Source organism: Mesorhizobium sp. B2-4-7 (assembly GCF_006442685.1).
Classification (GTDB): domain Bacteria; phylum Pseudomonadota; class Alphaproteobacteria; order Rhizobiales; family Rhizobiaceae; genus Mesorhizobium.
In genome coordinates, this window is record NZ_VFVH01000008.1 from 228,276 (window position 1) to 277,529 (window position 49,254).

Consider the following 49,254-nt stretch of genomic DNA (forward strand, 5'->3'; position numbering starts at 1 on the left):
CGCGCTGATCAAGTCGATCCATCTCGCTGCGTTGCGTGAAAATGCGCGCGGCCATGCGCTGGCGATCGCAGCCGCTTAACTTAGCCTTTATCCCTGGCAAAAAAATCCGGAAAATCCTCCATCGCCGCCGCGACAATCCGTAGTGACGCCGCAATCTGGAGCATTTCACCAGTGGCGTTTCGCTGGGCGATGCCGGCGGCATACTGCCGGGCGACGGCAATGGTGGATGTCTGCGGATCGCCCGGGGCGCGGAAGAGCAGTTCGCGTGCCAGTCCACGCAGGAAGTTGGCGATCGAAAGCGTCGTCTCGGCCGGAACGGCGTGCGCCTGCTGTGCGCCACGCAGCCGCAGGACCTCCAGACCGACGGTGACGGCGGCGACACTGCCGCCCAGAACCGCTTCACCCTTCCTGCCGCTGGTCTGCACCAGCGGCATCAATTGGTTGATGCGGTCATAGGCGAGGCTCTCGAAGGCCGAACGCCTCGGCACGCGCTCGTGCAGGCAAAGCCGCGCCAGATCCTCGCGCATGGCCCGCACGATGCGGTGCGCCGCGAGCCATGGGTCGGCGGGCAGCACGATGATGAAGACGCCGATTGCCAAAAGGATGCCGACCAGGATCGAGGCCGAGCCGGCGAAGAACGGGCCCGGGTCGTAGGTCATCGCCTGGTGCGGGCTGAGGAAAGCAAGAAAATTGATGGCGAAGGCCGTCGCCACGCCGACATAGCGGGGATTGGCCATGGCGAGCGCCGCCGGCACCAGGATCGGTACGACGAACAGCATGAACCAGCCGAAACCAGGAAAAACGGGAAGCGCGATCTGGCCGACGAGAAAGGCAAAGGGCAGAGCCAACAGCGTTCCCTGGAAGAACCCCCAGGCTACCCGCACCGGATCGGGGCGGGCGGCAAACAAGCTCGACACGACGGCAACCAGAATGACCGTGCCGGCGGCTTCCGACCATCTCGTCGTCAGCCAGAAAGCGGCGACCAGCAGCGTTGCAAGCGCGGCGCGGACCGCGTTGCGGCTCGCCCCGTGATAATCGCGATGTACCACCAGCGCCGGGGGCCTGCGTTCGCGTGAAGGCCGCGCGACGGGCGCACGCAAGGCATCGAGGCCGCGCAGCGCCTGTTTCAGCGCTTCGGCAAAATCGGCGGCGATGGTGAGCCGGGTGACGGTGCCGACCCTGTCGTCGTCCTGGTCAGCCAAGGCCTCGGGCATTTGCGTCGCTTTGGCGCCGATCGCGTCGAGCCGTGCCAGCCAGGGCGCCGTGTCGTCGAGCGCGCCCGGCGTCGCCGCCATTTCAGTGACGAGGGCTTGCAGCTCCGAGCGCACCGGAATGAGCGCCGCGTTCTTCGGTGCGGCGTGTGAATGCAGCGCGCGGGCCGCGGACAGGGCTGAAAGCAGTTGTCCGATGGTGCGCCGGACCGGATGGGCGCGCGGCGCGAAGCTCGGGGCCTCCAGCCTGGCATAGGCGCGCATCTCGGCGAGCGTCTGGGTGTCAGCGACCAGCTTCCGGTGCAGGCCGGAAAGCATTGCCGTGTCGCCACCGGAAAAGGCGCCGCCGGCATAGGTGGCAAGGTCGAGAATGCTGCGCTTCAGCCGCGAGATGATGGCCTCGCTGGCCAATTTGGGCAGGATCAGCCGACTGGTCAGGCCGGCGCAGACAATGCCGAGTACGATCTCGGCACAGCGCGCGACCGCGAGGTCGACGACGAGATGCGGCTGGCCAAACGCCGGCAAGCCGATGATCATCGCGGTGTAGCCGGCCAGCGCCGCTCCGTAAGCTTCCGGGTTGCGCAGCAGCGACGACACGAAGGTGCAAATGCCGATCCATAGGGCAAGCACCGTCACCAGCACCCAAGGATTCGTGCCGAAGACAGTGGTGATGGCAATTGCGGCAACACCGCCCGCCAGCGTGCCGAGCAACCGATAAAAGCCTTTCGCCAACACCATGCCGGCGACCGGCTGGGCAACGATGAACACCGTCATCATCGCCCATTGCGGGTGATCGAGCTTGAGGGCGTAGGCGGCCATAAGCGCGATCAGGCCGGCCGAGACCGTGCGCAAGGCGAAGATCCAGTCCGACCGGGTCGGCTGTGTCAGCCCGGCAAGACCCGCTTCGAAATAGCCTTTCAGCCGTTGCCAGCTCACACGCGCGTCTCCGCAAGCCTTGATCGACCGGCCTGCGCTCAGATATCCAGCACTTCCGTTTCCGCGAATTCGGCGCGTTCCTGGATGAACCGGAAACGAGCCTCCGGCTTGGTGCCCATCAGCGCATCGACCGCGTCCTTGGTGGCGGCCTCGGCATCGATCACATCGACGCGGAGCAGCGTACGCTTCCTCGGATCCATGGTTGTCTCCTTGAGCTGCGCGGCCATCATTTCGCCCAGGCCCTTGAAGCGACCGATCTCGACCTTGCCGCGCCCGGTGAACTCGGTGCGCAGCAATTCGTCCTTGTGCGCGTCGTCACGCGCATAGGCGACCTTGCCGCCCTGCCGGATCGAATAGAGCGGCGGCACCGCCAGGTAGAGATGTCCGCCGCGAACCAGGTTCGGCATCTCCTGGTAGAAGAAGGTGATCAGCAGCGAGGCGATGTGAGCGCCGTCGACGTCGGCGTCGGTCATGATGATGACGCGGTCGTAGCGAAGATCCTCGTCGCGGTATTTCGACCGCGTGCCGCAACCAAGCGCCTGGATCAGATCGGAAATCTGCTGGTTGGCGGCCAGCTTGTCGTTGCCGGCGCTGGCGACGTTGAGAATCTTGCCGCGCAGCGGCAGCACCGCCTGGCTGGCGCGGTCACGAGCCTGCTTGGCCGAGCCGCCGGCCGAATCGCCTTCGACGATGAAGAGTTCGGCGCCGGCGGCCGCATTCTGCGTGCAGTCGGCAAGCTTGCCCGGCAGGCGCAGCTTGCGCACCGCGCTCTTGCGCGACACTTCCTTTTCCTGGCGTCGTCGTACCCGCTCGTCGGCGCGTGCGATCACCCATTCGAGCAGCTTCGAGGCTTCCTGCGGATTGTCGGCCAGCCAATGGTCGAACGGGTCGCGGATCGCGGTCTCGACGATGCGGATCGCCTCGATCGTCGCCAGCCTGTCCTTGGTCTGGCCGACGAACTCAGGCTCGCGGATGAACACCGACAGCATGCCCGCCGCCGAGATCATGACATCCTCCGACGTGACGATCGAGGCGCGCTTGTTGCCGACGAGGTCGGCATAGGCGCGCAGGCCGCGCGTCAAGACGTTGCGGAAGCCGGCCTCGTGGGTGCCGCCTTCGCCGGTCGGGATGGTGTTGCAGTAGGAGTTGATGAAGCCGTCGCCGCCGAACCAGGTCACCGCCCATTCCAGCGAGCCATGGCCGCCTTGCCTGTCGCTCTTGCCGGCGAAGATTTCGCGCGTTACCTGGAATTCGTCGCCGAGCGACGCTTTCAGATAGTCCTTGAGGCCGCCGGGAAAATGGAATTCGGCCTTGGCCGGAGTGGTGTCCTTTTCCTTGATCAGCGAAGGATCGCAGGTCCATCGGATTTCGACGCCGCCGAACAGATAGGCCTTCGAGCGTGTCATGCGGTAGAGCCGCGCTGGCTCGAACGCGGCACCCTTGCCGAAAATCTGCTCGTCGGGATGGAAGCGGGTCCTGGTGCCGCGCCGGTTGTGAACTTCGCCAAGGTGCTCGAGGCCGCTGACCGGGATGCCGCGCGAGAAGCGCTGCCGGTAAAGTTGCCGTCCGCGCGCGACTTCGACTTCGAGATGATCCGACAGTGCGTTGACCACGGAGACGCCGACGCCGTGCAGGCCGCCCGAGGTTTCATAGACCTTGCTATCGAACTTGCCGCCCGAATGCAGTGTCGTCATGATCACTTCGAGCGCCGGCTTCTTGAACTTCGGATGCGGATCGACGGGAATGCCGCGGCCATTGTCGGTGACGGTGAGAAAGCCGTCAGCCGAAAGCTCGACATCGATGAATGTGGCATGGCCGGCAACCGCCTCGTCCATCGAGTTGTCGATAACCTCGGCGAACAGATGGTGCATGGCCTTGTCGTCGGTGCCGCCAATATACATGCCCGGACGGCGCCGCACCGGCTCCAGGCCTTCGAGTACCTCGATATCGGCGGCGCTGTAGCCCTCTGAGCCGTCACGAGACGCGGCCGCCGGACGCTTGGCTGCCGCCTGCACCAGCGGATCGGCCGGACGCGCCGGTGTGCGAACCGGTTGCGGCTGCTTCTCCAGATTGCCGAAAAGATCGTTGTTGTCGTCCATGCCTGCCATAGAGCCCAAGCTGCGAATCACCCGCCGATACTGCCACGCTTTTCAGCGCCAAGCGACGGAGGTTCCTGTTACGTTCGGGGATTAACCCCCTCTTATCCTAAAACCATTCGATAACCAAGCCGGCGGAAATCGGGCGGATAGCCAGCGAGAAGATTCCTGATTCTTTAACAATGCCGCCTAGCGTGAGCCAACATAACAAGAAACTACGGGCATCAGGGGTTTGGGCGTGAGGGGCAAGGCCATAACGATGATCGGCATCGCCGCCGTTTTCGGCGCGATTTCGATCTTTGCCGCCGATTTCTGGGTCAAGCGCCAGGCCAGGGCCGACGCCGAGGAGAAAACCGCGTCGATCACCGCTCCGGCCGCACCCAGGGTTGAATTCAAGACAATCGTGGTGGCGAATGCACCGTTGCGGTACGGCATGGATCTCGACCGCACGAAACTCAACGAAATCCCCTGGCCGCAGGATTCGCTGCCGCAGGGCGCCTTCGCCACCATCGATGGACTGCTTGGGGACGGCAGCCGCGTGGTGCTGTCGCCGATCGAGGTCAATGAACCGGTGCTGCTTACCAAGCTATCCGGCCCGAATGGCCGCGCCACGCTCTCCAACATGCTGACGCCCGGCATGCGGGCCGTCACCATCCGCACCGACGAGATCGCGGGCGTCGGCGGCTTCGTCACGCCGGGCGACCGGGTGGATGTCGTGCTGACGCGCGATGCCGGTGAAATCCAGGAAGTGGCCAAGAATGCGCAAGGCGCCGCCGGCTCGACCATCACCTCCGAGATCGTCGTTGCCGACGCGAAGGTGCTGAGCGTCGGGCAGGGCGCCGACGAGCGCCAAACAACCCCGCAGGTGGCCAATTCCATAACCATCGAGGTGACCACCGAAGGCGCGCAGAAAGTGGCGCTGGCCCGCACTGTCGGCACGCTGTCGCTGTCGCTTCGCTCCGCCAGCGAGGGCGGCGACGGCAAGGACGGTGTCACCACCATCTCCTCCTTTGGCGGATCGGTGGCGGGCAAGGCGCAGGCCGCGGCCGGCTCGCTGTTCGACGCCATGGCAAAGGAGCCTGAGAAGCCGAAATTCAAGACGATCATCGTGACGCGTGGAACGACGGCCGAGGAATATCAGGTTCCTGCGCGGGACCAGAAATAGGAATATCAGGTTCCTGAGTGGAACCAGAGCAGGACCGGTGGGGACCGGACGGGACGGGAACAATGTTCAGGCAACTTCAATATCGAATGACAGGCCGGTTGCACGTCGCGCAGGCGATGGCGATGGCGGTGACGATGGCGGCGGCCGGCATCCTCGCCGGCCCGGCCAGGGCGGACAACGACATCGTCTATGTCTCGGCGACCAAGAACGCCTCGATCAAGGTCGCCAAGGGCAAGCCAAAGACGATCATGACGAGCGCGGCCTTCTACCAGATCGTCATCGGCGATCCGGAGATCGCCAACGTCAACCCGCTGACCGACAAATCCTTCTATGTGCTGGGCAATAATCTCGGCACCACCGGCATTGCCCTGTTCGACGAGAACAAGCAGCTCGTCGGCACCGTAGACATCGAAGTGACGCTCGATACCGACCAGTTGGCCGACACGATCCGCGCCAGCGTGCCCGACGCCAAGATCAAGGTCGGCTCCGCCAATGGCCGTGTCGTGCTGTCGGGCGAGGCGGATGACGCGGTCGCCGCCGAAAAGGCCAACAAGATCGCCACCCGCTTCTCCGGCAATGAGGAGGTGATCAATTCGGTCAACATCTCGTCCTCGCAGCAGGTCCAGCTCAATGTCCGCTTCGTCGAGATCAACCGTCAGGCCGGACAGGATCTCGGCGCCAAATACAGCGCCAATTTCGCTTATGGCATGGGCGGACGCGACGTTACGATTGCTCCCGGCACCATTGAGCCGGCGGGGACCGGCGAGATCATCGGCAAGCTGCTGTCGAACGGCGTTTCCATCGACATCGCCATCAAGGCACTGGAAGAGCGCGGCCTGGCTCGTCGGCTGGCCGAGCCGAACCTGATCGCCCGGTCCGGCGAGACGGCGAGCTTCCTGGCCGGCGGCGAGTTTCCGATCCCGGTTTCCGAAGACAACGGCAAGATTTCCGTCAGCTACAAGAAGTACGGCGTCAGCCTGGATTTTACGCCCACCGTTCTGAAGGACGGGCTGGTCAGCCTCGACATCGCGCCGGAAGTCTCCTCGATCGACGCGTCGGCTTCCTACAATATCGGCAGCATCTCGGTGCCCGGCTTCATCGTGCGCCGCGCCAGGACGTCGGTCGACCTGAAGAACGGCCAGAGCTTCATGATCGCGGGGCTGCTGCAGTCGCAGAACGACATCACCACCTCGCGCATACCGGGCCTCGGCAAGATGCCTGTGCTCGGGGCCCTGTTCTCGTCGAAATCCTACCAGCGGCGCGAGACGGACCTGGTGATCATCGTCACGCCTTACCTGGTCAAGCCGGTGGATCCATCGAAGAAAATGGCCGAGCCGACCGATGGCACGCAGCCTGCCAGCAATGTCGACTATTTTCTCAACAACACCGAGGAGGTGAGGGCGTCGGATACCAATCGCGCGCTGGCGCTGGCTGACGGCAGCGCCGCGCGTGCCGCGCCCGCCACCAAAGTCGGGCATTTCCTCGACCTGCCGAAGGACTGAAGCCATGCGTCTGGTCTTGAGCTCGAGCGTCGCCTTGCTGCTTGCCGGCTTCACCGCCGGCTGCACGAGTGACGACTATGTGCGCAGCGAAGGCGTGACGAGCGGCGCCGGGGATGCCCAGGCCGCCAACACCGTCATGCAGATGGTTGATCCCTGGAAATACGGCGTCCAGAACACCAGGCTTCTCGTGCCTGCCCAGCGCGGCAGCACGGAACCCGCCACCGCCGAGCAGGCGGCCAGCGCCAAGGCATCGCAAGCCAGCGCCGACAATTGATCCGAGATCACAGGCTGACAAGTAATGGCAAACGGCATCAAGATCAGGAAAATCCTGCTCATATCGACGGACAGAACCTTCGCGCAGGACACCCGGACGGCGTTTGCCGCCTCGGAGATCATCCAGCTCTCGACGGTGGAAAAGAACATCACCGAACTTCGCGGCGAGGTCCAGGAGGCCGATCTCGGGGCGATCATCGTCGATATGGACGCAGCGAAGCTTGAGGAGATCGATGCGCTGCAACGCGTCATGCGCCGGCTGGAAGGCAAGGCGCCGGTCGTGGTCGTCACCCAGGAGTTCAACGCCGCCGCCGCGCGCATCCTCGTGCAGCTCAAGGTCGCGGATTTCCTGGTCAAGCCGATCACCACGGCCGATCTCGTGCGTTCGGTGGTGCGTGCGCTGCAAGGGCCGGGGCGCGAGGAAAACACCGAGTCGCAGATCTATACCTTCATGCCCGCGGCAGGCGGCGTCGGCACCACGACGCTGGCTTTGCAGACCGCGTTCCAACTGCATCATTCAGTGACGCGCGGCGCCTCGACCTGCGTGGTGGACCTCAATTTCCAGCAGGGCGCCTGCGCCGAATATCTCGACCTGGAGCCACGTTTCGACATCACCGAAATCGAGAACCAGCCGGAGCGTCTCGACAGGCAATTGCTCGACGTGATGCTGTCGAAGCATGCCAGCGGACTTTGTGTTCTGGCCGCACCGACGCAGCCGGCGGAGATGCGCTCGTTCAAGACCGACGTCGTGGTGCGGATGCTGGACCTCGTCTCGGCCTATTTCGACAATGTCGTCATCGACATGCCGCGCACCTGGTTTCCGTGGACGGAGACGGTGCTGCTCGGCTCCAACAAGCTCTACATCGTCGCCGAAATGACGGTACCGTGCCTGCGCCACACGCAACGCCTGATCCAGGCGGTCTACGAGACCGCCGGCAAGGAAGTGAAGCCGAACGTCATCGTCAACCGTTTCGAGCAGAAGATGTTTGACAGCGGCATCAAGCAGGCGGACGTCCAGGAAGTCCTCGGCGAGCATTTCGTCGGCGGCATCGCCAACAATTACCGGCTGGTGCGCGAGGCTGTCGATCGCGGCGTGCCGCTGCACGAGATCGATGCCAATGCCAACGTCGTCAACGACCTCAAGAGGATCATCCTTCCGGAGGAAGTGGCGGCGGCGCCGGGCAAATCGAAATCGCTGTTCGGCTTCGGCAAGAGCCTTTTGAAGAGGAAGGCCGGATGAGCAGCCGCTTTTCCACCTTGCAGAACCGCGATGCGCGTCCGCAGCGCTCCGCCGAGCCGACGGCGGTTGCGCACCACGCGGTCGTCATCCCGACGAGCCGGAAGGTCTTGCCGGCGAAAGTCGAAGCCGTGCCGGGCAAGAGCGCCAACAAGGTGCTCGATGCGCGCGTGCGCATCCACCGGTTGCTGCTCGAGGAGATCAATCTTGTCGCGCTGGAGCGGCTGCCCAGGGACGAGATGCGCCGGCAGGTGCATGATTTCGTGTCGGAAAAGACGCGCGAAGAGCGGATGGCGATCAACACCGTCGAACTCGATGCCCTGGTCGACGACATCGTCGACGAGATGGTCGGGCTCGGCCCGCTCGAGCCGCTGCTCAAGGACCCCGATATCAACGATATCCTGATCAACGGCCATCAGAACTGCTTCGTCGAAAAGAAGGGCAAGCTGCAGCAGGTCCACATCCCGTTCAAGGATGAGGCGCATCTGCTTAGAATCATAAACAAAATCGTTGCCGCGGTCGGCCGCCGCGTCGACGAATCGCAGCCGATGGTCGACGCCCGCATGCTGGATGGCTCGCGTTTCAACGCCGCCATCCGCCCGGTGGCGGTCGACGGGCCGCTGGTGTCGATCCGCAAATTTTCCAAGAACAAGCTCGGCCTGCACCGGCTGGTCGAATTCGGCGCCATCACCCAGAACATGGCCGAAGTGCTTGCTGCGGCAGTACATGCCCGCAAGACGACGATCATTTCGGGCGGCACCGGCACCGGCAAGACGACCATGCTCAACGCGCTGTCGGCCTTCATTCCCGAGGACGAGCGGCTGATCACCATCGAGGACGCGGCGGAGCTTCAGTTGCAGCAGCCGCATGTCGCGCGCATGGAAACCCGGCCGGCCAACATCGAAGGCCATGGCGAGCTCAAGCAGCGCGATCTCGTCAAGAACGCGCTGCGCATGCGGCCCGATCGCGTCATCCTCGGCGAGTGCCGCGGCGAGGAGGCCTTCGATATGCTTCAGGCCATGAACACCGGCCACGAAGGATCGATGGCCACCATTCACGCCAACACGCCGCGCGATGCCATTTCGCGGCTCGAGCAGATGCTGGGCATGACCGGCATGCCGATGACGGTGCAGTCGATCCGCAGCCAGATCGCCAGCGCCATCGACATCATCGTCCAGTTGACCCGGCTCTCCGACGGCAAGCGCAAGGTGACGAGCGTCGCCGAGGTGACGGGCATGGAAGGCGACGTCATCCAGATGCAGGAGATCTTCCGCTTCGTGCGCACCGGCATGGACGCCGATGGCACGATCCTCGGCCATTTCGAAGCGACCGGGATCCGGCCGCGCTTCCTGGAGGACCTGCGCGCCATGGGCATCGAGTTTCCCGGGCGCTATTTCGAACCCGGCCGGCCGCAGGAGTAACCAGGTGTTGGATGGGTTCAGCGCGATCTATGTCGTCTATGCCGGGGCTGCATTGACCGGCATCATGATCGCCGAGGCCGTTTACCTGCTCTATGCCGGCCGCAGCGACAGGCGCACCGCCATCAACCGGCGCATGAAGCTGCAGGAAAACAGGATCAGCCAGGAACAGGTGCTGATCCAATTGCGCAAGGAGCGCGGTCTCGATGCGGGCACGTCGCTGTTCTCGCCTGACCGTTTTCGCGCCCTGCGCGCCCAGTCGGGCATGATCATGCCGCTGTCGAAGTTCCTGATGATCACTTCGGGGATGGCGCTGGCTGCGGCCCTTGCCGCCATCTGGTATGGCTTGCCGCTGCTGATGGGCGCCATTCTGTTTGTCGTCGTGGTGCCGGTGCTGCCGGTGATGGCGATGCGCTCCATGCGCAAGCGCAGGCTGAAGCGGTTCGGCATGCAGTTGCCGGAAGCGCTGGAACTGATTACGCGCGGCCTCAAGGCCGGCCATCCGGTACCGGTGGCCATCGCCATGGTGTCGCGCGAAATGCCCGACCCGATCGGCACCGAGTTCGGCGTGATTGCCGATGAGGTGACCTTTGGTTCGGATCTGGTTTCGGCGCTGAATTCGCTGTTCGACAGGGTCGGCCATGAGGATCTGCCGCTGTTCGTCACCGCCGTGTCGATCCAGACGAGTTCTGGCGGCAATCTGCGCGAAATCCTCGACGGACTGTCGACGACGATCCGCGAACGCGGCAAGCTGCGCCGCAAGGTGCGCGCCATTTCAACCGAAGGCCGTCTGTCGGCCTATATCCTGACGGCCGTGCCGGCGCTGCTGTTCACGACCATCATGGCATTCATGCCTGGATATTACAGCGACGTCTGGGGCGTGCCGAAGACATGGTACATGGTTGGTGGCTCGGTCACCTGGCTGATGCTGGGCAATCTGATCATGTTCAAAATGTCGAACTTCAAATTCTGACATGCAGAAGGTCGTTGAATTCCTCGCCTCGCTCGCGCCGACCTCGCTGATGCCGGTGGCTGTCCTGCTGCTGGCCGTGGGCGCTGCCGCTTTTGCCTGGCCGATGGTGGTGGCAAAGGGCGATCGCAACGAAGTCAGGCGCAGACTCAAGGTCGACGACGGTCCGGTGGCCGCCAGGCCGGAACCGGTCCAGAAGAAGAATACCGGCGTCGTTCGCGAGAAGGCGGTGAAGAAGGCGCAGGAATTCTACGCCAAGAGCGATCCCGAAAACGTCGCCCGCCTGCGCTTGAAACTCATCCAGGCGGGCTACATGGAGCCGCGCGCCGTCGGCATGTTCTTTCTCATCCGTTTCACGGCGATGGTGGGCATCGCGCTCGCCGTCTTCGTGCTCAACCGCTGGATGGCCAGCCCCGACGCCACGATGACCAGCCGCTGGGCCTTCGTCGTGCTGTCGGGCGTGGCCGGCTATTTCCTGCCAGGGCTGGTGCTGACCCAGAAGATACGGGAAAAGATGCGCGAATACCGCAACGGTTTCCCCGATTTCATGGACCTGATGATCGTCTGTTCGGATGCCGGCATGAGCATGGAAGCGGGCGTCGAGCGCGTCTCGAAGGAACTCGCAAAGACCTACCCGTCGCTCAGCCAGAACCTGCAGCTCGTGTCGCTGGAGCTGCGGGCCGGCCGCAGCCTCGACGATGCACTGAAGGCGCTCGCCGATCGCCTGAGCCTGGACGAGGTGCGCTCCTTCGCCACGCTGCTGCAACAGTCCAAGGAGCTTGGCACCAGCCTGTCGGGGGCGCTGCGCGTCTTTTCCGACGAGATGCGCCACAAGCGCATGTCGCTGGCCGAGGAAAAGGCGCATGCCTTGCCGGCCAAGATGTCGGTGCCGGTCGTGGTTTGCATCCTGCCGGTGGTGCTGATGATCGCGGTCATTCCGATCATCGTCAAAATGACCGGCCACTAGGATTTGCTGATATTCAGTGAGGCCGGCCTGAGCGACCTGCGAAGTCCGCAAATGAGTGAGAAGTCCATGCGAATGCTGTTGCTCGTCCTCGGCCTTGCCGCGGCCAGTCTGTCGCCCGCCTGGGCTGCGGCCGATGATTGCGGCGATGCCGCTGCCCTGGTGCAGCAGGCCTATCCCAACGCCCGCAAAAGCGCTGACGGTGCCTCGTTCACGCTCGAACCCTACACCAGCATCGCCCTGACGTCTGCATTTGGCGACCCGCCGGGGCTGGTCTGCAAGATATGGCCCGCCCATGACGACCTGCTGTTGGTCGCGGTGCCGCTGATGGACAGCTCGCAACCCAGCGACTACGCGCATGCCGGCGATATCGAGCTTCTGGTCATCGACAGGAAGAGCCGGCAGGTGCGCCAGCGCCTGCTGCAGCCCGGGCTGATGAATGATGATGCCATCGCCATCCGCAAGGTCGAACTCGATACCGGCCGGTATGCGCTGGCGCCCGATGTCTCCGCCTTCGGCCTGCGCATCGAAATGGCGAACAATTCGCTGCCTAACCCTTTCAGTGAAACCGACCTGCGGCTCTATGCCATCGACAACGATGCCCTGCGGATGGTTCTCGATGACCTGGTCGTGGCCGGCAATGGCGGCGAGGGCGATACCAATTGCGCCGGATTCTTCCATACCAGTCAGGTGAGCCTGGCGATGAGCCCGGCCAAACATCATGGCTATCACGACATGGTGGTGGTCGAACGGATGGACACCGACAATCCGTTGCCCGACAACAATGGCGAGTGCCAGTCCCACCCCGGCAAGTCCGTGAGCCAAACCTACCGGCTGCGCTATGACGGCAGCCGGTATACGGTTCCGGCGGGGCTCAAGGCCCTGGAACCGTGAGAACGCCGCTGGCCGTGATCGAGGCGTTGCGGCCTGGTGGTTAATAGCTGGTGTACCCAAGGCCTAATTTTGGCGGCGTTTCGGCACCTAAGTTTAATTGCTTCGGTATAGTGTGTTTCCTGAAGAACGACCCGGCAAAAACCGGGCGATGGGGCAGGGGCATGCGTCACAGTAATTTAACGGCAATGGCCGCGATGGCGGCCGTCTTGATGATGTCTGGTTGTACGACGAGTGGCGTCGACACCACCAAAACCACCGCCATTCAACCGGCCGCGAAGGACGTCGGCACATCCGATCTGGCGGAAGGCAAGGCGCAGTTTCGCGACGCGAATTACGGCCTTGCCGAACAGCGTTTCCGCAAGGCCGTCGAGTTGAAGGCCGACAATGCGGAAGCCTGGATGGGCCTTGCCGCTTCCTATGACGAACTCGGCCGCTTCGACTTCGCCGATCGTGCCTACGACCAGTTGCTCAAGGTCGCCGGGCGCAAGCCGCAGATCGTCAACAATATGGGCTATTCGCAATTGCTGCGCGGCAACAGGAAAAAGGCAAGGGCGCTGCTGCTCGAAGCCAAGGCCGGCATGGCCGACCCCACGGTCGTCGATGCCAATCTTGCCCTCCTGAACAAGGGCTGACGGCTGTCTGGCGGCCATGATCGTCGCGAGGCCGATTTTGGGACACTCGGCGTCGACGCTTTGTAAACTCTATCCGAAGGTCTCAGCCGAAAGATCAGTTGAAAATCATGTCTGATGGCTGTCGCTGACCTAGAATGCAGCGGTAAGGCCGACGCTCAGGGAACCCCCGCCCAATATGCTGGATTTCAGTTCGCTCCTGCTCGCAGCCGCGCTGTCGGGCATCTGCCTCAGCATCACCATGTTCGCGATCTGGTTCGCCGCGCCCCGGGCCAGCTTCGTGCTGACGGTGGGGTGCGGCATTCTCGTGCTCGTTGTGCATGTCATCCTGTTCTGGCGATACACGAAGGAGCCTGATCCGCTGCTTTGCCAGGTCGCGCTTGCGTTGCTCAGCCTCGGTTTCCTGGTCATCTGCCTGTCGGCCATGCAGTATCTCGGCGTGCCGGATTACCGGCGTGCCATTTTGCCGACATTGGCCGCCATGACGATCTGCGCGGCGGTGACTTCCCTCGGTCTCGACGGGATAGGCTTCATCGTTACCTATGTAACGGTGACTGTGCTGCTCTCGGCGATCGGAACCATGTTCTGGCTCAACGGCAGTCATGATCGCAAAATCCTGCTGGTGGTTTCGTTCCTAGGCGGCACCTGTGCGGTGTCGTTTGCACTTTGCGCGGTCGTCCTGGTGGCCAAGGGGCAATGGACGCTCGGGGCAGCCCCCGATAACTGGGCCGAACGCCTGAATTCGGTCGTGGCCGTGGCCTGCATGACCGGTCTCGGCGCATTGACGCTTTCCCTGCATCACCTGCAGGCGCAGATCGAGCTGAAGGCCGAGACGATGACCGATCCGTTGACCGGGCTGATGAACCGCCGGGGATTGATGTCGCTCCATGGCGAACGGGCCTTCGGTCCGTTCATGGCGGTCGTCATGTTCGACCTCGATCATTTCAAGAAGACGAACGACATCTATGGTCACCCGGTGGGGGATCAGGTTCTGTGCCGGTTCGCCGCAGTCATCAGAAAATACGCCAGAACGGGCGTCGACGCCTTTCGCCTCGGCGGCGAGGAGTTCGCGATCGTCATGTCCCGGGTGACCGAAGAGAGGGCTTACGAGCTCGCAAGCAAGATCGGCGTCGCCTTCGGCACCGAGATCGTTGCGACCTCCCACGGTCCCTTGCGCAGCACTGTCAGCGGAGGCATCGGCTTTGGCGGCGCCAACGGCAACAGCCTCGGCGAGGTGCTGGCCGAGGCGGACGCAGCGCTCTATGCCGCCAAGCGCGCGGGCCGCAATTGCGTCGTCAGCCACAAAAGGATGGGCAAGGCCGAGCCGATCAAGCCGGCCTTGCGCTCAGCATAGTTTGCGAGACTATTCGGCCGCGCCCAAATAGTCCGACAGCGGCGGGCATGAACAGACCAGGTTGCGGTCGCCGGCGACATTGTCGATGCGCGATACCGGCGGCCAGTATTTCGCCGCCATGTCGGCGTCTCCGGCGGGGTAGGCCGCTTCCAGGCGCGAATAGGGATGGCTCCACTGGCCGGCCAGCGCCTCCGCGGCGGTGTGCGGCGCATTGACCAGCGGATTGTCAGCCAGGGGCCACTCGCCCCTCGCAACCTTGGCCGCTTCGCCCGCGATGGCGATCATCGCCTCGCAGAAGCGGTCGAGCTCGCGCTTGGGCTCGGATTCGGTCGGCTCCACCATCAGCGTGCCAGCGACCGGGAACGACATGGTCGGCGCGTGGAAACCGTAGTCGATCAGGCGTTTGGCGATGTCCTCAACACTGATGCCGGCGCTCTCCTTGAGCACGCGGGTGTCGAGGATGCACTCATGGGCAACGCGGTCGCTCCTGCCCTTGTAAAGGAGCGGGAAGTGCGGGGCGAGCCGTGTCGCGACGTAGTTGGCCGAAACAATCGCCGTCTCGGTCGCCTGCTTCAGGCCGGAAGCGCCCATCATGCGGATGTACATCCAGGTGATGGGCAGGATGGAGGCGCTGCCGAAAGGGGCTGCGGCCACGGCATGCGCGCAGCCTTCGGTGACATGGCCGGGCAGGTAGGGCTTCAGATGCGCCCTGACGCCGATCGGGCCGACACCCGGGCCGCCGCCGCCATGGGGGATGCAGAAGGTCTTGTGCAGGTTCATGTGGCAGACGTCGGCGCCGATGTCGCCTGGGCGGGCGAGGCCGACCAGGGCGTTCAGGTTGGCGCCGTCGAAATACACCTGGCCGCCATGCTCATGGATGAGGGCGCAGAGATGTCGCGCGCCCTCTTCATAGACGCCGTGCGTCGAGGGATAGGTGAACATCAGCGCCGCGAGATTCCTGGAGTGCTCGTTGGCCTTGGCCCTCATGTCGTCCATGTCGATATTGCCGTCCTCCAGGCAGCGGACGACGACCACGCTCATGCCGGCCATCGCCGCGCTTGCCGGATTGGTGCCGTGCGCGGAGGACGGGATCAGGCAGACCGTGCGATGGCCCTCGCCGCGCGAGCGGTGATAGGCGCGGATGGCCAGCAATCCGGCATATTCGCCCTGGCTGCCCGCATTGGGCTGGAGGCTTACCGCATCGAAACCGGTAATCTCCGAAAGCCAGCCTTCCAGGTCGTCGATCATGGCGCGGTAGCCTGCCGAGTGCGCGGCCGGCGCGAAGGGATGCATGTTGGCGATTTCAGGCCAACTCACCGGCATCATCTCGGCCGCGGCATTGAGCTTCATGGTGCAGGACCCCAGCGGGATCATCGCGCGGTCGAGCGCCAGGTCCTTGTCGGCCAGCCGGCGCAGGAAGCGCATCATCTCGGTTTCCGACTTGTTCTCATGGAAGACGGGCTGGGTGAGAAACTCCTTGCCGCGCGGCTTGCCGGGCATGGTGGCGGCGGCCTCCACGCTTGGCTTGGCCCCAAACAAGGCGGCAATGGCCTCCAGGTCGGCTTCGTCAGAAGTCTCGTCGAAGGCGATGCCGACACGGTCGGCGTCGATGACGCGCAGAAGCCGGCCGCCCTTTTCGGCGGCGGCGGCGATCTGCGCGGTCTTCCCCTTCGTCTCCACCGTCACCGTGTCGAAGCGGCTCGTGCCGATCACCGGCAAGCCTGCCGCCTTGAGCCCGGCTGCCAGGCGGCTGGCCAGCGCGTGGATGCGCCCGGCGATTGCCTGAAGGCCGGCGGGGCCGTGCCAGATCGCGTAGGCTGTCGCCATGTTGGCAAGCAGCGCCTGCGCGGTGCAGATGTTGGACGTCGCCTTGTCGCGGCGGATGTGCTGCTCGCGCGTCTGTAGGGCAAGCCTGTAGCCTGGACGGCCCTTGCTGTCGGTCGACTGGCCGACCAGGCGGCCGGGCATCAGCCGGGTCAACTTGTCGGCAACGGCGCAGTAGGCGGCATGCGGGCCTCCAAAGCCCATCGGCACGCCAAAGCGCTGCATCGGACCGACGGCAATGTCGGCGCCGAGCCTTGCCGGCGTGTCGGTCAGTGTCAGGCCGAGCGGGTCGGCGATGAAGACGACCAGAGCGCCGGCCGCGCGCGCCTTGTCGATGGCCGCCTTGTGATCACCATAGACGCCGAAAGTGTCCGGCCAGGAGACGAGCAGGGCGGCTGTGTTGTCGTCGATCGTCTCGCCGTCGATCTCGATGCCGAGCGGCTCGGCGCGGGTGCGCGCCACATCCAGCGTCTGCGGGTGCGGCGTGCCGGCGAGAGCCACCTTGGTGCGCTTGTCGCGGTGATGGCGCAATGCGATGCCGATCGCTTCGGCGACCGCTGTCGCTTCGTCGAGCAACGAAGCCGATGCCACAGGCAGGCCGGTCAGTTCCGCAACCAACGTCTGGAAATTGAACAGCATTTCCAGGCGGCCCTGGCTGATCTCCGCCTGGTAGGGCGTATAGGCCGTGTACCAGGCCGGGTTCTCGAACAGGTTGCGCTGGATGACCGGCGGCACGTGCACGCCGTGATATCCGGCGCCGATGAAGCTCTTCAGAACCGTATTCCGGGCCATGGTCGCCGACAATTCGGCCAGCGCTTCGGCTTCGCTGGCCGGCGCGGGCAGGGACAGCGGCTGGTCGAGGCGGATCGATCTCGGCACGGCCTGGCTGGTTAACGTCTCCACTGAGGGCACGCCGATGACGGCCAGCATGGCTCTCACATCGGCAATGCCGGGTCCGATATGGCGGGCCGAGAAGGGGTAGGGTGCTGCGGTCATGTCAATGCGTCCTGATTTCAGCCGATATGGGCTTTGTAGGCGGCCTCATCCATGAGGCTGGCGAGCTGGCTTTCGTCGGCAAGCTTCATTTTCCACAGCCATCCGGCGCCGGTCGCCGCCGAATTGACCAGCGACGGATCGGACGACAGCGTTGCGTTGGCCTCGGTGATCTCGCCGTCGACCGGCGCGTAGACGTCGGAGGCCGCCTTGACGGATTCGACCACGACGGCGGTGTCGCCCTTGGCGAGCTTCTTGCCTGTTTCGGGCAGTTCGACGAAGACGAGGTCGCCCAGCTGCTCCTGCGCGTAGTCGGTGATGCCGACGGTGGCGATGCCGCCCTCGACGCTGAGCCACTCGTGATCGGCGGTGAAATAGGTCTTTGCCATCTGAAAATTATCCTTTGCGGTAGCGATGCGGGAGGAAAGGCAGGGAAGAAACGTCGACGGGAATCTTCGTTCCGCGCACGTCGGCGAAAATCCGAGTTCCGGGTTTCGCCAAGGGCGTCGGGACATAACCCATGGCGACGGGATGGCCGGCAGACGGGCCGAAACCGCCCGAGGTTACGTGGCCGGCGGGATTGCCGTCGGCGTCAAAGAGCGTGGCGCCGGCGCGCACTGGCTGGCGGGCATCCGGCCTCAGGCCGACGCGCTTCTGAGCGGAGCCGCGCTCGACGGCGGCGCGCAGCGCGTCGGCGCCGATAAACATGCCGTTGGCGCGGATGTCCTTCGGGATGGCCCACATCAGCGCCGCGCTTGCCGGATCGGTTTGCGCGGTGATGTCCTGGCCGTGTAGGCACAGGCCGGCTTCCAGCCGCAGGCTGTCACGGGCGGCAAGGCCGATCCACAGCACGCGCTCGTCTTCGAGCAGCTTCGCCACGAGACCGCGCGCGTCTGCCTCAGGCAGGCCGATCTCAAACCCGTCCTCGCCGGTGTAGCCGGACCGGCTCATGAACCAGTTCTTTCGCGGTTCGATGCCATGCATGAACAGCAGCGACCCGGTCTCGATACCGGCGCGGGAAAGCGCCGCCCAGGCCTCGGGACCCTGGATGGCGAGGAAGACCCGGTCGAGCGGTTCGACCTTGACATCGAAGCCGGTCGCAAGCTCGCGCAAATGCTTCTCGTCGGCGATCGCGTTGCCGGCATTGGCGACGACCATGAAGTTGGTATCGCCCAGCCGGGTGACGATCAGATCGTCCAGGATGCCGGCGGCCTCGTTCAGGAAAAACGTCAGCTTCGACTGGGAGATTTCGAGCGCGCCCGCATCGAGCGGACAGGCACGGTCGAGCAGGAGAACCGCGCCCGGCCCGCTGACCCTGAACAGTTTCATGTGCGAGATGTCGAACAGGCCCGCATGTTCGCGGGTGTGAAGATGCTCCTTCATGACGCCGGCCGGGTAGGTCAGCGGCATCGACCAGCCGGCAAAGGCGCCAAAGCGCGCACCGGCAGCTGCGTGGACGTCTTCGAGAGGAAGGTGTTTGGTGTCGCCCGTCATGTGTTCTCCAGAGTCGCACGCAATCGGTCGCGAATGGCGACCAGTCCGTGCCCCTCTGTCTGAAGCCTGAGAGACTCGCGCCCCGTAACTCTGTCGGCAGCGCTTACACCTTCGGCGCGGGGGCAGGCCCCGACTTTCCAGAGTGTCTTTCCCGTCTACGGTTCTTTTGCCTGAGAGATTTCGGGCGATTTCCCCTTCGGCGACAGCTCTCGCTGCTCTCTCCCGCAAACAGGTAGGGCTCGCAAAAGCCCTCGACTCGTCATCCATAGCCCGTCAACGACGGATTGTCACCTGCATGCGACGTGCAAAATAAAATGGCGGCATCGTGCCGATTGCGATCAGATCCCGCCATACCAGTCGTAGCCATTGTCTTCCCAATAACCGCCCCGTCCGCCTCCTAAGGCGGCGAAGCCGTCGACCAGCTCGATCTTGTAGAGATATTTCGGCATCTTGTAGCCGAGCTGGCGCTCGACCCGGACACGCAGCGGCGCGCCGTTCTCGACCGGCAGCGGCTTGCCGTTGACGCCGTAGGCCAGGATCGTCTGCGGGTGGCGGGCGTCGATGAGGTCGATGCTGCCGTAATATTTGATGTCGCCCGAGAGGCTGCGGTCGATCGTGTCCAGGCAATGGAACATGACGTAGCGCGCCTCGGGTTTGACCACCGCCTGGTCGAGGACCAGCGACAGCGGCGTGCCGGTCCATTTGGCGATGCAGCTCCAGCCTTCGACACAATCATGGCGGGTGATCTGCGTTCGGCTCGGCATGTTCATGAGCTGCTCGCGGGTCAGCGACAGCGGCTTTTCGACCAGGCCCGAGACCTCCAGCCGCCAGTCTGCGAAGTTGTTGGCGAGCAGGGCCTTGTAGGTATCGTCGTCGGGTGACGTCACGCCGTTGGGGCGCATCGGCTGGCGGACATCGGCTTCAGTGAACTCCGGCGCCAGCGAATCGCGGCCCGCGAGCAGACGTTGCGCGCGATGTGTGAGATCGTTGGCGTTTTCGAGGAAGCTGCGCAGGCCGTCGCCCACGCCGAGCTGGCTGTCGAAAGCATCGCAGCCGGAAAGCGTGATGCCGGAAAGGCCAAGGCTGGCCGCGGTCAGGAATTTCCTGCGGTTGATCTCGAATTTTGCCATGTCAGGCGCTCCTTTCGGAGGATTTTGCGTGATGGGCCGGCGGATCGGTCCGATACCATCCGGTGACGATCGAGCGCAGTTCGTTGATCGGGCCGGCGGCGACGATCATCAGAATATGGATGGTGAAGAAGGCGACCAGCAGCACCATGACGGTGAAATGGATGGTGCGCGCCGTCTGCCGGCCGCCGAGCAGGTCGTTGAGGAACGGCAGCACCGAATTCATGCTTGGCGACATTGCGAGCCCCGTGAGGATCATCAGCGGCAACAGCACGAACAGCACGCCGCCATAGGCCATTTTCTGCAGCGTGTTGTATTCGCGCGTGTGGTGGAATTTCAGCCTGGCGTGATTGGCGATATCTTGCGGTAGGCGCCTGAGATCGTCCAGGCGAGGGGCGAGGTCACGTCTGATGTGGCCGTTGACCAGGCTGGCGACCAGCCACACAAGCAGCGTCGTCGTCAGTACCCAGGCGAAGAAGAAATGCACGACGCGTGCCGTGCCGAGGTCGTAGTATGACGGGATCGTCGCCCAGGACGGGAAAGCGCGGGGCGTCTCTTGTCCTGCCGGCCCAGACCAGCCGAGCACGCCGGTCGTGTCGAAGCGGTGTCCGAGGATTTCGGTATAGCCGCGCGGCCCGGCATTCGTATTCTCGGCGCCGATAGCGAAGACGGTGTTGTTGTAGTCGAAGCCGGACTGCTTGCCGAGATAGAGCTGCGGGCGGGCGTTGAAGATCTGGAGGCCGGAAAGCAGCATGAAGAAGAGCGAGATGGCCCACAGCCAGTGCGTCAGCCGCGTCCAGGCCGATTGCCGGTAGATCAATGTCGTGGCCTTCGTAGCGTCACTGTCCGCGCTGGCGGCGGGTTGGTTCATGGCAACCGATTCCATCTGGTCTCGCTTCCTGGCCGTTCCATCCGGCGCGGCCGCTGTCTGCATCATTCTCCTCCTGATACGTCGCCAGCCAAGCCGATGTTTCATCGATCACGAAAATATCAGATCGAAGCTCAAGGGCCGCCCAGGCTGACGGCGAGATTGACGGCGGCGGCGACGATGACCGTGTTGAAGAAGAACGACAGGATCGAATGAACAAGCACGACGCGGCGCATATGGGTTGTCAAGATGTTGGTGTCGGCGGTCTGCGCCGTCATGCCGATGACCGTCGAGAAGTACAGAAAATCCCAGCCTTCCGGCCGTTTGTCGCCGGGGAACAGCAAGCCGCCGACCGGGATTTTCTTCTTGGTTCCGGCATCGACCAGGTCGCCGTCCATCCAGTACACATGCGCATAGTGCAATGCCGCCATGGCGTGGATGGTGAACCAGCCGAGGGGAATCGATAGCAGCGCGAAGCCGAGCTCCATCGCGTTCGAACTGCCTTTCTGGTTGATCAACTGGAACAGTGCTGTGATGGCAACGCCGACGACGACCAGCGTGACGGCGAAGATGACCAGCACGGGCTGATCGGCGGCCCGCGCATTCTTGCTGAGATAGATGCCGGTGAATTTGGGCATCTGCGCGACAACCAGCGTGACATAGGCGGCAAAAAAGGCGTTGGCCCCGATCGAATAAGCGAGCGGCGCGTGAAGCAGCAACGCCAGCAGAAGCGCAAAGACGCCGACACAAGCCGACACCGCGAACAGCATGTGCCGGTGCATGGGCGTGCTGGAGGGGATTTCGGCGGCCATGATGGTTCCGAATGGCGCTGGGCTTCTACTGCGGTGTGGCGGATTTTAGAGCGCGCCGCAAGATGCGGTCGAGTTCGCCGAGAAACCGTGAGCGGTCTTGCGGTGCGAAGCTCGCATTGTAGCCCTTGCTTTCGCCGGTCTCGCGCAGATGCTGCTTCAAGTCGCGCATTGCCACCGCCATGCCGATCGTTTCCGGCGTGAAGGGACGTCCGGTCGGCCCCAATACATGGGCCCCGAGCGCCACCGTGCGTGCGGCCAGTGGAATGTCCGCGGTCACCACGATGTCGTTGGGTTTTGCGTTTTCGACGATCCAGTCGTCGGCGGCGTCGGCACCCTTGGACACGACGACATTGCGGATCATGGGGTCGCGGGAGGGGCGCAGGCCGCCATTGGAAACATAGGTGACGACGACGCCGTGGCGCTCGGCAACTTTTTCGACTTCGGCTTTGACCGGGCAAGCGTCTGCGTCGACGAGGATGGCGGGTGCGGGCATTGTCTCTCCAAATGAGCATGGGGCCGGCAACCCGTCCGGCCCCATGCCTCAAATCTCATGGTCGTCAGGCCGGAAGCGCTCCCGACCTCTTGGCGGTCCAGGTGGCGATATAGTCCATCAGGCCGGGGTTGAGGCAGTCATAAGGTTCGAGGCCGATCGATTTCAGTTGGCCGCGAATGCTGTCCATGCGGCTCGGGTCGACACCGGATTCGATGATCGAAGAAACAAAGGCGGTAAAGCCCGGCGGCGACCAGCCATCCTCCTCGAAGCGCTCGGGATGGATGAAGGACAAGCCCTTGAACGGATGGTCGCGCTCGACGGGTCCATGCATGTGGACGCCGCAGCCGGTGCAGGCATGGCGCTGGATCAACGCGCTCGGGTCCACCACCTTCAGCTTGTCGCCGTTCTCGGTGACGGTGACGTCGCCGGTGCCGGCTACGGCCACCACCGAGAACACCGCCCCTTCGGGCTTCCAGCATTTGGTGCAGCCGCAGGCGTGGTTGTGGGCGATCTGGCCCTTGACCTTCACCTTGACCGGATTGCTGGTACAGGCGCAGACCAGCGTGCCGCCGATAAAGCTCGCACTCTCCCTGGGCAGACCATTGTCGATTTTCGGATGCAGTTTTTCCGCCATGCTTTTCTCCTCCCATTTTTGACCACAGAGGTCGCGGGCCCGTTGCCCGCGGCGTGTGGCCGCCCTCAATAAACCACGACACTCCTGATCGACTTGCCCTCATGCATGAGGTCGAAACCCTTGTTGATGTCCTCGAGCTTGAGCGTGTGGGTGATCATCGGGTCGATCTCGATCTTGCCGTCCATGTACCAGTCGACGATCCTGGGCACGTCGGTGCGGCCGCGCGCGCCGCCGAAGGCGGTGCCCATCCAGGTCCGCCCGGTGACCAGCTGGAAGGGCCGCGTCGAGATCTCCTGGCCGGCGCCGGCGACGCCGATGACCACCGACTTGCCCCAGCCGCGATGCGAAGCCTCCAGCGCCTGGCGCATCACCTTGGTGTTGCCGGTGCAGTCGAACGTGTAGTCGGCGCCGCCGATCTGGTCGGCGCCGCGCTTGGTCATGTTGACGAGATGGGGAACGATGTCGCCGTCGATCTCCTTCGGATTGACGAAATGCGTCATGCCGAAGCGCTCGCCCCAGGCTCGTCTGTCGTTGTTGAGATCGACGCCGATGATCATGTCGGCGCCGGCAAGTTTCAGGCCCTGGATGACGTTGAGCCCGATGCCGCCGAGGCCGAAGACCACCGCGGTCGCGCCTTGCTCGACCTTGGCGGTGTTGATGACCGCGCCCACGCCGGTGGTCACCCCGCAGCCGATGTAGCAGATCTTGTCGAAGGGCGCGTCGGGATTGACTTTGGCCACGGCGATCTCCGGCAGCACCGTAAAGTTGGAGAAGGTCGAGCAGCCCATATAGTGAAACAGTTTTTCGCCCCCGATCGAGAAGCGCGAGGTGCCGTCCGGCATCAGGCCCTGGCCCTGCGTGGCGCGGATGGCGGTGCACAGATTGGTCTTCCGCGACAAACACGACGGGCACTGCCGGCATTCGGGCGTATAGAGCGGGATCACATGGTCGCCCTTTTTGACCGAGGTGACGCCCTTGCCGACATCGACCACCACGCCGGCGCCCTCATGGCCGAGAATGGCGGGAAACAGGCCCTCGGGATCGGCGCCCGACAGCGTGAACTCGTCGGTGTGGCAGATGCCGGTCGCCTTGATCTCGACCAGCACCTCGCCCTCGCGCGGACCGTCAAGGTCGACCTCCATGATCTCAAGCGGCTTTCCGGCGGCAACGGCAACAGCGGCGCGGGTTTTCATCTGGCAATCCTCCAACGCGATTTTGCGCTCAGGCTTTCAGGTTTTGGCCTGCTCATCAACCGCCAGATGAGACGAAATATCGGCTTTCTTGACGCAGGTAGCACACCCTTGACCGCAGGCGTTCGCGCCACGCACACGGTACTTGAGACATGGCGACATAATCCATAGAACTGGACCGTCCGCCGGAGGGGAATTTGCCCGCATGTTCACCAAAATCCTGATCGCCAACCGTGGCGAGATAGCCTGCCGCGTCATCAAGACCGCGCGCAAGATGGGCATCGCCACGGTCGCTGTCTATTCCGACGCCGATCGCGATGCCGTGCATGTCGAGATGGCCGACGAGGCGGTGCATATCGGACCGTCGCCAGCCGCGCAGAGCTATCTCGTGCCCGAGAAAATCATCGCGGCGTGCAAGGCGACCGGCGCTCAGGCCGTGCATCCCGGCTATGGCTTCCTGTCCGAGCGCGCATCATTCTGCGAGGCGCTGGAGAAGGAGGGCATCGTCTTCATCGGGCCGAAGCCGAAGGCCATCAAGGCGATGGGCGACAAAATCGAATCGAAGAAATTCGCCAACGCCGCCAATGTTTCGACGGTTCCCGGCTGGCTCGGCGTCATCGAGAACGCCGGCCACGCGGAGAAGATCGCCGGAGAGATCGGCTATCCCGTGATGATCAAGGCCTCGGCCGGTGGCGGCGGCAAGGGCATGCGCATCGCCTGGAACCAGGCCGAGGTGCGCGACGGCTTCGACCGCGCGCGCTCGGAGGCCAAGAGCTCGTTCGGCGACGACCGCGTCTTCATCGAGAAGTTCATCGTCGATCCACGCCACATCGAGATCCAGGTGCTGGCCGACGCGCATGGCAACGCGCTCTATCTCGGCGAGCGCGAATGCTCGATCCAGCGCCGCAACCAGAAGGTGGCCGAGGAGGCGCCATCGCCTTTCCTCGATGCCAGGACGCGCAAGGCCATGGGCGAGCAGTCGGTGGCGCTGGCCAGGGCCGTCGACTACCAGAGCGCCGGCACGGTGGAATTCATCGTCGACGCTGAGAAAAACTTCTACTTCCTTGAAATGAATACACGATTGCAGGTCGAGCATCCGGTGACGGAGCTTGTCACCGGTGTCGATCTGGTCGAGCAGATGATCCGTGTGGCAGCCGGCGAGAAGCTCGCCTTGAAGCAAAGCGACGTGAAACTGAATGGCTGGGCGGTGGAGAGCCGGCTCTATGCCGAGGATCCGTATCGCAACTTCCTGCCGTCGATCGGCCGCCTGACGCGCTATCGACCGCCGCAGGAAGGGCAAGTCGGCGACGTCGTCATCCGCAACGACACCGGCGTCACCGAGGGATCGGAGATTTCGATGTTCTACGACCCGATGATTGCCAAGCTGTGCACCTGGGCGCCGACCCGGCTGGAGGCAATCGACGCGATGTCCGAAGCGTTGGACAGTTTTGTCGTCGACGGCATCGAGCACAACATCCCTTTTCTGGCGGCGCTCATGCAGCATCCGCGCTGGCGGGAAGGGCGGATTTCGACCGGATTCATCGCAGAGGAATATCCCGACGGCTTTGCGCCGATCCTGCCCGACCATGACGACAAGGCCGTGTTGGCGGCGGTCGCCACCGTGGTCGAATTGCTGCGCCGCGACCGGCTCGACCGGCTGGGCGGGCGCTTGGCGCCGCATTCGGGGGCACTCAAGCGTCACTGGGTGGTGAAGATTGGCAAGGACTATCTGTCCGCGTCCATCCTGGAGGGCATGATCTCCATTCCGATGGAAGTCGACTTGTCCATCGAGGGCGGCAAGCCGCTGACGGTTTCGTCGGCCTGGCGGCCGGGCGAACTGGTCTGGCGCGGCAGCGTCGGCGGGCACGAAATGGTGGCGCAACTGCGCCCGGCGCCAAACGGCCTTCGCATCGCCTGGAAAGGGCTTTCGGTGACGGCGCGCGCCATGCTGCCGCGCATTGCCGTGCTGGAAAGGCTGATGCCGGAAAAGCTGGAGCCCGACACGTCCGACCTGCTGCTATGTCCCATGCCCGGCCTCGTCGTCTCGATCGCCGTCGCCGAAGGCCAGGAGGTCAAGGCCGGCGAGACTCTGGCCGTCGTCGAGGCGATGAAGATGGAGAACGTGCTGCGCGCCGAGCGCGATCTCGTGGTGGCGAAACTCAACGTCAAGCCGGGCGACAGCCTGGCCGTCGACGCGGTGATCATGGAATTCGCCTGAAGCGAGGGCGGGCGGAAGTCTGTGGCCGATGTTCGTTTGTGCTGGACTGGCATCGCCCGGTGCCGGACAATACATCTTGATCGACTCAAGTCCTTCGGGAAACGCGAAAAACCATGGCGGATGACAGACTTCCACGCGACCCCTTGCTGCGCGAAGCGGCAGTGAAGGCGGCGGCGCCAGAAGCGCCGGCGCGTCCTTTCGTGCATCTTCGCGTCCACTCGGCCTATTCGCTGCTGGAAGGCGCGCTCCAACTCGGCAAGATCGTCGGCCATGCGGTCAAGGACGAGTGTCCGGCAATCGCGGTCACCGACACCAACAATCTGTTCGGCGCGCTCGAATTCGCGCAGAAGGCGGTGAAGGACGGCATCCAGCCGATCATCGGCTGCCAGATCGCGCTCGCCTTTTCCGGCGAGAACGTCGACGGCCAGCGCGACCGCCGGCGGCAGGGGCCCGAGATGCGGCCAGTCGTGCTTATCGCGGCGACCGAGGCCGGCTATTCCAATCTGGTCAGGCTGGTAAGCCGCGTCTATCTGGAGACGCCGCCCGGCGAGGCGGTGCATCTGACCAGCGAGATGCTGGAGGGCCAGGCCGACGGGCTGATCTGCCTCAGCGGCGGTCCCCGCGGCCCTATCGGCGCGGCTCTGAAGGAGGATCGACGCGATCTCGCGGAGACCCGGCTGTCGACTCTGAAAGCCCTGTTCGGCGATCGGCTCTATGTCGAACTGGAACGAGTTTCCGGTTACGACCGGCTGATAGAACATTCCACGATCGATCTCGCCTATGCCCACGAATTACCGCTCGTCGCCACCAACGAGGCGTTCTTCTCCTCGCGCGACGATTATGACGCGCATGATGCGCTGATCGCCATAGCGGAGGGCTCGGTCGTCGCCGTGGACAATCGCCGCCGGCTTTCACCGGATAACTTCCTGCGTAGCCAGGCTGAGATGGCAGCGTTGTTCGCCGATCTGCCGGAAGCGATCGACAACACGGTCGAGATCGCGTTGCGCTGCTCCTACTATCCGAAAACCCGCAGCCCGATCCTGCCGCGCTTTACCGGCGGCGACGCGTCGGACAAGGACGCAGCCGAGAAGGCCGAGGCCGCCGAACTTGCCCGCCAGGCGCGTGAAGGGCTGGAGGCTCGGCTTGCCGCGCACGGACCGACGCCGGGCTATACGGTCGAGCAATACCGCGAGAGGCTCGAGTTCGAGCTCGGCATCATCGAGAAGATGAAATTCCCAGGCTACTTCCTGATCGTTGCCGACTTCATCAAATGGGCCAAGTCGCAAGACATTCCAGTCGGGCCGGGGCGCGGCTCGGGTGCGGGCTCGCTGGTCGCCTATTCCACCACCATCACCGACATCGATCCGCTGCGTTTCTCGCTGCTGTTCGAGCGCTTCCTCAATCCGGACCGCGTGTCGATGCCCGATTTCGACATCGACTTCTGCCAGGACCGCCGCGAAGAGGTGATCCGCTATGTCCAGCAGAAATATGGACGCGACCAGGTCGGCCAGATCATCACCTTTGGAACGCTGCAAGCCCGCGCCGTGCTGCGCGACGTCGGTCGCGTGCTGCAAATGCCTTACGGCCAGGTCGACAAGCTGTCCAAGATGGTGCCGCAGAACCCGGCCAATCCGGTAAAACTGGCGGACGCCATCGCCAACGAGCCGCGTTTTGCCGAGGAGGCCGAAAAGGAGCCGATCGTCCAGACGCTGCTCGACATGGCACAGAAGCTGGAAGGGCTTTATCGCCATGCGTCGACGCACGCCGCCGGCATCGTGATCGGCGACCGGCCGCTGTCGGAGCTGGTGCCGATGTACCGCGATCCTCGTTCGGACATGCCGGTCACCCAGTTCAACATGAAATATGTCGAGCAGGCCGGGCTGGTGAAGTTCGACTTTCTCGGCCTGAAGACGCTGACGGTGCTGGAGACGGCGGTGAAGCTGATACGCCGCCGCGGCATCGACATCGATCTTGCGACGATACCGCTCGACGACCCCGAGACCTACGCCATGCTGTCGCGCGGCGAAGTGGTCGGCGTGTTCCAGGTGGAAAGTGCCGGCATGCGCAAGGCGCTGATCGGCATGCGGCCCGACTGCATCGAGGACATCATCGCGCTGGTGGCGCTGTACCGGCCGGGGCCGATGGAGAACATCCCGACCTACAACGCCAGGAAGCACGGCGAGGAGGAGATGGCGTCGATCCATCCCAAGATCGACCATCTGGTGAAGGAGACGCAAGGCGTCATCGTCTACCAGGAACAGGTGATGCAGATCGCGCAGGAATTGTCCGGCTATTCGCTGGGCGAAGCCGATCTTTTGCGCCGCGCCATGGGCAAGAAGATCCGCGCCGAGATGGACAAGCAGCGTGAGCGCTTCGTCTCGGGCGCGGTCGAGCGCGGCGTGGCCAAGCCGCAGGCCGACTTCATCTTCGACCTGCTAGCCAAGTTCGCCGACTACGGTTTCAACAAATCGCACGCGGCCGCATACGCCGTCGTCTCGTACCAGACCGCCTATCTCAAGGCGCATTATCCGGTCGAGTTCCTGGCGGCGTCGATGACGCTCGACATGGGAAACACCGACAAGCTCGCGGATTTCCGCCAGGATGCGCTGCGCCTCGGCATCGAGGTGGTGGCGCCGTCGGTGATATCAAGCTTTCGTCCCTTCGAGGTCGGGGAGAACCGCATCTACTATTCGATGGCCGCGCTCAAGGGCGTCGGGGACGCGGCGGTCGAGCATATCGTCGCCATGCGCGGCGAAAAGCCGTTCAAGAGCCTGGCCGATTTCTGCGAAAGGGTCGATCCGAAAATCGTCGGCAAGCGCGTCTTCGAAAGCCTGATCATGGCTGGAGCGCTGGACTGTTTCGGCCATGACCGCGCTGCGATGATGGCTGGCGTCGAGCGGATGATGGGGCTGGCATCGCTGGCGCAACAGAACGCCGTCTCTGGTCAAGCCGATATCTTCGGCGCATCCCTGGGGGCGCAGTCGCAGGCGCTCAACCTGCCGGTGACGGAACCGTGGCTCGCCGCCGACCGCCTGCACCGCGAATTCCAGGTGGTCGGTTTCTATCTCTCCGCCCATCCGCTGGACGAGTACAAGGCGGCGCTGCAGAAGATGCGGGTGCAGAACTGGGCGGAGTTTTCGGCCGCGGTCAAGCGCGGTGCCACCGCAGGGCGCCTCGCCGGCACCGTGACCACCAAGCAGGAGCGCAAGACGCGGACCGGCAACAAGATGGGCGTGGTGCAGTTCTCGGACACGTCCGGCCAGTATGAGGCGGTGCTGTTTTCCGAAGGATTGGCGCAGTATCGCGACATGCTGGAGCCGGGCCGCTCCGTCGTTATCACCGTGGCGGCGGAGGACAGGCCGGAGGGCGTCAACCTGCGCATCCAGACAGTGCAGTCGCTTGAGGACGAGGCCAGCCGCATCCAGAAGGCGCTGCGCATCTTCGTCAGAAACGATGCGCCTGCCTCGATCATTCAGTCGCAGCTTACCCAGCGCGGTGAAAGTCAGGTGAGCATCATCGTTATCAAGGAAGAAGCGCAGGGCGAGGTGGAGATTGCCCTGCAGGGGGGCTACCGCGTCTCGCCGCAAATCGCCTCGGCGATGCGCGCCGTGCCAGGCGTGGTCGAAGTGGAGCTGGTGTGATCGCCACTTACGGGGACTGGTGGCAATCCGCCGGGCGGCATCCGCCGCTCAAGTCACCGCAATTGCCATGAAGACGAAAGACAGCGACGGATTGCAGGACCGTTCCACAATGGCGCGGCTGCGCGACACGTTGCGCAAGCTCTACCACGGCCGCACGCCGGCGGCCTTTCGCTTTCAGCTGGTTGCGGTCATCATCGACGTGGCCATCATTGCCTTCTTCATCGCCACGCCCATCATCCAGCAGTCGGCCTCATTCCTGTGGCTCGACTATGCGGTGGCGGCTCTGGTCGCCGCCGACCTGGCTGCCAGGCTGCTTGCCTCGAACGACATGCTGCGGCTGATGAAGCAGCCGACCTCCTGGGTGGACATTTTCATCCTTTTGACGCTGCTGATGCCGACGGCGCTGGCCAATCTCGGCTTTCTGCGCATCCTGCGGCTGTGGTCGCTGTCGCGCAGCGGTTCGCTCTGGCGGCATTTCGAGATGCAGGGCCTGCGGCCCTGGCGCGAAGCGAGCCACGCGGTGATCAATCTCTTGACGTTCCTCTTCGTGATCACCGGTTTCGTCTACACTTTCTTCTTCCGCAGCGGAGCGGGGCTGGAAAGCTACATCGACGCGCTTTACTTCACCGTCGCGACGGTGACCACGACCGGGTTCGGCGACATCGTGCTGCCGGGAATGGCGGGGAAACTGACGGCGATCGTGACCATGATCATCGGCATATCGCTGTTCGTCAGGCTGGCGCAGGCGATCTTCCGACCGGCCAAGGTGTTCTTTCCCTGTCCGCAATGCGGCCTGCAACGGCACGAGCCGGACGCCGTTCACTGCAAGGCCTGCGGCCACCTCCTCAACATACCCGACAGCGGTGATTGAGGGGCGATTGAGGCGCGCTACGATGCCGCCGCTTGCGCCGGCTTTGGCTGCCGGCGCTGCAGGTTGAGCATATTGCCCATCAGGATCAGCAATGCCCCGCCTGCGGTGAAGGCGTCGATCTGCTCCTGGTAGAGCAGCCAGCCGATCAATGCCGACAGCGGCACGCGCAGGAAATCCATCGGCGAAATGACGGTGGCATCGGCGTAGCTCAGCGCCCAGGCCATGCAGAAATGCGACGACATGCCGGTGAAGGCGATCAGCAGGATCCACGGCCACAGCTCGAGCGACGGGTTGCGCCATTCGTAGAGCGCCGGGACCAGGCCGAGCACCGACTGGATGATCAACATCCAGAAGATGATTCGCACAACGCTGTCGGTCCGCGTCAGCGACTTGACCAGGACCAGCGAGATGCCGAAGCACATTGCCGCGCCCAGCACGACCAGATGTCCCGGATCGACCGAGCCGACGCCTGGGCGCACGATGATCACGACCCCGATCAGCCCGAGCGCCACGGCGCCGAGCTTCGGCCGGGTGAGCCTTTCGCCGAGAAAGGTGACCGCAAGGATCGCCGTCCAGATCGGCGTCGTGAATTCGATCGAGATCAGCACCGCCAAAGGGATCAGCGTCAGGGCGTAGAGCCACGCCGCCTGGCCGGTATAGTGAACCACGTTGCGCGTGACATGGGCGAGGGGGCGCCCAGTGCGCATGGCGGCAAAGCCGCCATTTTGCATGACCAGCGGCAGCAGGATGAAAAAGCCGATCACCGAGCGCAGCTCCAGCACCTGGAAAACGTTGAGCTCGGCCGTGGTGGCGCGGCCCGCGACCGACATCGCCAGAAACGAGGCGATCGACAGCGCCATCCAGAACGCGGCCTTGGGGATGGAAGGGGTGGGTGCCATTTCCGCTATGTCGCAGGCCGTGGCTTTTGCCGCAACCGCTAGCAGCCGCATTCTTCTGGGCCAGCCGGATGTTGCAAAACAGTCATGTTGAAGGCGGAACCTGGCACGGCAGGGGGCGTTGAGTTCCGAATATCGGAAGTGCTTCGCAGGTGCCTTTCAATGTCGATAGGAGAATTTCGATGAGATCATTTGCGCAATTTGCGCTTGCTGGTTGCCTGTTGGTCACGGCAGGCGCGGCACATGCCGACGAGTCCAGATTTCTCCAGTCGTTCAAGGGCAATTTCACCGGCAAGGGCATCGTCAAGGTGACCACCGACGCGCCGACGGTGAATGTGTCCTGCACGTTCAGGTCAAACGCGACGTCGACCTCATTGTCGCTCGATGGCAATTGCCGAGGGCTTATCGTGGTGACGCGCGCCATCAGCGCAGACCTGAGGACTGCCGGAGCGAAATATAGCGGCACTTATGTCGGGTCTCGTACCGGGCCTGCGCAATTGAACGGCACCCGTTCGGGCAACGCGATCAATCTCGGCATCCGTTGGGCCAAGGAGGTCAATGGTGACCGAAAGGCGCAGATGAGGGTCGAGAAACGAGGCGAGAACGGCATGCGGCTGACGGTCATCGACACTGATCCGAAAACCGGCAAGAGCATAGTGACAAGCAGGATCGATCTGCAGCGCACCTAAATCTCGACAGCTGATATCCAGCATCAGTCTTCCAGCGGCTCTGGCGGGTGGGGGTCGCGGCCTTTGCCGAACGTATAGCCGGTTTCCACCGCCTTGCGGCCGAACTTGTCGCGCAGTGAATCGATGGCGCCTTCGGCCATGGCCCGCTTTCGCGACTGGACATCGACCAGATCGGGCGGATCGGCCTTGTCATCGGCGGAAAGATCGCTGACGCCTATGCCGAGCAGCCGGTATTTGGTGCCGTCGGTTTCCTTGCGCAGCAGCTCGACCCCGGTCGAAAAGATACGGTCGGCGAGCCGGGTCGGGTCGCCGAGCTGGCGGTTGCGGGTGCGGATCTTGAAATCCTGCGTCTTCAGCTTGAGCACCACCGTGCGCCCGGCGATGCCGGATTTCTTCAGCCGCGCCGAGACCTTTTCCGAAAGGCCCCGTAGCACCGAGACCAGCTCGTCCAGCGAAGCGATATCGGTGTCGAAAGTGGTTTCGGCCGATACGCTCTTGGCGTCCTGGTCGGGATCGACGCGGCGGACGTCCTCGCCGCGCGAGAGCCGGTAAAGCCGGTCGCCCATCACGCCATAGCGGCGCATGAGGTCGCCACGGTCCATCTTCTGGAGCTGGCCGATGGTGCGGATGCCGTCCTGTTCGAGCGTGGCGTTGAATGCCTTGCCGACCCCCCAGATCATGCTCACCGGCTGTACGGCGAGGAAACCCACGGCTTCCGCTTCGCCGATGACCGAGAAGCCGCGCGGTTTGCGGAAATCCGACGCCACCTTAGCCAGGAACTTGCAGTAGGACAGACCTGACGAAACGGTGATGCCGATCTCCTTCTCGACGGCCAGCGCGAAACGGGCCAGCACCACCGCCGGCGGCAGGCCGTGCAGCCGTTCGGTTCCGGCAAGGTCGAGAAACGCCTCGTCGATCGAGAGCGGCTCGACCAGCGGCGTCAGCGCCTGCATCATGGCGCGCACCTCGCGCCCGACGACCACGTATTTTTCCATATTGGGCGGGATAACCACCGCTTCGGGGCAAGCCTCGAGCGCCTTGAACATGGGCATGGCGGAACGCACGCCCCTTATCCGGGCGATGTAGCAGGCGGTGGAGACGACGCCGCGCTTGCCGCCGCCGATGATCAGCGGCTTGTCCTTCAGCGCCGGGTTGTCGCGTTTTTCGATTGCCGCATAGAAAGCGTCGCAGTCGATATGGGCCAGATGCAGCCGGTACAGCTCGGGATGACGGGCAAGCCTGGGGCTGCCGCATCGCTCGCAGCGCTTGGCGTCGCTGCGCTGAAAGGCCAGGCAGTCGCGGCAGAAACCGTGATCAGGATTATTGACAGGAGCCGCCATCGCTGCGAACATAAAGAGAACAAACACAATGGTACGACAGTGCAAGGCTAGCGACAAGCTTGGCCTGGGGAGAACGCATGAGCACGACCATAGTGCCGCTGGCGCCTGAGCTCTGGCCTGAATTCGAAGATCTCTTCGGCAAGCAGGGCGCCTGCTACGGCTGCTGGTGCACGCATTTCCGGCTGGCGCCGGCGGCTCGTCGCGAAAGCAGCCGCGAACGCAACAAAGACCACATCAGGGCGCGCATCGAAGCAGGCCCGCCACCGGGCATGCTGGCGTTCGAGGACGGCAAGGCAGTCGGCTGGATGCAGATCGGGCCGCGCGCCGACGTGCCCGAGTGGAACAACCGGGGCCGGGGCTCGGCTCCGGTCGATCCCGCGGACGCATCGGATCCGAGCGTCTGGGCAATTTCCTGTTTCTTCATCCGCGCCAAGGCACGGGGCCGGGGCATCAGCCATCGCCTGGTCGAAGGCGGCATCGATTTCGCCCGCAGGAACGGCGCGCGAATGGTGGAAGCCTGCCCGATAGACCTGTCGAAGGATTCACGCTCCATCGGGCTGTTCGTGGGCTCGTCGCGCGTGTTCGAGAAGGCCGGGTTCGAGCGGCTCCTGGAACGCAAGGCGGGCCGGCCGTTGATGCGGCTGGTGCTGGAGCCGAGCGCCTGAACTTCGCCGTCTTGCAGTTGTGACGGTCTTTCCCTACCAGAAGTAGGAGACGATTTTGCCTTTTCGACCAAACGGAGAATTCTACGTGAACCGGATGTTGCCAATCGCCTTTACCGCGCTTCTGCTCAGCGCGCCCGCTTTCGGCCAGAGCGTCGACAGCCAGGGTGCGAAGCAGCTATCCGAGAACCTGTCCCGCTATGTCGGCAAACAGGCGCTCGACAAGGGCATTCTGAAGGTTTCAGTCGAAGGCGGCGCCTACAAGATCGTGTTCGATTTCAAGGCGCTCGCCGGCACCTTGCCCGACCAGAAGCTGTTGAAATTCGACTTTGCGCCCTACGCCCTGCTGGTCAAGCCGCGCAGCGACGGGACCTGGGATGTCTCGATGGATCTTTCGCACAGCGCCTCCTTCGAGTTCAACGGGCCGCAGGGGCTGCAGAGCACGCAATTTTCTATCAAGGACGGCAAGGGTTCCGGTGTCTACGACCCCAATCTGGCGGCCTTTACCAGCGGCACCAGTTCGATGGCGGGCATGACGATGGTGTCGCAAGATGCCAAGCAGCACATGGAAGTCAGCGCCGACGGCGGCACCGCGACCATGGCCGCCACCAAGGCTGCCAATGGCGGGGTCGATTTCGCGTTGTCGCAAAAAGTGTCGAACTTTGTCGAGGCGATCAAATTCGACGATCCCGAAAGCGGACTGAAATTCCCGGTCACCGTCAAATCACCGGAACTGTCGGTGGATGCCAAAGGCAAGGGCGTGCAGACCAAGCCGCTGCTCGATCTCCTGGCATTTGCCGTCGCCAATGAGAATGAAGCCACGCTGAAAGCCAACCAGGCACAGCTCAAATCGCTTCTGCTCGCCGCGCTTCCTGTGTGGGAGCGCATCGACGGGACATACGGGTTCAAGAATTTCGCGGTCGAGAGCCCGGTCGGCACGTTCGGTGCGGCGCAGCTCAGCACCGCCTTCGGAACGGATGGCGTCGCCCAGAGCGGTACGATCGGCTACGGGATCAAGGCATCTGGGTTGACCGTGCCGCAGCAGCTTCTGCCGAACTGGAGCATGGCGCTGCTGCCGACCGATATCGACCTGAACTTCGGCGGCGCCAATATCGATCTCGACAGCATGGCGAAGAAGGCAATCGAAGCCTTTGATCTTAACAAGAACCCGCCGCTGTCGGCCGAATTCGGAGAGCAGCTCAAAACCGACTTCATGGCCAAGACGCCGAAGGTCGTCATTGGCCATAGCACCATCAAGAACAAGGATACCGAAATCGCCTTGGAAGGCGAAATGACGTTTCCTGGCGAGAAGCCGGAAGCCAATGTGACGGTGGACGTCGCCGGCTTCGACAAGATCGTCGAAGGCCTGCAGGAAGCGGCGAAATCGGAACCGGAGGTGGCGCAGTACGTCCCTGTGGCCCTGATGGTGAAAGGGTTCGGCAAGACCTTGACGGACGGCCGTATGGAATGGGTCATCAACGCCAAGCCGGACGGTTCGGTCATTGTCAATGGCGTCATGCTGAAGCCGGCCGATACAGCCGAGGACGACAGCATTGACGATGGCGGCGACGAGACGGACCAGGCGGACCCGACACCGTAGCCACTCGGCTCACCAAAGCGCGTCGCCTTCGAACGGATTGGCGCGACGCGCCTCAAGCCTTCGTTTTATACTTGTCGCTCAGACCGGGCGGGCGACAAGAGTCAGACTTCGCTCGACCTGGCGATCGGGGCGCCGCCTTGGGATCGTCACTCATATGGAATGCTCGTGGTTATCGTCGCCCAGCGGCAGCGCGCGCAACGCCTTGCCGACGGAGGCCGGTGGCGTGCCGGTTTCCTCGGCAAAACGCAGCAATGTGGGTTCGTGGGCGAGAACGAACTGCAGCACACCGGCCAGAAATCCCGGCTCGCCGGCAGCTTTGCGGATCGAATGCGCCTCGATGCCGGTGATCGCCAGGAAGCGAGGCAGCAGTTCGGGATCAGAGGCGACGAAGGCCAGAGCCTTCACGGCAATGGTTTCGGCCTCTTCGCGCATTGACGCTGCGTTTGCCATCATTACCTTTCAGGGTATGCGGAATGTGAGTCTCTTCCGCAGTAATGGCAAGCGTCGCTTGCGGCAAGTCGTTACCTCTTCAGTGCGGGACCCGAGGTGGAAACGGAGCAGCTTTTCTCGCCGCAGGTTTCCGTTTCGTCAATCATATTGCCGTAGAGTCGAGTAGGGTTTGGTGCGTCCCGGAAGGGCGCATAACGGCCGCCTTCGAGCGGAACAGCGGCCGGGACGGGATATCGATGCCTAAGAAGGTCATGATCGTCGAGGACAATGAGCTCAACATGAAGCTCTTTCGGGACCTCATCGAAGCAAGCGGTTACGAGACAGTTCGCACCCGCAACGGTCTGGAAGCGCTCGATCTGGCGCGTCAGCACCGGCCGGATCTCATTTTGATGGACATCCAGTTGCCTGAAGTGTCTGGGCTGGAGGTGACGAAATGGCTGAAGGAAGACGACGACCTGCACGTCATCCCGGTCATTGCCGTCACCGCCTTCGCGATGAAGGGCGACGAGGAGCGCATCCGCCAGGGCGGCTGCGAGGCTTATATCTCCAAGCCGATCTCGGTGCCGCGCTTCATCGAAACCATCAAGTCCTACCTGGGTGATTCCTGATGCACCTTGCCGCCAAAGCCGGAGCCTTGTGAAATGACCGCTCGGATTCTCGTCGTCGACGACATCCCTGCCAATGTCAGGCTGCTGGAGGTTCGGCTGCTGGCCGAATATTTCGAGGTGTTGACCGCCACCAACGGCCCGGATGCGATCGAGACCTGCGAGAACGGCAAGGTCGACGTCGTGCTGCTCGACGTCATGATGCCGGACATGGACGGCTTCGAGGTCTGCCGCCGCCTCAAGAGCGATCCGGCGACGTCGCATATTCCAGTGGTAATGATCACCGCACTCGACCAGGTTTCCGACAGGGTGCGCGGGCTTGAGGTCGGCGCCGACGATTTCCTGACCAAACCCGTCAACGACCTGCAACTGATGACGCGCGTCAAGAGCCTCGTCAGGCTGAAGTCGCTGACCGACGAGTTGCGGCTGCGCGCTTCGACCACGCGCAACATCGGCATCGAAGAGTTGCTCAGCCGCAATTTCGCCTCCGAGGACACGACGCCGAAAGTGCTTCTGATCGATGAGCGCAAATCGTCGATCGAGCGCGTCCAGAAGATGCTGCGCGACTGTGCTGACCTGGATGTCGCCAGCGATCCGCATGCCGGCTTCTTCCAGGCGGCGGAGACGCCCTATGAATGCGTGATGATCTCGACGAGCTTCGCCGATTTCGATCCGCTTCGGCTCTGCTCGCAACTGCGCTCGCTCGATCGCACACGCTTCCTGCCGATCATCCTGCTGGCGGAGGAGGGCGAGGAGGAGCGCATCATCCGTGGTCTCGAACTCGGCATCAACGACTATCTGATGCGGCCTATCGACCAGCAGGAACTGACGGCGCGGTTGCGCACCCAGGTGCGCCGCAAGCGCTACAACGACCAATTGCGCGCCAGCGTGACGCAGACGATCGAAATGGCGGTGACCGACGGGCTGACCGGGCTGCACAACCGCCGCTATCTCGACAGCCATCTCCAGACGCTGTTCGACCGCGCCGTGGCGCGGCGTCGGCCGCTGTCGGTGATGATCACCGACCTCGATCGCTTCAAGTCGATTAACGACACGCACGGCCATGACGGTGGCGACGAGGTGCTGCGGGAATTCGCGCGGCGGCTGCGCAAGAACGTGCGCGGCATCGATCTGGCCTGCCGGTTCGGCGGTGAGGAGTTCGTAGTGGTCATGCCTGACACCGATGGAGCGATCGCCGAAAAGGTGGCCGAACGCATCCGCGCCGAAATCGCCCAGATGCCGTTCGTCATCGGGCCTGACGGCAAGGCCATCGAGGTCACCGTCAGCGTCGGCGTGTCGTCGGTGCTGAAGGGGGTGGATACGGTGGCGGCGCTGATGAAACGCGCCGATCTGGCGCTCTATGAAGCCAAGAGCGGTGGCCGCAACCGCGTCGTCGCCAAGGCTGCCTGACGGACCGGGTAAGAGTATCCGTCAATCCGGCAAGGTTACCCATTTACCTTAATCCAAGCGATTCACGAGGCTTGGTTAAGAAACTGTTGATTTTCATAAGCTCTTGCGCAAATGTGCGGCCACAGACAGAGCGACGCCGGCACGAGGACAGACAGCCGGGTCGATCAAAAAATACCCCATGATGCTCAGGTCCGCCGCATCTCCTGGGTCCGTGGGGTCGGCCGGCCGGCGCTGGCACATAGTGGCCTCCTCGTACCGCTGCCAAACGCCGACCGGCCCCCTTTCAAAATAGCATCAGGATTCTGCGCCAAGCTCCGGATATGAGGAGCTTTTTGCGCACAGGATATCGACAGCATTTGGACTGTAAAAGGCGAGCCACGATGTGAAGAGCTGCGGCGCACGCTCTCTTGCCATCCGGCGGAGGGCGTTGCTCCTCACTTCATACATATGGCGCCCAAGGGGCTTGCTTCAAGCCCGGGTTCCTCCCGTAAAACCGCGGCCCTAGCCAATGGGAGCGGAGTGACGGGAATGCGTGCACCGACAGATGGATCGCGTCGAAATCATGCGGTGATTGTCGCCGGGGGCGGCCCGACAGGATTGATGCTGGCAGGCGAACTCGCATTGGCGGGCATCGACGTCGCCATTGTCGAGCGGCGCCCGACCCAGCAGCTGATTGGCTTGCGCGCGGGTGGCCTGCACGCACGCACAATCGAGGTGCTCGACCAGCGCGGGATCGCCGACCGGTTCCTCTGCCAGGGGCGATGCTTCCCGACCGTCGGCTTCCACATGATCCGTTTGGACATCAGCGACTTTCCCACCCGGCACAACTATCTGCTGGCGCTGCGGCAAAACCACATCGAGCGGATATTGGCCGACTGGATCAGCGAATTGGGGGTGCCGATCCATCGCGGACAGGAAGTCACGGATTTCATGCAGGACGACAGTGGCGTGGATGTGGGGCTTTCCGATGGCCGACGGATGAAGGCGCAGTACCTCGTCGGATGCGACGGTGGACGCAGCACGATGCGCAAGGCGGCGGGCATCGAATTCGCTGGATGGGATCCGACGATGAGCTGGATGATCGCCGAGGTCGAGATGTCGGAAGAACCGCCATTGGGCTTTCGCAGCGACGCCCACGGAACCCATGCGATAGGCAAGATCGAGGACGGCGACCGGTTGGGGATCGTGCTGACCGAGAAACGACTGATCATCGGTGGTGAACCGACATTGGACGATCTCCGCGAGGCGCTCACCGTTATCTATGGCACCGATTTCGGCGTCCACAGTCCGACCTGGCTCTCTCGTTTCACCGATATGACGCGCCAGGCTGCCGCTTACCGCGACAGACGTGTCCTGCTGGCCGGCGACGCTGCGCATATCCATCCCCCAATGGGCGGACAGGGCCTCAACATCGGCGTGCAGGACGCGGTCAACCTGGGATGGAAGCTGGCCCAGGTCGTCAAACGGGCATCACCGGACAGTCTGCTCGACAGCTACCATGCCGAGCGCCATCCGGTCGCCGCCCGCGTGTTGCGCAACACGATGGCGCAGGTCGCGCTTCGCCGCATGGATGACCGCACCAAAGCCCTGGGCGACACCATCGCCGAACTGCTCGCCATGGATGAACCACGCAAACGAATCGCCGCAGAGATGTCCGGCCTGGGTGTCCACTACGACCTCGGGGAGGGGCACGCGCTGCTTGGGTGGCGAATACCCGACCTCGATCTGCTCACCGCCAGCGGGCCGGTGCGGCTGTTTACCTTGCTGCACCATGCCCGGCCGGTGCTGATCAACCTCGGCACGCCCGGCATGCTGGACATCAAGCCATGGGCGGATCGGGTCCAGCAGGTCGACGCCGTGTACGACGGCGACTGGGAGCTGCCAGTTCTCGGGGCCGTCGCCGGGCCCGACGCGGTGCTGATCCGCCCCGACGGGTACGTGGCATGGGTTGGTTCCGGAAGCCAACAGGGACTGGCCGATGCGCTGACCACCTGGTTCGGGCCGCGCGTTGATGCGGCGTAGCAGGGTCGAGGCCGGCCTGGCGCATCGCCCGCAAACGCGTGCTTGTCATGCGTTGCGAGCTTTTACGGTTTTAGGTCTCCTGACATCCCGTTGACAGGAGGTATCATCTGTGCAGAAATTGGTTGGACCATTGGACCACTTGGAACGCGCGTGGATCAAAACAGCCTGCCACCTATTCAGACGACGGCGCGTGACGACGCCGTGCTGAAGGCGTTGGTAGGCTTTGTTCGTGCCGAGGCCCTCCAGCCGGGCGAGCGGCTGCCAACGGAACGCATCCTGGCCGAGCGGCTGAAGGTCAGCCGCAACACGGTGCGCGAGGCGCTGACGCGCTGGGAAGGGCTCGGGCTGGTCGAGCGCCGGCAAGGCAGCGGCACCTATCTCAAGGCAGCCGTTTCGCCGGACATGTTGCATCTGCCGCTGACGCTTGCGGGCGGCAACGACTTCACCAGCCTGATGCAGACGCTTGAAATCCGTCGCGCGCTGGAGGCGGAAGCCGCCGCCCTTTGCGCCGAACGCGCGAGCCAGACCGATATCGCCGAAATCGAGCGCAAGCTCGACATCATGGAGCAGGCGTTCCGCACGCGCGAGGGCATGTCTTCGGAAGAGGACTGGGAGTTCCACCAGGCGATCTACAGGGTTTCCGGCAACCCGCTGTTCGAACAGATCATCGCCGCCATGCACGAATTGTTCCACCGCTTCTGGGAGCATCCGCTGGGCGTGCGCGATTTCGGCCACGCCAGTTTTCCCTATCATCGGACCATTTACGAGCGCATCGCCGCGCGCGACCCGCACGGCGCCCGCGGCGAGGCGCTCAAGCTGATCGCCACCGTCGAGGACGATCTGAAGCGCGGCGCCGCCAAACTCAAACTTTCGAGCCAGACATGAACGAACATCCCTCAGGTTTCGATCACGACTATCTTGCCGAGGCGGCGACGCTTCTGGCGCATGACGAACCTTTCCCGGGTGGGGCGGTGGTGCCGCCGATCTACCAGACATCGCTGTTCACCTTCGCCAGCTATGCCGAGATGGCGGATACTTTTGCCGGCAAACGGAAGCAGCCGATCTATTCGCGCGGCGACAATCCGACGGTGATGGAGTTCGAGGCACGCGTCGCCGCGCTCGAGGGCGCCGAGGCCGCGCGCGGCTTTTCCAGCGGCATGGCGGCGATCAGCGCCACGGTGCTCGCCTTCGTCGGCGCCGGCGAGCGCATCGTTGCGGTGCGCAATTGCTATGGTGATGCCTATCGGCTGTTCGAGCGGCTTTTGCCGCGGCTCAACATCAGGGTCGACTATGTCGACGGCTCCGATCCGGATGCGGTGGCGGCGGCCCTTCCGGGCGCCAGGCTGCTCTATCTGGAGAGCCCGACCTCGATGATGTTCGAGTTGCAGGACCTGGCTCACCTGACCCGGCTGGCGAAGGAGCAGGGCATCGTCACCACGATCGACAATTCCTGGGCGACACCGGTGTTCCAGAAGCCGATCACGCATGGCGTCGATCTGGTGCTGCATTCGGCTTCGAAATATCTCGGCGGCCATAGCGATACGGTCGCCGGCGTGGTGGCAGGCTCGGCCGCCCACATCAAGCACATCAACGAGCAGACCTATTCCTATCTCGGCGGCAAGCTTTCGCCCTTCGAGGCCTGGCTCTTGCTGCGCGGGCTGCGCACGCTGCCGCTGCGCCTGCCGCATCACATGAAGAGCGGGCTTACCATCGCCGAGCGGCTGAAGGCGCATGGCAATGTCGAGCGCGTGAACCACCCCGCCTATTCGAACCATCCGGGCAAGGCGACGCTTGCTGGTTACGCGGGGTTGTTCTCCTTCGAGGTCACCGAGGATATCGACATCCCCGTCTTCGTCGATGCGTTAAAATATTTCCGCATCGGCGTGAGCTGGGGCGGCCATGAGAGCCTGGTCGTGCCGGCCAAGGCGTCGCTGGAGCAGACGCCGGGACTGAATTCGATGGCGCGCTTCGGCGTCAGCCCCCGAACAATCCGCTTCAATGTCGGATTGGAAAGTGTCGAGGACCTGTGGGCCGACGTGGCGCAGGCCTTCGAAAAAGCCAGAAAATAACAAGCCGCTTCAAAATGGGAGTCTTGAAGATGAAAAAACTGACCGTCATGCTTGCCACAGCCGCGGGATTGGCGATTTCCGCCGGAAACGCGCTGGCCGATTCGACCCTGAAAATGGTCGAAGTCATCACCAGCCCGCCGCGCACGGAGTTCCTGAAGAAGCAGATCGCCGAATTCGAAAAGGCCAATCTCGGCATCAAGGTCGAGCTGATCTCGCTGCCCTGGGGGCAGGCTTTCGAAAAGTTCCTGACCATGGTGCAGGCAGGCGATACGCCCGACGTGGTCGAGATGCCGGAACGTTGGATGGGCCTCTACGCCAACAACGCCCAGCTCGAGGATCTCGGCCCGTACATGGCCAAGTGGGACGACGCCAAGACGCTCGGGGAGCGCGCCAAGCAGTTCGGCTCGACCGTCAATAACACCCAGTTCATGATCCCTTACGGCTACTATGTGAACGCGCTGTTCTGGAACAAGAAGCTGTTCAGGGAAGCCGGTCTCGACGGCCCGCCGGCCACGCTCGACGAGTTCGTCGCCGATTCCAAGAAGATCTCGGCGTTGCCCGGCAAATACGGCTACTGCCTGCGCGGCGGGCCCGGCGCCTTCAATGGCATGCACATGTTCATGAACATCGCCGCCGGCAAGGGCGGCTACTTCAACGAAGACGGCACCTCGACCATCAACGAGGAGGGCTCGGTCAAGGGCCTGCAGATGCTGGCCGACATGTACAAGCAGGGCCTGGCGCCCAAGGACGCGGTGAGCTGGGGCTTCAACGAAACCGTCACCGGCTTCTATTCCGGCACCTGCGCCATGCTCAACCAGGATCCGGACGCGCTGCTCGGCATCGCCGACAAGATGAGCGCCGACGACTTCGCCGTGGCGCCGCTGCCGGTCGGGCCGAGCGGCAAGTCCTATCCGACGCTCGGCTATGCCGGCTGGGCAATGTTCGCCAATTCGCAGCACAAGGACGACGCCTGGAAGCTGATGGCGACGCTGCTCTCGCCCAAGGACAATCTGGAATGGGCCAAGGAAGTCGGCGTCGTCCCGATCCACAACGGCGCCGACCAGGATCCGCATTTCAAGACCGAGCAGTTCAAGGGCTGGTTCACGGAGCTCAGCGACAGCGCCAAGTATGAAATGGTGACGCCGCCGACGCATCTGGAGAACCTCGGCAATTTCGTCGACCAGGTGGCGATCAAGAATTTCCAGGAAGTGCTGCTGGGCCAAAAGACGGCCAAGGAGGTTGCCGACCAATGGGCCGCCTTCCTGACCAAGGAACAGCAGGACTGGATGGCGAAGAACAAGAAGTAGTTTTTCTTCCTTCTCCCCGTTCACGGGGAGAAGGTGGCCCGATAGGGCCGGATGAGAGGCGGCGCTACGTTCTGTCAGCCTGGCGCTGCCCCTCATCTGCCTGCCGGCATCTTCTCCCCGTATACGGGGAGAAGGGTGCTGTCGGCTTCGCCGGCACCCACTCACCACTGTTGAGCCCAAATGACCTATGCCGTTTCCGAAATACGACCCGCCGGGAGGCCGCGCCGCAAGCGGCTGACGCACGCTGCCACCGAACCCTGGCTTTATCTCAGCCCGGCGATCATCCTGCTGGTCGTGGTGCTTTTGGTGCCGCTGGTCATCGGCATCAGCTATTCGTTCCGTAAGTTTTCGGCCTTCAAGTCGGAATATGTCGGGCTCGGCCAGTACCAGGCGATGCTGTCGGATGCCGTGCTCGGCCAGGCGCTGGTCAATACGTTGTGGTGGACGCTCTCCAGCCTGTTCTTCCAGTTCTTCCTCGGCCTTGGCCTGGCGCTGCTGCTCGACAAGCCGTTTCGGGGCCGCAAGGTGGTGCAGGCGCTGGTGTTCCTGCCCTGGGCGGTGCCGTCCTTCCTGTCGGGCCTGACATGGGCATGGCTGTTCAATCCGATCATCGGGCCGCTGCCGCACTGGCTGTTCGCGCTGGGGCTGAAGGCCGAGTCGACCAACGTTCTCTCCGATCCCTCGACCGCCATGTGGGGGCCGATCGTCGCCAATGTCTGGTTCGGCATCCCGTTCTTTGCCATCACGTTGCTGGCGGCACTGAAATCCATTCCCTCGGAACTGCATGAGGCGGCAGCGATCGACGGCGCCTCGCCTTGGCAACGCTTCACCAAGGTGACGCTGCCGTTCCTGGCGCCGACCATCGCCATCACGGTGATGCTGCGTACCATCTGGATCGCCACTTTCGCCGACCTGATCTTCGTCATGACCGAGGGCGGGCCGGCCGGGTCGACCAACACGGTGCCGGTCTACATCTATGTCAGTGCCTTCAAGTCGCTGGACAAGGGCTACGCATCGGCGGTTGCCGTGCTGCTGCTCGTCCTGCTCATTGCCTATGCGATTGCGCTGATCGCCATCCGCCGCTCTCTGGTGAGGCACGTCTGATGATTGCGGGACGCTCATCTTCGCAGCGCTTCTTCGGCGGCGTCGGGCTCTATGCGGCCATCGCGGCCTATGTGATCTTCGCCCTGTTCCCGATCTTCTGGACGCTGAAGATATCGGTTACACCGGAACGGCTTCTCTATTCCGAAGGCATCACCTTCTGGCCGTCGCAGATGACGTTGCAGAACTTCGTCACCGTGCTCGAGGCGACCGACTTTCCGCGCTATTTCCTCAACAGCGTCATCGTCTCGGTTTCGACGGCTGCACTGGTGACTGTCATCGCGACGCTTGCCGGCTATGCCATGTCGCGCTTCACCTTTCGCGGCAAGGCGGCACTGGCGCTGATGCTGCTTTTGACCCAGACTTTCCCGCTAGTCATGGTCATTCCACCGATCTATCGCGTGATGGGCCAGATCGGCCTGATCAACAGCCTGACCGGGCTGATCATCATCTACACCGCCTTCAATACCGCGTTTGCAACCTTCCTGATGCAGTCCTTCTTCGACGGCATACCGAAGGACCTGGAGGAGGCGGCGATGATCGACGGCTGCACACGCGCGCAGGCGATGCGCCGGGTGATCGTGCCGCTGACGCTACCCGGCATGGGCGCCACGCTCGGCTTTGTCTTCACCGCTGCCTGGAGCGAACTCCTGTTCGCGCTGATGCTGATCTCCAGCGATGACAAGAAGACCTTCGCCGTCGGCCTGCTCACCTTCATCGGCAAGTTCGCCGTCGACTGGGGGCAGATGATGGCGGCGTCGATCCTGGCGCTGATCCCGGTCTGCATCTTCTTCGGCTTCCTGCAACGCTATCTCGTCACCGGTCTCACCGCCGGCGCCGTGAAGGGATAATCGATGGCTTCCGTTACGCTGGAAAAAGTCCGCAAAGACTATGGTGGCGTGCGTGTGTTGCACGCGGTCGACCTCGACATCGCCGACGGCGAGTTCGTCGTCCTCGTCGGTCCGTCCGGCTGCGGGAAATCGACGCTTCTGCGCATGATCGCCGGTCTGGAGGAGGTTTCCGATGGCGAGATCCGTATCGGCGAGCGGTTAGTCAACGACGTCGCGCCGAAGGACCGCGACATCGCCATGGTGTTCCAGTCCTACGCCCTCTATCCGCATATGGACGTGTCTAAGAACATGGGCTTCAGCCTGATGCTGAGGAAGGCAGAGAAGCAGGCGATCGACGCGCGTGTCGACGGAGCCGCCAGGCGGCTTGGGCTGGACAATTTCCTGCAACGCCTGCCGCGCCAGCTTTCCGGCGGCCAGCGCCAGCGCGTCGCCATGGGCCGGGCCATCGTGCGCGATCCCAAGGTCTTTCTTTTCGACGAGCCGCTTTCGAACCTCGACGCCAAGCTGCGCGTGCACATGCGCGCCGAGATCAAGGCGCTTCACCAGCAACTGAAGACCACGTCCGTCTATGTCACGCATGACCAGATCGAAGCCATGACCATGGCCGACCGCATCGTCGTGATGCATGACGGCGTCGTCCAGCAGGTCGGCGCGCCGCTCGACCTCTATGACCGGCCGGCCAACATGTTCGTCGCCGGATTCATTGGCTCGCCCGGCATGAATTTCCTGCCCGCGAGTGTTGAGAAGGGCGGCAAGGCGGATGCAGTGCTGTCCGATGGCCAGAAACTGCGATTGCCGGATGGCCTGCCACTCAGGGAAGGCGATGCGGTTACCGTCGGTTTGCGGCCGGAGCATATAAGGCTGGCGGATGACGGCCCGCTGCAAGGCGAAGTGGTGGTGGTCGAGCCGCTCGGCCTCTCGACGCAGTTCTACGTCAAGCTGGCCGGCCAGCAGCTTTGCGTGTTCGCCATGGGCCGCGCCGGCGTGAAGCCTGGCGAGACGGTGCGGCTATCGGCCGATCCGGCGGCGCTGCATGTTTTCGACCCGAAAAGCGCCGACCGGGTAGGGTAGGGGCGCGGCCGCCGAGCGGCCACTCTGTTGCCCGCTGGGCACATTCTAACCATACGGCCTTTTGACGAGTCGAAACTTGCTTGACCCGGGCCAACCGCTTTGCGGAGCCACATTAATAGAAACCTCCTCCTGCCGCCATCATGTGGCGTCCTTTCATCAATCAGTTTGGTTCTTGAATCGCCGCAACGCGGCGGGGGGGAGATTTATAATGCCTGCGAATAACAATTCCGCCGACGCTCGTATCACTGAACCATGCCGCGAGAATGACCAGCCTAGGCCGGTGAACCGGTATGTCAGAAGACGGCTTCCGTCTGCCATCACGCTCGGAGACCGGAGAATTGCTTTCATACGCAGCGAAATCACGGAACAGATTCAGTCGCGAATTGACGCCTAGCGGACAGCGAGGGCAGCAGTATCAAGCCACGCTCTATCCCAGGGCGGCCGGCAAAGCAGCCTAAATCTCTTTGAACTCCACCGTCCGCGGCGGGATATGAGCTAGGCTCAGCCGTTTGGTATTCTTGATTTCTGGTCAACTGCCGCCCTACTTTGGGCCATCATCAGGGACCTAGACGAATGATCTCGGTTTGCGGATACATCGGGGCGGTGATCGGTTGGAAGGCGCTCGAAAATGCCGGCGACATCCTAGATAAGATCGGCGAGACGCTGTTTGGCGGACGTTATAAAGCGATCTACGAGGACGTCGCATCCAAGCTGCGCGCTCATACAGGCGCGGTTCCAGCAAACCACGATTTGGAGCACGCCATTCGACTCAGTGAACTCACCTCTTCACTCGTGATGGTGCGCATGTATGTCGATACGCAAGAGGCCGACCAGTTGCGGCTTGGCGGACGGCCGCCGGAGCGTCGCGCGAGGATTCAGTTCGCTAGTGCCGCGCGCCGCTATCTGCATAAGCAGATCGGATTGGGCGGGCCATTCAAGCTAGAATCCAACAAGGACGTTGTCGATGAAATAGAGACAAATTTGGACGGCGCGCTATCGGCTCGCGACTTTGCAGCGGTCCAGGCGAGTCTGGATGCAGCGTGCAAGCGCGTTCTGCGCGATCTCATCGCTGGAACGGAGCAGGGAAAGGACCAACTGGCCGTTCCTGCCGATTTCGCGTCATTTTTTCGTGGAAAGGCGACGGATGATGAGCCGGGCTGGGCTCTTATTTTCCTTGCCTTCATGCGGGAGGCATTGAAGCAAAATCACAAAGCGGAGGTCGCCTTCATCGCGTCTCGCCTTGGGTATTTGCGCAATTCGCTACCGAAACTCGAAGCCAAATTTGACCAATTTTTGCAGATAGCGAATTCGATAAAGAACGACACATCTGATATTAAAGATGATATATCTAAAATCCTAGCAATAGTTCAGAGACGTGAGTCTTACGTAATTGGTGGAATCCAGTTTGAATTTCCTATTAAAATTGAAATAGCCATAAATGATCGTGGAGAGCTTATCATTTTCCACAGTCGGCCGTTTAACGATGATTTGTCTAAACTCGAATTCAATATGGACGAAGATCGACTCTCTCTAATCATGATTAAAGGATTCTCTTGTAATATACCAATACGATCTGAGTTATCTGTGTTTATGAGAAAGTCTACTCAGGCTCTAATGGTGCTTGTGAACGAGGAAGGTGGAAATCTAGTCGAGGGTGACTACGTGCCATTGCATGTCATGAAAAGGTACTTGGAACCACTTTCTTGTGGCTAGGGCAAAGCTGCGTAGAGACAAATTCTCTGGATCCTTGCTGAGGCGCCGTGGCTTTTGTCGTGGAGATTTATGCGGTGACGACGCGCACGCCTTTCGCGGTTTATGAGAGCCGCTCGACAAGGCCCCTGCCTCGCGCGGGCTTTGTGACTATAGCAGCCCTATCGGTAGCGCGATCCATTACGTTGGCCGTTATGCTGGGTTTGACTACCATCCAATGAAATCAATGCTTTAGGAACAAAAAAACGCCGCCCGATGGGCGGCGTTTCGGCATTCTCTTGGAAAAACCAGATTACTTGATCTTGGTTTCCTTGAACTCGACGTGCTTCTTGGCGACCGGGTCGTATTTGCGGAACGACAGCTTGTCCGTCTTGGTGCGGCTGTTTTTGCTGGTCACGTAGAAGAAACCGGTGTCGGCGGTCGACAGAAGCTTGATCTTGATGTTTGCGGCTTTGGCCATGGTATCAGTCCGTTTGTTCGTGGGGTTTTGGCCGCTGGAGCACGGGCAAACACCCGGACGCGGGAAACTTGCCGCGACACATAAAGAACGCGCCCGGAAAGTCAAGCCCGACGCGCCTCGCTGTCGTAAGCAGATGAGTTGTCCGGATTAGGTAGCACGTGAGTTGTCCGGTTTTATCGCCAGCGGATGGAGGCTGG

42 protein-coding genes and 1 riboswitch (1 of these 43 cut by a window edge) are annotated in these 49,254 nt (G+C 62.8%); of the genes, 27 read left to right on the forward strand and 15 right to left on the reverse strand.

The window, feature by feature from the left end; all coding sequences use genetic code 11:
• On the forward strand, nt 1-79 hold the final stretch of the coding sequence (locus tag FJ946_RS21595; protein ID WP_140520995.1) for a DUF2336 domain-containing protein. 1,046 nt of this gene lie to the left of the window's left edge; only the last 79 of its 1,125 coding nucleotides appear in the window; its start codon lies beyond the left edge, outside the window; it ends in the stop codon at nt 77-79.
• Between the two features lies 1 nt (nt 80).
• Here the strand turns inward: FJ946_RS21595 and FJ946_RS21600 are convergent, their stop codons facing one another.
• Together FJ946_RS21600 and parE are read right to left on the reverse strand one after the other, a co-directional pair.
• Nucleotides 81-2,147 (reverse strand): FUSC family protein, encoded by a 2,067-nt coding sequence (locus FJ946_RS21600; protein ID WP_140564051.1) that lies wholly within the window; start codon nt 2,145-2,147, stop codon nt 81-83.
• Between the two features lie 38 nt (nt 2,148-2,185).
• Nucleotides 2,186-4,246 carry a DNA topoisomerase IV subunit B gene (gene parE / locus FJ946_RS21605; protein WP_140495843.1) on the reverse strand — a complete coding sequence of 687 codons (2,061 nt, stop codon included), beginning with the start codon at nt 4,244-4,246 and terminating at the stop codon, nt 2,186-2,188.
• A gap of 235 nt (nt 4,247-4,481) precedes the next feature.
• Here parE and cpaB point away from each other — a divergent pair, with 235 nt between their 5' ends.
• The 10 genes from cpaB to FJ946_RS21655 all read left to right on the forward strand — a co-directional run bounded on the left by cpaB (nt 4,482) and on the right by FJ946_RS21655 (nt 14,649).
• A complete protein-coding gene (gene cpaB / locus FJ946_RS21610) occupies nt 4,482-5,408 on the forward strand; it encodes a Flp pilus assembly protein CpaB (RefSeq protein ID WP_246673039.1) in 927 nt (308 codons plus the stop codon).
• A 116-nt stretch (nt 5,409-5,524) separates the two neighbouring features.
• Nucleotides 5,525-6,910: a type II and III secretion system protein family protein gene (locus FJ946_RS21615; RefSeq protein ID WP_181167643.1), complete on the forward strand. Its 1,386-nt coding sequence runs from the start codon at nt 5,525-5,527 to the stop codon at nt 6,908-6,910.
• 4 nt (nt 6,911-6,914) lie between these two features.
• Nucleotides 6,915-7,184 carry a hypothetical protein gene (locus tag FJ946_RS21620; protein WP_140555357.1) on the forward strand — a complete coding sequence of 90 codons (270 nt, stop codon included), beginning with the start codon at nt 6,915-6,917 and terminating at the stop codon, nt 7,182-7,184.
• Between the two features lie 24 nt (nt 7,185-7,208).
• Complete coding sequence (locus FJ946_RS21625) at nt 7,209-8,423, forward strand: response regulator (RefSeq protein ID WP_140564049.1); 1,215 nt, start codon at nt 7,209-7,211, stop codon at nt 8,421-8,423.
• Complete coding sequence (locus tag FJ946_RS21630; protein ID WP_140564048.1) at nt 8,420-9,841, forward strand: CpaF family protein; 1,422 nt, start codon at nt 8,420-8,422, stop codon at nt 9,839-9,841. The genes FJ946_RS21625 and FJ946_RS21630 overlap by 4 nt, the downstream gene beginning before the upstream one ends.
• 4 nt (nt 9,842-9,845) lie before the next feature.
• Complete coding sequence (locus tag FJ946_RS21635) at nt 9,846-10,811, forward strand: type II secretion system F family protein (protein WP_140495848.1); 966 nt, start codon at nt 9,846-9,848, stop codon at nt 10,809-10,811.
• 1 nt (nt 10,812) lies between these two features.
• Nucleotides 10,813-11,775, forward strand: coding sequence for a type II secretion system F family protein (locus FJ946_RS21640; RefSeq protein WP_140564047.1), 963 nt, complete (start codon nt 10,813-10,815; stop codon nt 11,773-11,775).
• Nucleotides 11,776-11,847: 72 nt separating this feature from the next.
• Entirely contained in the window at nt 11,848-12,666 is an 819-nt protein-coding gene (locus FJ946_RS21645; protein WP_246673040.1) for a hypothetical protein, read from the forward strand.
• Nucleotides 12,667-12,827: 161 nt separating this feature from the next.
• Entirely contained in the window at nt 12,828-13,298 is a 471-nt protein-coding gene (locus tag FJ946_RS21650) for a tetratricopeptide repeat protein (RefSeq protein WP_140564046.1), read from the forward strand.
• A 175-nt stretch (nt 13,299-13,473) separates the two neighbouring features.
• Entirely contained in the window at nt 13,474-14,649 is a 1,176-nt protein-coding gene (locus tag FJ946_RS21655) for a diguanylate cyclase (protein ID WP_140564045.1), read from the forward strand.
• Between the two features lie 9 nt (nt 14,650-14,658).
• On the opposite strand, the gene gcvP is transcribed toward FJ946_RS21655, so the two are convergent.
• From gcvP to FJ946_RS21700, 9 genes are all read right to left on the reverse strand, one after another.
• Nucleotides 14,659-17,469, reverse strand: coding sequence for an aminomethyl-transferring glycine dehydrogenase (gene gcvP, locus FJ946_RS21660; protein ID WP_140564044.1), 2,811 nt, complete (start codon nt 17,467-17,469; stop codon nt 14,659-14,661).
• Nucleotides 17,470-17,486: 17 nt separating this feature from the next.
• Nucleotides 17,487-17,855, reverse strand: a complete 369-nt coding sequence (gene gcvH / locus FJ946_RS21665) for a glycine cleavage system protein GcvH (protein WP_140495853.1) — start codon at nt 17,853-17,855, stop codon at nt 17,487-17,489.
• 7 nt (nt 17,856-17,862) lie between these two features.
• Nucleotides 17,863-18,960 (reverse strand): glycine cleavage system aminomethyltransferase GcvT, encoded by a 1,098-nt coding sequence (gene gcvT / locus FJ946_RS21670; RefSeq protein WP_140564043.1) that lies wholly within the window; start codon nt 18,958-18,960, stop codon nt 17,863-17,865.
• A gap of 148 nt (nt 18,961-19,108) precedes the next feature.
• Nucleotides 19,109-19,195: riboswitch (glycine riboswitch) on the reverse strand.
• Between the two features lie 103 nt (nt 19,196-19,298).
• Nucleotides 19,299-20,090 (reverse strand): molybdopterin-binding protein, encoded by a 792-nt coding sequence (locus tag FJ946_RS21675; RefSeq protein WP_140564042.1) that lies wholly within the window; start codon nt 20,088-20,090, stop codon nt 19,299-19,301.
• A gap of 1 nt (nt 20,091) precedes the next feature.
• Entirely contained in the window at nt 20,092-20,973 is an 882-nt protein-coding gene (locus FJ946_RS21680) for a cytochrome b/b6 domain-containing protein (RefSeq protein ID WP_140564213.1), read from the reverse strand.
• 116 nt (nt 20,974-21,089) lie between these two features.
• Nucleotides 21,090-21,767 (reverse strand): DUF1345 domain-containing protein, encoded by a 678-nt coding sequence (locus FJ946_RS21685; RefSeq protein ID WP_140564041.1) that lies wholly within the window; start codon nt 21,765-21,767, stop codon nt 21,090-21,092.
• A 25-nt stretch (nt 21,768-21,792) separates the two neighbouring features.
• Nucleotides 21,793-22,260: a YaiI/YqxD family protein gene (locus FJ946_RS21690; RefSeq protein ID WP_140495857.1), complete on the reverse strand. Its 468-nt coding sequence runs from the start codon at nt 22,258-22,260 to the stop codon at nt 21,793-21,795.
• Nucleotides 22,261-22,324: 64 nt separating this feature from the next.
• Entirely contained in the window at nt 22,325-22,894 is a 570-nt protein-coding gene (gene gfa, locus FJ946_RS21695) for an S-(hydroxymethyl)glutathione synthase (RefSeq protein ID WP_140495858.1), read from the reverse strand.
• A 65-nt stretch (nt 22,895-22,959) separates the two neighbouring features.
• Nucleotides 22,960-24,087, reverse strand: coding sequence for an S-(hydroxymethyl)glutathione dehydrogenase/class III alcohol dehydrogenase (locus tag FJ946_RS21700; protein ID WP_140497529.1), 1,128 nt, complete (start codon nt 24,085-24,087; stop codon nt 22,960-22,962).
• Between the two features lie 202 nt (nt 24,088-24,289).
• Between FJ946_RS21700 and FJ946_RS21705 the strand changes: the two genes are divergently transcribed.
• From FJ946_RS21705 to FJ946_RS21715, 3 genes are all read left to right on the forward strand, one after another.
• Nucleotides 24,290-26,302: an acetyl/propionyl/methylcrotonyl-CoA carboxylase subunit alpha gene (locus FJ946_RS21705; protein ID WP_140564040.1), complete on the forward strand. Its 2,013-nt coding sequence runs from the start codon at nt 24,290-24,292 to the stop codon at nt 26,300-26,302.
• A 113-nt stretch (nt 26,303-26,415) separates the two neighbouring features.
• Entirely contained in the window at nt 26,416-29,943 is a 3,528-nt protein-coding gene (gene dnaE, locus FJ946_RS21710) for a DNA polymerase III subunit alpha (protein ID WP_140564039.1), read from the forward strand.
• A gap of 67 nt (nt 29,944-30,010) precedes the next feature.
• The gene (locus tag FJ946_RS21715; protein WP_140564038.1) at nt 30,011-30,814 is read left to right on the forward strand and encodes a potassium channel family protein; all 804 of its coding nucleotides are present in this window, start codon (nt 30,011-30,013) and stop codon (nt 30,812-30,814) included.
• Between the two features lie 17 nt (nt 30,815-30,831).
• On the opposite strand, the gene FJ946_RS21720 is transcribed toward FJ946_RS21715, so the two are convergent.
• On the reverse strand, nt 30,832-31,713 hold the full coding sequence (locus FJ946_RS21720; protein WP_140501527.1) for a DMT family transporter: 882 nt from the start codon (nt 31,711-31,713) through the stop codon (nt 30,832-30,834).
• Between the two features lie 179 nt (nt 31,714-31,892).
• Here FJ946_RS21720 and FJ946_RS21725 point away from each other — a divergent pair, with 179 nt between their 5' ends.
• On the forward strand, nt 31,893-32,399 hold the full coding sequence (locus FJ946_RS21725; protein ID WP_140564037.1) for a hypothetical protein: 507 nt from the start codon (nt 31,893-31,895) through the stop codon (nt 32,397-32,399).
• A 23-nt stretch (nt 32,400-32,422) separates the two neighbouring features.
• On the opposite strand, the gene FJ946_RS21730 is transcribed toward FJ946_RS21725, so the two are convergent.
• On the reverse strand, nt 32,423-33,751 hold the full coding sequence (locus FJ946_RS21730) for a DNA polymerase IV (protein WP_140564036.1): 1,329 nt from the start codon (nt 33,749-33,751) through the stop codon (nt 32,423-32,425).
• A 65-nt stretch (nt 33,752-33,816) separates the two neighbouring features.
• On the opposite strand from FJ946_RS21730, the gene FJ946_RS21735 reads away from it, so the two are divergent.
• Both FJ946_RS21735 and FJ946_RS21740 read left to right on the forward strand, forming a co-directional pair.
• The gene (locus tag FJ946_RS21735) at nt 33,817-34,404 is read left to right on the forward strand and encodes a GNAT family N-acetyltransferase (protein WP_140518294.1); all 588 of its coding nucleotides are present in this window, start codon (nt 33,817-33,819) and stop codon (nt 34,402-34,404) included.
• A gap of 94 nt (nt 34,405-34,498) precedes the next feature.
• A complete protein-coding gene (locus tag FJ946_RS21740; protein ID WP_140564212.1) occupies nt 34,499-36,001 on the forward strand; it encodes a hypothetical protein in 1,503 nt (500 codons plus the stop codon).
• A 150-nt stretch (nt 36,002-36,151) separates the two neighbouring features.
• On the opposite strand, the gene FJ946_RS21745 is transcribed toward FJ946_RS21740, so the two are convergent.
• Entirely contained in the window at nt 36,152-36,451 is a 300-nt protein-coding gene (locus FJ946_RS21745) for a DUF3572 domain-containing protein (RefSeq protein ID WP_140501536.1), read from the reverse strand.
• A 236-nt stretch (nt 36,452-36,687) separates the two neighbouring features.
• Between FJ946_RS21745 and FJ946_RS21750 the strand changes: the two genes are divergently transcribed.
• From FJ946_RS21750 to FJ946_RS21800, 10 genes are all read left to right on the forward strand, one after another.
• Nucleotides 36,688-37,059, forward strand: coding sequence for a response regulator (locus tag FJ946_RS21750; RefSeq protein WP_140501538.1), 372 nt, complete (start codon nt 36,688-36,690; stop codon nt 37,057-37,059).
• Nucleotides 37,060-37,092: 33 nt separating this feature from the next.
• Entirely contained in the window at nt 37,093-38,466 is a 1,374-nt protein-coding gene (locus FJ946_RS21755) for a PleD family two-component system response regulator (RefSeq protein WP_140562440.1), read from the forward strand.
• Nucleotides 38,467-38,994: 528 nt separating this feature from the next.
• Entirely contained in the window at nt 38,995-40,488 is a 1,494-nt protein-coding gene (locus tag FJ946_RS21765; RefSeq protein ID WP_140564035.1) for an FAD-dependent monooxygenase, read from the forward strand.
• Nucleotides 40,489-40,638: 150 nt separating this feature from the next.
• Nucleotides 40,639-41,373 (forward strand): FadR/GntR family transcriptional regulator, encoded by a 735-nt coding sequence (locus FJ946_RS21770; protein WP_140520979.1) that lies wholly within the window; start codon nt 40,639-40,641, stop codon nt 41,371-41,373.
• Nucleotides 41,370-42,557, forward strand: coding sequence for a PLP-dependent transferase (locus FJ946_RS21775; protein WP_140520978.1), 1,188 nt, complete (start codon nt 41,370-41,372; stop codon nt 42,555-42,557). Before FJ946_RS21770 ends, FJ946_RS21775 begins: the two co-directional genes overlap by 4 nt.
• A 29-nt stretch (nt 42,558-42,586) precedes the next feature.
• Nucleotides 42,587-43,864, forward strand: a complete 1,278-nt coding sequence (locus FJ946_RS21780; RefSeq protein ID WP_140520977.1) for a sugar ABC transporter substrate-binding protein — start codon at nt 42,587-42,589, stop codon at nt 43,862-43,864.
• A gap of 180 nt (nt 43,865-44,044) precedes the next feature.
• Nucleotides 44,045-44,968 (forward strand): sugar ABC transporter permease, encoded by a 924-nt coding sequence (locus FJ946_RS21785; RefSeq protein WP_140564034.1) that lies wholly within the window; start codon nt 44,045-44,047, stop codon nt 44,966-44,968.
• On the forward strand, nt 44,968-45,816 hold the full coding sequence (locus tag FJ946_RS21790; RefSeq protein ID WP_140501552.1) for a carbohydrate ABC transporter permease: 849 nt from the start codon (nt 44,968-44,970) through the stop codon (nt 45,814-45,816). The genes FJ946_RS21785 and FJ946_RS21790 overlap by 1 nt, the downstream gene beginning before the upstream one ends.
• A 3-nt stretch (nt 45,817-45,819) precedes the next feature.
• Nucleotides 45,820-46,887, forward strand: a complete 1,068-nt coding sequence (gene ugpC / locus FJ946_RS21795) for a sn-glycerol-3-phosphate ABC transporter ATP-binding protein UgpC (protein WP_140520976.1) — start codon at nt 45,820-45,822, stop codon at nt 46,885-46,887.
• Between the two features lie 573 nt (nt 46,888-47,460).
• Entirely contained in the window at nt 47,461-48,600 is a 1,140-nt protein-coding gene (locus tag FJ946_RS21800) for a hypothetical protein (protein WP_140564033.1), read from the forward strand.
• 289 nt (nt 48,601-48,889) lie between these two features.
• On the opposite strand, the gene rpmG is transcribed toward FJ946_RS21800, so the two are convergent.
• Nucleotides 48,890-49,057, reverse strand: coding sequence for a 50S ribosomal protein L33 (gene rpmG / locus FJ946_RS21805; RefSeq protein WP_006201775.1), 168 nt, complete (start codon nt 49,055-49,057; stop codon nt 48,890-48,892).
• Nucleotides 49,058-49,254 lie beyond the last annotated feature (197 nt).

Coding starts and splice junctions, on each gene's coding strand:
- FJ946_RS21755 (WP_140562440.1), top strand. CDS start 37,093: ATGACCGCTCGGATTCTCGTCGTCGACGACATCCCTGCCAATGTCAGG.
- FJ946_RS21765 (WP_140564035.1), top strand. CDS start 38,995: ATGCGTGCACCGACAGATGGATCGCGTCGAAATCATGCGGTGATTGTC.
- FJ946_RS21615 (WP_181167643.1), top strand. CDS start 5,525: ATGGCGATGGCGGTGACGATGGCGGCGGCCGGCATCCTCGCCGGCCCG.
- FJ946_RS21785 (WP_140564034.1), top strand. CDS start 44,045: ATGACCTATGCCGTTTCCGAAATACGACCCGCCGGGAGGCCGCGCCGC.
- FJ946_RS21645 (WP_246673040.1), top strand. CDS start 11,848: ATGCTGTTGCTCGTCCTCGGCCTTGCCGCGGCCAGTCTGTCGCCCGCC.
- ugpC (WP_140520976.1), top strand. CDS start 45,820: ATGGCTTCCGTTACGCTGGAAAAAGTCCGCAAAGACTATGGTGGCGTG.
- FJ946_RS21740 (WP_140564212.1), top strand. CDS start 34,499: ATGTTGCCAATCGCCTTTACCGCGCTTCTGCTCAGCGCGCCCGCTTTC.
- gfa (WP_140495858.1), bottom strand. CDS start 22,894: ATGGCGGAAAAACTGCATCCGAAAATCGACAATGGTCTGCCCAGGGAG.
- FJ946_RS21715 (WP_140564038.1), top strand. CDS start 30,011: ATGAAGACGAAAGACAGCGACGGATTGCAGGACCGTTCCACAATGGCG.
- FJ946_RS21790 (WP_140501552.1), top strand. CDS start 44,968: ATGATTGCGGGACGCTCATCTTCGCAGCGCTTCTTCGGCGGCGTCGGG.
- gcvP (WP_140564044.1), bottom strand. CDS start 17,469: ATGACCGCAGCACCCTACCCCTTCTCGGCCCGCCATATCGGACCCGGC.
- FJ946_RS21775 (WP_140520978.1), top strand. CDS start 41,370: ATGAACGAACATCCCTCAGGTTTCGATCACGACTATCTTGCCGAGGCG.
- FJ946_RS21725 (WP_140564037.1), top strand. CDS start 31,893: ATGAGATCATTTGCGCAATTTGCGCTTGCTGGTTGCCTGTTGGTCACG.
- FJ946_RS21625 (WP_140564049.1), top strand. CDS start 7,209: ATGGCAAACGGCATCAAGATCAGGAAAATCCTGCTCATATCGACGGAC.
- FJ946_RS21685 (WP_140564041.1), bottom strand. CDS start 21,767: ATGGCCGCCGAAATCCCCTCCAGCACGCCCATGCACCGGCACATGCTG.
- FJ946_RS21650 (WP_140564046.1), top strand. CDS start 12,828: ATGCGTCACAGTAATTTAACGGCAATGGCCGCGATGGCGGCCGTCTTG.
- FJ946_RS21675 (WP_140564042.1), bottom strand. CDS start 20,090: ATGGCAAAATTCGAGATCAACCGCAGGAAATTCCTGACCGCGGCCAGC.
- FJ946_RS21655 (WP_140564045.1), top strand. CDS start 13,474: ATGCTGGATTTCAGTTCGCTCCTGCTCGCAGCCGCGCTGTCGGGCATC.
- FJ946_RS21720 (WP_140501527.1), bottom strand. CDS start 31,713: ATGGCACCCACCCCTTCCATCCCCAAGGCCGCGTTCTGGATGGCGCTG.
- FJ946_RS21730 (WP_140564036.1), bottom strand. CDS start 33,751: ATGTTCGCAGCGATGGCGGCTCCTGTCAATAATCCTGATCACGGTTTC.
- gcvH (WP_140495853.1), bottom strand. CDS start 17,855: ATGGCAAAGACCTATTTCACCGCCGATCACGAGTGGCTCAGCGTCGAG.
- FJ946_RS21780 (WP_140520977.1), top strand. CDS start 42,587: ATGAAAAAACTGACCGTCATGCTTGCCACAGCCGCGGGATTGGCGATT.
- gcvT (WP_140564043.1), bottom strand. CDS start 18,960: ATGACGGGCGACACCAAACACCTTCCTCTCGAAGACGTCCACGCAGCT.
- FJ946_RS21630 (WP_140564048.1), top strand. CDS start 8,420: ATGAGCAGCCGCTTTTCCACCTTGCAGAACCGCGATGCGCGTCCGCAG.
- FJ946_RS21640 (WP_140564047.1), top strand. CDS start 10,813: ATGCAGAAGGTCGTTGAATTCCTCGCCTCGCTCGCGCCGACCTCGCTG.
- FJ946_RS21620 (WP_140555357.1), top strand. CDS start 6,915: ATGCGTCTGGTCTTGAGCTCGAGCGTCGCCTTGCTGCTTGCCGGCTTC.
- FJ946_RS21680 (WP_140564213.1), bottom strand. CDS start 20,973: ATGGAATCGGTTGCCATGAACCAACCCGCCGCCAGCGCGGACAGTGAC.
- FJ946_RS21750 (WP_140501538.1), top strand. CDS start 36,688: ATGCCTAAGAAGGTCATGATCGTCGAGGACAATGAGCTCAACATGAAG.
- FJ946_RS21800 (WP_140564033.1), top strand. CDS start 47,461: ATGATCTCGGTTTGCGGATACATCGGGGCGGTGATCGGTTGGAAGGCG.
- FJ946_RS21700 (WP_140497529.1), bottom strand. CDS start 24,087: ATGAAAACCCGCGCCGCTGTTGCCGTTGCCGCCGGAAAGCCGCTTGAG.
- parE (WP_140495843.1), bottom strand. CDS start 4,246: ATGGACGACAACAACGATCTTTTCGGCAATCTGGAGAAGCAGCCGCAA.
- FJ946_RS21705 (WP_140564040.1), top strand. CDS start 24,290: ATGTTCACCAAAATCCTGATCGCCAACCGTGGCGAGATAGCCTGCCGC.
- FJ946_RS21690 (WP_140495857.1), bottom strand. CDS start 22,260: ATGCCCGCACCCGCCATCCTCGTCGACGCAGACGCTTGCCCGGTCAAA.
- dnaE (WP_140564039.1), top strand. CDS start 26,416: ATGGCGGATGACAGACTTCCACGCGACCCCTTGCTGCGCGAAGCGGCA.
- rpmG (WP_006201775.1), bottom strand. CDS start 49,057: ATGGCCAAAGCCGCAAACATCAAGATCAAGCTTCTGTCGACCGCCGAC.
- FJ946_RS21745 (WP_140501536.1), bottom strand. CDS start 36,451: ATGGCAAACGCAGCGTCAATGCGCGAAGAGGCCGAAACCATTGCCGTG.
- FJ946_RS21735 (WP_140518294.1), top strand. CDS start 33,817: ATGAGCACGACCATAGTGCCGCTGGCGCCTGAGCTCTGGCCTGAATTC.